Below are 57,671 nucleotides of genomic sequence, written 5' to 3'. Positions count from 1 at the left end.
GCCGGAAAGGCGTTCGGATAGATTTTCAAACATGCCTTCGGCCTCCTTAGCCGGTTATCTGGTGGCGCCTCCTAGATAGGATGCGTCGGTTAAATGCACAAACGCCCCCACGGGCGAAACTCGCTGGTGGGGGGCGATCCCTGAACGACTCAAGGGACCGGAAGATCAGACGCTTCCGGATGTTGCGGCGGGTGTTATCCGAGACGCTGCCGACTGTCAACTCGGGCTTGGGTTCGCAGGGGTGCAGAACGGATGAATGGCTCGAAAACACAAGGATCTGACCCGAGGCGATTCGCGCGCCCTATTTGGTTTTGTTGCGATTTTCGCGACAACATTAACGCAAGCTGAACAATGTATTTGCTGTGTGTTCAACGGAAATCTGCATAATCGCGGCATCGATTCTTAACGAAAGTGAGTATTTACCCGAATTCATGCAAAGGGGAAACGCATGACAAAGTCTGCCATCCTGATTGCCGGACCTCGGACCACCGCTGCTAATCGGTCCCGGAATTTGGTTCAGCGTGACGGAAAAACACCGTGCGATAAGACGCGCGGAAACCGCTTTCCTCCGATTAACATTACACTGTCTTCTATCATCGATGAGATGCGGCTTATCGAGGCAAAAAGAAGCGTTCCGACAAAGTAGAACGCATCAGGACAAGACATACGGAATAGGTACGGTGAAAAGGGAAAGCCCGCTCAAAATAGAGCGGGCTTTTTATCGCGGCTAGAGTGAGAAAAGGTGCGCGATACCTGGTACTGGGCAGAACGTCGTGGGGTTCTGTCAATTTGTTCCGGGCCAGCCAAAGGCTCATGTAGGTGGATGAAATGGCTGGCCCGGCCCCCCATGCCTCCGTGAGTGTAAGGGCACCGAGATCGGTGATTGGGTCTTATTCGACTTCGGATACCTCTTCTTCTTCGATAGGATCCTCAACCGGGTCGAGACCCAACATCGCCCTTACGGTCGCTTCGACCTCATCCGTGACGGGTTTGTTCGCCGCGGCCTCCAACGCTTCACGTTCCAGTTCGGGCTGAGCCTCGACCTGTTCCGTCAGGGTGTCGACCGTTTCGACGGCTTCTTCATACTCCTCGGCGTCTGCGAGTTCTGTTTCAAATTCGGACGCGGCCATCTGCGAGGCTTCAAGCGCTTCTTCCGCTTCCATAAGCTCTTGTTCAAGAGCCTCCTTTTCCTCGTCCGGAGCATTTTCAAGTTGCTCGGTCAGATCATCCACAAGCGCTTGATCTTCCACAACTTGTTGCTGAGCATCGGTCAGGTCGTTCTCAATGTCTTCGGTGGGACGAGCAGGAGGTTCCAAGCCATCCAGGAATTCCTGGGCTTCTTCCAGTTCCTCGCTCAGTGCCTGACCGGCCAGAACCGTGTCACGGTAGGTGGCGATGCGACCCACACGTGAATTCGGCGATGCGTTTTGCAGCGCCGTCTCGCTGGCGTTGGCGGCGTTCAACGCGCCCAACTCGGACGGGTGCGCACCAAATTCAGCCGAAGCCTTGTTGCCCTTCTTGCGGCCCTTTGGTCGGACGGATTCCTCTACCTCGGTGGTTGAGGTCGTCGTGCTGGCCACGCGGGCGGATTTCTTTTTCGACTTGTTCCCGTTGAACAGCTCTTTCAGGGAAAAACCGCCACCGGATTTTTTCCCGGAGCTGCCGGACTTGGTTTTGCCGCGACCGGCATTGCCTTTGGCTTTTGCGCCATCACCTTTGTTGGCGTTGCCATTGCCGCCTTTATCGCCACCATTCCCGTTGCCGCCGCCATTCCCGTTGCCGCCACCATTCCCGTTGCCGCCACCATTGCCATTTTTGGCATAGGCAGCGTCAGGGACAGCAAGTGTCGTCACGATTGCGGTGGAGCCGACCAAAGCGACTGCGACCGCCGTAGCTTTCAGCAGGATGTTGGTTTTGGTCTTCATATCAGTCCTCACGGGTCATGTGTTTGCATCCATGTTTTCCGGCACGACAAACGCGCGACAGAATCACCCCACGACCTCATTTGAACTGATGCACCCTGAACACACGAAAAACCGTTTGTTCATCACTGGTTCACATAGAATAAATTAGGCTTTAGACCGTTTCGCGCGAGAACGAGTTGACAGTGATGAGACAGCTTTTGGCGACGGCATTTGTGGCGTCCCTTCTCCTGACCGGAGAAGGGCATTCTGCTGTGCGCGAACTCAAGCAGTCCGAATTGCGGCAAGCGACGCTTGTGGGCGGGGCGATTCGCCTGAAGAAAGTCATCAAGGGCGTTGAGAAAGTTTTTGGCGGCACCCCTGTGGATGCCCGCGCATTTAAGGATGACAAGGTTTACTACCGCATTCTGGTGAAAAAGCCGAACGGCCGGATCATTAGCGTGATCGTCGATGCTCAGACAGGCGCGGTTATTTCAAACGGGTCCAGTATCGGGCGGCAGATCAAAGAAGCAGCGAAGACTTCACCGGGCAATTCTGCAACGGCCAAGTCCAACGGTGCATCCAAGGCCAAGTCCAATAACGGCAACAATGGCAATAACGGGAACCGCGGAAATTCGGGCAACAATGGCGGCGGCAACAGTGGTGGCAACGGCGGCGGCAACGGCGGTGGCGGCGGCAACGGTGGCGGCGGCGGAAATGGCGGCGGCAAGAAAAACTAGATGAATACGCAACTGAATAGCTGTAAATTCGCGTTATGAGAGTACTTCTGGCAGAAGATGAGCCGCATCTGAGCGCTCAAATCAAGAGATTGCTGAATGCTGAAGGGCGGGTCGTGGACACCGCTCAAAACGGCTTGGAGGCCCTGCATCTGGGGTCGACCGAGCCTTACGATATGATCATTCTCGATATCGGCCTGCCTGAACGCGATGGTATCACAGTTTTGCGGGAATGGCGTGAGGCCGGGGTTTCGACGCCGGTCCTGATCCTGACCGCGCGCGATGGGTGGAGCGATCGGGTCGACGGGCTGGATGCAGGCGCGGATGACTATATGATCAAGCCCTTCCATATGCCTGAACTGGCCGCGCGGGTGCGCGCGATATTGCGCCGGCAAAGCGGACAGCTGAGCGCTGTCATCGAAATGGGCGATGTGGCGTTGGACACAAAGACCGGGCGGGTGACGGTCAAGGATGTGCCGGTGGACCTGACCGCGCAGGAAATCGCGGTTCTGACATATCTGTCGCACAATCGCGGACGGCTGATCTCACGCACCGAACTCTCTGAGCATATCTATGAATATGACGGCGATCGGGATTCAAACACCATTGCGGTTTTCATTACACGCCTGCGCAAAAAGCTGGGATCGGACCTAATCAAGACGGTACGAGGACGCGGCTATATGATTGACACGGACTGATGCTTTCCCTGCGTCAGCGCGCATTGCTGGGGGGGATCGCTTCTGGGGCGGTGTCGGTTGGCGTGGGGACTCTGGCAGTGTTTTCCTACATCAACTCAAGGGTCTCGGACCAGTTTGACACCGCGTTGCGGGATCGCCATACCCAGCTTGTGGTAGGGTTGAGCGTCACGACAGACAATCCCGATGCGCTTGGCAACCTAATGTTCGACCCGGCATATGGCACACCGTTTTCCGGGCGCTATTGGCAGGTCACCGGTAGTGATGGGTCGGTATTTACCTCGGCCTCGTTGTTCGATGAAACGCTGGCCGAGCCCCGGGGCCTTCCCAACGCGCCTACCTTTTGGAACACGCAAGGCCCTGAAGATGAGGCCGTGCGCAGTATCTACCAGGAAATATCTTACGAAGACGGAACGGTCTGGGGTGTCAGCGTGGCTGAAAGCCGCGAGGAATTGATGGGCGAACGCCGCGCGGCCCAGCGGAACCTTCTGCCGGTCTTTACGCTTGTCGGTCTCATCGGGGTGGCTGGGTCGCTTTTCCTGATGTCGGCTATTCTGGGGCCGCTGCGCAAACTACGCACAGATGTGTCCCATCGCTGGGACACGGATGAGGGGTTGAAGCCGGATGACTACCCCGAAGAAGTCTCGCCGCTGGTTGAAGACCTTAATCAATTGTCGCGACGCAACCGGGACATCGTCTTCGGGTCCCGACGGCAGACCGCTGATCTGGCTCATGCCCTCAAGACCCCGACGGCCATATTGCGCAATGAACTAACCAGTCTTTCCGAACAAGGTGCCACGACAGACACGGCGCAAGAGGCACTGGACCGGATCGATGCGCAGCTCAGCCGCTCACTGGCGCGGATGCGTGCGATGAATACGGCCGAACTGACCCATTCCCGTACGGATCTTTCAAATTCGGTCGACCGTCTTGCGCGCTTGTTCTCGAGAATGACCGAACGGGAAGGCAAACAATTTCAAGTCACTCGCGAAACCGGATTATGGGTGCGCATGGACCCTCAGGATATCGAAGAGGTTCTGGGCAACCTGATGGATAATGCCGTTAAATGGTGTCAGAAGACTGTTCGGGTTGTGGCGCAGGTTAGAAAAGGCAACGTCGAGGTTCTAATCGAGGATGATGGGCCCGGCATCCCCGAGGACAACCGGCGCGAGGCCCTGCGCTCGGGCGGGCGGTTGGACACATCGGTTGCCGGCAGTGGGCTTGGTCTTGCGATTGCGGTCGATCTGCTGAACGCGTATGGGGCAAAACTCGACCTTGGCCGTTCAACGAGCCTGGGCGGGCTGGAGTGTCGTATCGTTATTCCGACGGGCTGGAAAAGACCTTAGATTGCGTCGGTTGGGTGCAATTAGGGCAAACGGCTTTTCTTAAGTAATCTTGGCTCATTCTGATAGCTTGGAGTGGGGCATATGCGGATAACTTTGGACATCATTGAAAAAGGCACGGTCATAGGCGCGGCAATTGCTGCGGTCCTGCCGCTTTATCAATGGTATGATGAACGGTCCGGTCGAGAGTTGGAGCGTGTCTCCAGCTTGGTTATCGGGGGGCAGGCCTGTGCAGAATGGGTTATTTCTCATGATGTGCGGGCCACCGTGGATGTCCTAGAAAATGCGCCTGAGGATGTTGTGACGGCGGCGGTCAACCGCGCGGATTTTGCGTTGAATATGTCAATTTTGTGCGGAAAGCTTCTGGATCATTTGCACATGGGGATGGAGAAACTGGACCTTTCTCGGGCCGAGGAAGAAGCCATGCGCTGGTCCGGTTTTCCGTATGAAGACGAGTACTGAGAGGCCAATTTTCACGGTATTTTTAGGCGTGTGTGTGGGCCGAGTGGAACCGTTGGGCGGCAAGGCCTGACGTGAGGTGTCCGCGATGAAATTTCCAGGCTCGCGACTCGGAGGCCTAAAAATAAGGGAATGTGGCAAGGTTACCCATGGTCACTCGGTCTGTTAATTTTCGGTCAGTGGTCCTCGTGTAAAGCGCCGTTTTCACGGATGTGTGATATCATATTGATTTTAAATATTTTTATTCGAATTCGTGACAGTCCCGTGTTTTCCACGTCACCCGCGCGTTCATTTTGAGTTAAAAATGGGTTCACCTCCGGTAACCCAAATAGCAACATTACGGCAAAATAGAGACAACTTCTTTGGGCATCTTATTCGCGAATAAGGATGTCTGGAGAAAGAAATGTTTAATCTGAATTCACGGAAGAAAGCCGTTTCAAAAACTCTCCGAAATTCGGTTGCGGATGTTGGTTGGTTTGCGAAACGCGAAGAAGGTGGTTTGACGATTTTCGCGTTGTTTGCCTTTTTTCTATTATTGGCTGCGGCGGGTATTGCCGTCGATGTAATGAATTATGAGCGCGACCGCGCGAAATTGCAGTGGGCTCTGGACAACGCTGTCCTCTCTGCCGCGAGCCTTGAGCAAACCCTCGATCCTGCGCAAGTTGTCGAAGCCCATCTGGCCGCATCCGGTTTGGGCGAGTACGCGAGTTCGATTTCTGTCGAAGACAAATATCTGGACCGCACCGTCCGTGCCAGCCTGACATCTGGTTTCGACACCAATTTCATGCGGTTGAGCGGTGTTGAGACGATTTCATTGGGCGTGAATTCCGCCGCGCATGAGGCGGCACCGTGCACCGAGATTTCCATGGTTTTGGACATCTCAGGCAGTATGGGGAACAATCAACGCCTGACCCAAATGCAGACCGCAGCCAAAGCATTTGTCACAAAAACTCTGGAGCATAACAACGACCCAGGCACCGAGTGCGCGACCTCGGTCAGCGTTATCCCGTTTGCAGGTCAAACCAACCCAGGCTCGGTGATGTTCGAATACTTGGGCGGCGAGCGGTTTGGCACGACCACCGACGACGATTTCTTCCCGGAATGGAAGCAGGATATCTCGAACGTCGTGTTCTGGTTTGATACAGACGGCAATGCTGACCCCGATTTTTCCGTCAAGATCGACAGCTTCCCGGACAACGAAACCGATCTGTTCAACAAGGATGACGTCGACACGTACTATCACTATGTCCGGGACTTTATCATCAACAACTCGTCCCAGCTGCCTGAGAGTGCCGAACTGGTGGGTGCATCCATCAAGGGCGGGAAGCAGGAGACGATGTATTACAGCATTGACCGGACAACGACGGTCTATGATGAGGCTTCGGGCCCAACCAAGTTCAATAACGTGGACATCGAACTGCAGTATTCTGATTTCCACAGCTATGTGGGCAACATTCCGAACAATACCTCGTCTTGCTTGGAAATGACCTATTCGGATTTCCTCAATACAAGCCTGCCTGCAGGTTCGATCGATCAGACGCCCTATTTCGTGAACTGGGAATATGATGAGACTACCCAGAATTGGGGTTGGTGCCCGGAAGACGAAATGAGCATCCAATACGCCCAGAACGATGAAACCAAACTGCACACCTTCATCGACGGTCTGCGCCTGTTCGATGGAACCGGCACCAACTACAGCCTGAAATACGCGCTGGCCCTGCTGGACCCGTCAAGTCAGGATGAGTTTGCCTATCTCAGCAAAGCCGGGGAAGTTCCCTCCGAGTTCGCAGACCGCCCGCTGAGCTGGGATCACGAGAACAGCTCGAAGATCATTGTGATCATGACCGATGGACAAACCACCCCGCAGGTTCGCCCCGCCGATGAGATGGAAGAGGAAAACGGCCTGACGGAGCTGACTGCGCGTCCAAGTGAAGACTCGACCATCGCCTCGTCGCAGCTGACCAACCTGCAACTGTTCCAAGAACAGTGTGAATTGGCCAAAACGAAAGGTGCCGTTGTTTATACCGTCGCGTTCGAAACCACGGAGCAGGCCGCATCCGAGATCAGAACCTGTGCTTCGTCCTGGTCGCACTACTATGAAGTGACCGGTGAAGAGATCATCGACTCCTTCGTGTCGATTGCAGGCTCGATCCAGAAGCTGCGCCTGATCCAATAACCCAATGTGGTCGAGAACGAGAAAGGGCGCCAATAAGGCGCCCTTTTTTGTTCCGTCGGGGATGCGCAGCGTTAGGCCAGGATAGCCTCGATCTTGTCCAAGGTCGCCTTGTTGACCGCGACGCCTTCGGTTTGGGCGGCAATGCGTTTTGCGCGCCGTCCGTCGCCCGGCAGATGCGCGCTGTCCTGAGAATGGATCGCGCCGACCAATGCACTGATATTTTCGGCAAACATGTCTTGCGCCGCAGCGGCCGGGTCGATGGCGATAAAGAACTGACCGGTCTTGGGTGGCCCCCCAGCTGTGCCCGAGAACGGCGAGGCGTGAATGCCGAGCGTCGCGCCGGTCAGGGCTGCGGCCATGATCTCGGTCAGCAAAGCGATGCCCACTCCTTTGTAGCCCCCCGATGGGGCCATCGAGCCCTTGAGCCCGACATTAGGGTCCGTGGTTGGGTTCCCATCCGCGTCCAGCGCCCAGCCCACAGGGATTGGTTTGCCTTCGCGGGCATGTTTCATGACCTCGCTCTTGGCGATGGTGCTAGCGCTTTGGTCGATCAGAACGGCGGGCTGTCCATCTGTGCCGGGTACCGCGACCGAGAACGGGTTGGTGCCGATAACCGGCTTCGACCCGCCCGATGGCGCGATTGAGGCAGGTGCATTGGTAAAGCCCAACCCAACCAGACCCGCCTGCGCCAACCGGTGCGTGTGATAGCCCAGGACCCCGCAATTATAGCTGTTGCGGATGGCCAAGGCCGCGATGCCCTGTTCCTTGGCGGCTGGGATGAGGGCGTCAAACCCCATGTCAATTGCGCTATGTGCAAACCCTGTTGCCGCGTCAACCGTGATCAGGCCAGAGCGAGGCCGGTCCAAGACGGGCTTTGCGGCACCGTCGACCTTTCCGCATTGCACATGTTCGCAATAGATCGGGATATAGGCCAGACCGTGGCTGGCCACCCCATCCGCTTCGGTTGCCGCCGTGGCAACGGCCAGCGGGCGAGCGTTGGCTTCGGTCGTGCCAGCGGCAACAAGGGCGCGAAAGGCCAGGTCTTCGATTTCGGTCAGGGTCAGAGTGCGGGTTTCCATCGTGTCGCTTTCATCAATCGTTGTCGGACAGGCCAGACCCGGCCCCAAGCAGGCGAGAGGCCTCGGTCGCGGGGGCATAGGTGCGGTGGGCAAAACGGTTCAATACGGCCCATGCGACCGGATTGGGCACCGCGCGTGAGGCGCAGGCAGCGGGTGCGGTCAAGGTACCGCCAAGCGCGACCTTCACCAAAGTGGCGTCGCTGGGCAGCGCTGGGTTCACGGCCAGAGAAGGCCCATCTGTGACGACCTCAACGCCATCCACGGTGATTGTGACGGGCGTTTTCAAATTGCGCGCAATGTTCGCGGCGAATGGCAGCAACAGGGCAGGGGCGGCGACATTGGTCAGTGTGATTTCGCCCGTCCGCAGCGAGCCCATATGGTCGGACAAGGCTGCCCCGGTGGCCAGAGGGCAAAGGATTTCATCCCCGCGCCATTCGTTGCCCTGACATGCCGGGCGGTGCCGGCCCGGCGCATGTGCCAAGCCCCGGTCCAACAGATCGGCCAGAATCTGCGCGCCGTCCAGTCCCGCGGCACATAGCCAGCGGGTGGCCTTTCCGGCCTCTTCGGACAGGCCCCAGCCATAGCCCGCGCCGCGCGTGGCGCGTTTGGCGGTGGCCTCCACCTCGTTTAATGAAAAGCTCATGTTATGGCCCTTGGGTAGACCCAGTGATCAGCGGTATCCGCGGACAGATCCTCAGGGTAGGGGGCACCGGCATACATGCAAATCCGCACCCAACGGTCCGAGCGGGGATCGAAATGCGTGGCACCGAAGAACGAGAGTTTCGCCCGCAGCATGTCGATGGGCATGACATCCGCGCCGATCGTATTGTCGCGGATTTCACCATAGGGTGCGACCTGTCCCATCTGCGCGCGCCGGATCGTGTGGCGATGTTCGGGGCGCTGCGACAGAAACGCGGCAATGGAGGTGGTGTCTGGCCAGTGGGACAGGGCGTCGTAAGCCGTCGCCGCATCGCGGGCCGGTGCCAAGGGTTGTTCGTACTCCGCGATGGGCTCTTCGAACCGTTCGCCCAGACGGGGTTCCAGCTTTTCTTCGGACACGTACCAGGCGCGGGCGCAGTTGGCCTGTGCTTTCCAGTCAAGATCAAGCGCCCAGTCAAAACTCTGCCGTATCAGTGCGCGAACCTGTGCGACGCTCATATTGCCGTCGATCACCTGCGCCCCGGCGTTGCTGTCGGCCATGCAATCGACCAAACCGTCGACCAGATCGCCGTAAGGTTCGAGGATCAGCGAGGCGAGCAATTCCTGCCCCTCTTCACTCAGATGATCTTCGGACCAGCGGATCAGGGCGTCCCAGGGAAGGTTTTCGGTCAGGTCGCGCTGGGCCAGTTCGGCGGTGAGCGTGTCCAGATCAACCCTGAGCACGGCCAGCTTGTCGATTTGAACGGGATGATCCGAGCGCCACCACGACACCGACAGCTTGCTGCGTTCGAAAATCGCGCGGAACTGCGCGATGCGGTCAGGTGTGGCTTGCGGCACGGACCGCACCCGCGCGATGGCCTCTTCGCGCACCATGATCCAGTTGTTGAACAGCACGGGATGGTTGACGATGAAGGGCGCCATGCCCAGACCGGTCGAATTGCCAATGCCCAGCCATTGCGCAATCGTCGGGTCCAGACTGGCGGTTTGGTTCCCCCCTTTGGCCTGCGCCATGTGCTGCACCAGATCGCGCACGAAGGTGCGGGTCAGATAAACCGACAGCATCTCGGTTTGGAAAGGGGCGCTCAGTTCCGGGCGGTCGGCAGTTTTCTCACGATCAGCCGCCCCGAACTTGCCCGATCCATAAACAGCCGTGGTGCGCATCAGGTAGCCCACCTGATAGATCTGCTCGGGGTCCGGCTGTGTGCCTGCTGCCAGCGCGTCGACCACATGCGCCCAAAGCCGGACCGAACGGTTGGCGCGAGACAGAGACAACTCGCTTTCGCTGATCCGCCCGGCCTCTTGCAAGGGGACGTTTTGAGACAGGCGGTCAATGTCTTCGGTCGTGGGGATGCCATCGAACAGGGTAAATGTGGCGTCCCAAGCCTCGGCTATCACGCGGTCGGAGCGTTGCTCGGGCGGCAGGTCATGAGCGAAAGCAACCAGTGAATAAGCACGTTCAGGGCCGTGCGCGGTATAGACCGCATGACCCACCCCGTTCGTGTCGATGTCAAAAACGGGCCGGGTAAAACGCCAGTTCTCGCGGGCCATCCGCCGGGTCAATTGCCGCATGAAACTAAGGCGACATTGGTGCAGCGACCCCAATCGCGACAGTCGCATGACCTGCGCGGGGTCTCGGCGTGCAATATCGCGGTGCAGATCGATCATGCGCGTGGTCCGAAGTTTTCAGCAAAGAAACGATACCAGTTGCCGCCCATGATACCTGAGACCTCATCTTCGTTCATACCCACGGAACGTAGTCCGGATTCGATATTCCCAAAATCGCGGTTGTCCTGAAACCAGTTTGGCATGGGCGGAAAACCGGGCGCCGAAGCCGAGCCTTCGCCATAGTCGATTTCTTTCGTCCAGCGCCCGACGCGCATCCACTCGACCACGCTGTCGGGTTGGTCCTGACACAGGTCAGTGCCGATCCCCAGATGTTGGACTCCGTATTTGTCGGCGGTGCGGGCGATCATCTGACAGAAACTATCCAGCGTGCAGGCGGATTTGTCTTTCAGATGATGCGGATAGACCGAAAAGCCGAGCATCCCGCCATTTTCCGTCACCGCGCGGATCACTGCGTCGCGCTTGTTGCGCAGTGCAGGCGACCAGTCATGCGGATTGGCGTGAGTGATGGCGATGGGACGCTCGGACAGTTCAGCAGCCTCGATTGTGGATCGGTCAGCCGAGTGACTCATATCCACGACAAGGCCGACGCGGTTCATCTCTTTGATCACCTGCTTGCCCATGCGGGTGATGCCGGTATCTTCGGCCTCATAGCAGCCGGTGGCCAGCAGGGATTGGTTGTTATAGGTCAACTGCATGAACCGGGCACCCAGATCGTGCAGGATTTCGACCAAACCGATATCGTCTTCGATGGGCGAGGGGTTCTGAAAGCCGAAGAACACCGCCGTCCGCCCAGTTTCGCGCGCCGTGTCGATGTCGCTGGCCCACCGACCTTTCATGATCAGGTCGGGGAATTGCTCGAACCAACGGTTCCACTTTTCAAAGTTCAGGACGGTTTCGCGGAAGTTCTCATGATAAGAGATGGTGACGTGGATTGCATCCACGCCACCTTCGCGCAGTTGCCGGAAAATCTTTTCCGACCAGTTGGCATATTGCAGCCCGTCGATACGCATCAGACCGGCGTCCCGGCGCTGATATAGGCGGTTTTGACGGTGGTGTAGAACTCAGCTGCCGCTTTTCCCTGCTCACGCGGGCCATATGAGCTGTCGCCGCGTCCGCCGAAGGGTACGTGATAGTCGGTGCCCGCTGTCGGCAAGTTCACCGTGACTACGCCAGTGCGCGCGTTGCGGCGGAAATGGGTGGCGCGGGCGAGGCTTTGGGTCACGATGCCCGAAGTCAGGCCGAATTTGGTGTCGTTGACGACGCTCAGCGCCTCATCATAGCTGCCGACCTTGATGACGCTGGTTAGCGGCGCGAACATTTCTTCGCGGTTGATGCGCATGTCGTTGGTGGTGTTCAGGAACACTCCGGGCGACATGTAGAACCCGTCATGCGGCATCTCCAACCGCGCGCCGCCACAGGCCAGCTCGGCGCCCTCGGACTTGCCCAGATCGACATAGGCGAGGTTTTCCTGCAACTGCTGCTCGCCGACAACCGGCCCCATCTGGGTGCCGTCCTCCAGCGCGTGACCGACTTTCATCGCTTGCGCACCGGCGACCAGTTTCTCGACGAACGCATCATGGATGCCCGCATGAACCACGAGCCGCGACGAGGCGGTGCATTTCTGCCCCGTACCGCCAAACGCGCCACCCAGCGCCAGCGTCACAGCCAGATCAAGATCGGCGTCGTCCATGACGGCTAGCGCGTTCTTGGATCCCATCTCCATCTGTACCTTGGTCAGGTTCTGAATGGCCGCTGCCGCAATCCCTTTACCCACCGGCACCGACCCGGTGAATGAAATCGCGTTCACCTTGGGGCTTTCCACCAGACGCTGCCCGATGCTGCGCCCCGAGCCCATCATCAGGCTGAACAGGCCCTTGGGGATGTCCTGACGTTCAATGATCTCGGTCAGGGCTACGGCCGAGGCCGGGGTGATGTTCGCAGGCTTCCATACGACGGCGTTGCCGTAGCACAGCGCTGGTGCAATCTTCCACGAGGCGGTCGCGGTGGGAAAGTTCCATGGGCTGATGATGGCGACAGTGCCCACGGCCTCGCGCCGCACGTCAATCTCAACACCGGGTCGAACGCTGTCGGCATTCTCACCGATCTGGCGCAGGCACTCAGCGGCGTAGTAGGTAAAGAACTGACCGGCGCGATAGACTTCACCTTTGCCCTCGGCCAGCGGTTTGCCCTCTTCGCGGGACAAAAGCGTGCCCAGCTCTTCCGCGCGGGCCATCAATTCATTGCCGATGGCGTTCAGAACGGCCTGTTTGCGTTCGGGCAGGTAAGCGGCCCATTCGGCCTGCGCCAGACGCGCCTGATCCAGTGTCGCCTCAAGCTGATCCGTGCTGGCCTGCGCAAAGATGCCGACCAGATCGCTCAGATCCGAAGGGTTGCGGTTTTCGATTTCAGAATCACCCGCCAGCCATTCGCCAGCGATCAGGTTCAGTTTGGTCACAATGCGCCCCAGAGCAAAATAAGAGTCGTGCTTAGGATGGCTTTTCCGCCGTATATCAGTCAAATTCAAACGAATGAACAAAAGTTCAGGAAAACTGAAATATGGCACTCAAGATTGAAACCCTTCGTTGTTTCTGCACCGTTGCCCAAACCGGCAATTTGACCGAGGCCGCGGATCGCTTGGGGCGCACGCAGTCGGCGGTATCGATGACATTGAAACAGTTTGAGGACCATCTGGGTCGAAAGCTGTTTGAAGGTGAGCGCAAGAGCCGTTTGTCCCCATTGGGGGCGCAAGTGTTTGAACTGGCGCTGAAACAAGTGCGTCAGTTCGATCAGGCCGTGCAGGACATCGAAGAGGCCGCGATCGCCGAGCAGGGGCTCTTGCGCATTGCCTCGGTGCCGTCGGTTGCGGCTTTGATTTTTCCACGCGTGTTATCGCATCTTGCGCGGCAGTATCCCGGCGTGAAAGTCGATTTGCGCGACACCGATACGCAGCAGGTTCTTGACGCGCTTGTCGAAGGCAGAGCCGATATCGGGATCGCCTCGGGGTATCACGCGTTGAATGGTATTCGCGCGGTGCCGCTGTTGCGGGACCGGTTCGGGCTGGTCTGCTCGGCCGAGCATCCGTTGATCGCGCAAGAGGCGCCGCCGACACTTGCCCAAATCGCCTCGGTTCCATTCATTCGCAACGCATTGTGCGACCTGATCGAGTCGCCGCAGTTTCACGCCGCGATTGACCGGGCGGGAGTGACCATCCACAACACGCATTCGTTGATTGCGATGGTTCGGACCGGTGATTGGGTGACGGTTTTGCCACAAACGGTGACAGGGTTCATTCCGGAAGCCACCGCATTTCGACTGATCCGCGACTTGCCAGATCACAGGCAGGTATTCCTATATATCCACGAACGATCACGGTTTCCTGACCTGGTTCGCGCGACCGAGAAGATCATTTTGGCGGAAAACGCTTAGCGTCACGTCAACGCTGTGGTTCCCAAGGATAGGGCGTTCCCTATTGGCTGCGGCTGGCCAGTTGTCATTTTTCACGAACAATGTCAGAAATGTAAAAATGTGATTAATTGGTCAAAGGCGGTACTTTGTGTTTGTGCCCTGCCTGACCGGGAAGTGGGGTATTTTTGGCGACTGCGAACACAATTTCCGGCGTGAACCCACAAGATATCATGACCGCCTTTGCCCAGTACGGATTTCGCAAAACGTCAATGGAAGACATTGCGCGCGCGGTGGGTCTGTCTCGCCAGTCGATCTACAAGAAATTCGGATCGAAGGACGCGTGTTACGCTTGGGCGCTGAGGGCCTATACAGAAGCGTTGTACCAGCATGTTTTCGCGATGCTCGATCAGGCTGAAAACGCGCCGATGGCTGTAGTGGAAACGGCGCTGATTTCTGTCGTCGGAGATTCGGTCGAACTGGCTGAATCCAGGCACGGGTCCGAGCTGCTCGAGGATGCTCTGGCCGTCGCAAGCGCCCAGCCCGAAAATTGGCCCAGCCTGTATGCCCAGAAGCTGGGGGCATTTATCTTGCGCCACGACCTGGCTGCAACGCCGGAACGGGCGCAGGATCTGGCGCATATTTTGATTACCGCCACACGGGGCGCTTTGGTTGTTGCGTCTTCGCGCGAGGCGTTCGCGCAGGATATTCGCCGAATTCTGCGCGGGGTTTTCGGTGATCCCTAGGCGCGGTTTCGGGCCACGCTTGGGGAATGCTCACGCAGTGGTCAAACTGTTTTGAAACACAATGACTTCCTTACTGCCGCATACTGATTTCCGGTAAAGCGCCGGGGTGTTTGGTGCAGGCGTCTCACTGTGATATGACGTTACGTAAGATACATCTAACCCTGAACTTTTTAGGGCTGTGCAACAAGGGGGAAGGCTATGAAATACATGGGATTTGGAGCAACCATTCTGTTTGCGGCAGGGTTGGTCGTCAGCACTTCAGCCAGTTACGCGCAGACCCGTGAAGAAAGCCATGGCATGGTGTTGCTGCGCGGGTTGCCGACGCTGGATACCCATCACAGCGTTGCCATTGTTGAATTGGACCCGGAATCTGATCGCTTTGGAGAAATTCTCAGCGAGGTTGAGCAACCCGATATCGAGCACCCTCTGCATCACCTTTACTACAGCCCGAATGGCAGGCTGTATTCCACCGGGCTCGATCCGGCGTGCAGTCTGGCCGAGATTGGCTTGTCGAGGGACGCTGGCGGTGCGCCGGTGATCGAAGGCATCACCTGTCTGGACACACAGGGCCAGATCGTGGGCGAAGATATCATGTGGGCCAATTCGAACGGGCAGGAATACATGTTTGTTACCTTCATGGGGGGCACCGGAGGTGATGATGGCGGCTCGGTCGGGGTGTTTGATCCGCAAACCAACGCGGTGGTCAAAATCATCGAAGCCCGTAAAAGTCAGGTCGGCGAAGGTGCCCCGTATATCATGTATCCGCATGGCATTTCGGCTTTCGAGGATCGTATGGTGGTGACATCGACCGTGCATCCTGACTTGGCTACTGGTGTTGGGAACGCGTTGACGATCATTGATCTGAACACGTTAGAGCCTATCCAGAACATCACCGTCGAGAATGAAAAGCCGCTGAACTTCCCGTCTTCTCCGGTCGAGGTTCTGTTCGCGCGGCCCAGCATTCACCCCGATATCGAACCGGCCATTCTGGCCAATACAATGTTCGGGTTCGAGACGTGGAAAATCCCCTATGACGCCAAGGCCAAGACCTTTGGCGCGCCCGAGGTCATCTATAGCGGTGTCGCCAATGACACTGCCGTGCCCTTGGAATTCTATGGCACCGAGGATGAGCTGTTCATTTCGCACGCTTTGCCCGGTGTGGTGAAACGGTACGAACTGGGCGCTCTGCCTGAACTGGTGTCCAGCGGCCCCGACATCGTGACCGATCCCGGTGCACATCACATGATCTTTTTCACCTCCGCCTCAGGGCGCGAGTTGATCGCGATTCAGAACAATCTGCTCAATCTGGGCAACGGCGCGGACAATGACCCGACCGATGTGGATTTCATCGCTTCTCTGAACGCGCACACGATTTCGGTGCATGATCTGGAAACCGGTGAACGTATCGGGACGGTCAATTTCAAGGAACGCTACAACAAGGGCGTGGACAACGTTGAGGGTCTGTTTGGTTCGGGCTTTGTGCATCACCACTAACGGATCGGGTGGCCCATGCCTCGGGTGATCGTTCTGCTGGCCGCCGCTGCGATTCTGGTCGCGGCGGGGTGGCTGATCCGGGACTTCATCCGCGATCCGGTGGCGACGCCCATCGCCGACTTCTCGGCGCCGTTTGTGTTCGGGCGGTTTGCCGTGCCGCCTGATAACCCGCTGACTCAGGAAGGTTTCGCCTTGGGGCGGCACCTGTTCTACGACCCTATTCTATCCGCGAACAACGAAGTGTCCTGCGCCACTTGCCACATTCAGGCGATGGCTTTCACCGACGGGCGTGCCCGATCTCCGGCCTTATCGGGCGGTGAGCTGGAGTTCAGCGCCATGAGCCTGGTCAATCTGCTTTGGGGGCAGGAGAGGTTCTTTTGGGATGGCCGCGCGACCTCGCTTGAAGAACAGGCGCTGATGCCGATCCAGCACCCCGAAGAGATGGGGCAGGATATCGACGCGCTGGTCGAGGAACTGTCCGACTCGTCCAGCTATCGTCGCATGTTTCGCCGCGCCTATGGCGAAGTCAGCGCCGACAACATCGCCCGGGCGTTGGCCAGTTTCATGCGGATGCTGATCTCGGACAATTCCAAATACGACAAATACCTGCGCGGTGAGGTGCGGCTGAGCGCGCAAGAAGAACATGGGCGCAAATTGTTCATGGCCCATCCCGACACCAAAGTGTCCCTGCGCGGCGGGAATTGCATTGATTGCCACAGTCAGTTCCTGACCTCGGGGTTTCGGGACGCGCTGGACGGGTTCTCGAACAATGGGCTCGACCCAGAGGACACGCTGGCACCTGGTTTGATGGCGGTCACGGGAAACCCTGCTCACAAAGGGTTCTTCAAGGTTCCAACCCTGCGCAATATTGCCGTGACCGCTCCTTATATGCATGACGGCCGGTTCGAGACGCTGCGAGATGTCATGAATCACTATAATGACGGCATTGTCGTCAGCGACACGCTCAGCCCGTTGATCCTTGAAGCCGATAACGCCCCTGACACCCCGTCGGATACGGTGGGCCTGCGCATGACACCCGAGGAAATCGACGCAATCATTGCTTTTCTACATACGCTGACCGACGAAGTTTTTTTGACCGACCCTGCCTTTTCCAATCCGTTTGAAGGAGGCTCATGATGTCCCGCCTGCAAGCCATGTCCGGTTTCGGTCTGTTGGTGTTGCTTGCCATCGGATGGATTGTGTTCGTCCCAGGCCCCAAACGCACGACCGATGTCACCGTCACGCTGCGGGCGACCATGGACGGGGCCCCGCTGACCTTCGACCAGTTCATGTATGACAACCCCGCTGGACCCGGCGCGTTTCGGGTACGAGATTTTCGGTTTTACCTCAGTAATCTGGTTTTGACCTCGGGCGATGAAGAGTTCGTGGAGCCCGACAGCTATTACCTTGCCCGGTTCGACAATGCGGACAGATCTTATGTGATCACTCTGTCCGATGTGCCACTGCGCCGGATCGAGGGACTGCGCTTTTTGATCGGCGTGGACCCGGACGCCAACGGGTCGATCCTTGCGCGGGGCGATCTGGACCCCAACAGCCAGATGGCGTGGAACTGGGAAGTTGGGTATAAATTCGTTCTCTTCGAGGGTGCATTGGATGTGGATGGAGCCATTTCTCCACTGGTTTATCATGTTGGGTTCTCCGAGAACGCCCGCGAGGTCTCGGTTCTGGTTCCGGCAGACATGACGCGGGCAGGGGAGACGCAGATAAATCTTGATGTCGATCTGGCCAAACTGTTCGACAACGCGGCGCTGATTGATATGCAAGCCCTGCCGACGGTGAAATTCGACCGCACCGATGCGCGAATGCTGGCAGACAACTACGCGGACATGATCTCGGCATCCTATTAGCGGTTTCGCAGGGTTTGCGGCACAAAGCCAAATTTCCGCCCTTATTCGGTCAGATGATCCGCAAAATCAGGGCGCACAAAGATCTTCATGAAGGTTCAGGGGGTCTTTGCTGTGAAGCGCATCATTGGACATATCGACAGCCAGAAAAGGCGACTCTACGCGATTGCGTTTCTGGCGTTTGCTGCCGGATATGTCCTGTACTCCCATATCGAGGTGACACGTTTCGGGATGCCCCTGCCGGTGTTCACCGGGCTGCTATATATGGCGATGATCGTGCTGGCCACGGCCCTTTCCACGTATTTTCTGCCCAAACTGGCCCGCGTGACAGATGCTGTCGCAGTAACGCGTCTGGGTTTCGCCGTTTGGGTGGCTGGCACGCAAAGTTACGAGGTTGCAGCCTCACCCCTGATCGGCGCGACCATTGTGATCGGAGGTGCAATGGTCTTGTTGCAACTGCGTAGCTGGGCCACCTTGGCGGTTCAATCCATGCGGGCAGCTACAGCGGTCGATCAAACAGTTCCTGTTTGGGTTGGCGCCCCGCGTCGGGCCTAGTCATGACCCAAGGCGGCACCCCCGCCTGATCTGCACAAATCCTGCACAACATCCGCCGCTGGTTTGCACATCAAGGTGTGACAAGGCGGTATGGAACATAACCGATCTTACCTACTGTGGGCCGGGTTGGCCCTTGCATCCGCCGTATTGGCGATCGAGCCCGTCCTGTGGCTGATCCAAAGCTGGCGCGATCCGTCTTACCAATCCTATGGCGCGCTGTACGGCCTGCTGCTGGCCGGTCTGGTGCTTCTGTCTCTGACAAGTTCTCGCCCGCAGGGGCCGGACCGGCGCGGGCGGGTCTTTGCCGTCTTCCTGGGTGCGGCCTGCGTTCGCTTGGGGGGGCAGGTGCTGGCCATCAATATCCTCAGCGCATTGGCTCTGGCGTTGGATGTCTTTGCGTTGGCCGTTTTCCTGCGACTGGATCAGCGACGCATTGCGCTGTCGCCCATGTGGTTGGCGGCGCTGTTTCTGTTCTGCCTGCCGCTTGGACCGATCCTTGAGCGGGTGGCAGGGTTTCCGTTGCAGGTGATGTCTGCCCACGTGGCGTGCGCAATGCTGTCGCCGTTTTTTCCGGACCTGATATGCGAAGGTGTCAGGCTGCGTGTGGGCGGCGTGGATGTTCTGGTCGATCTGCCCTGCTCGGGCGCGGTGGGTCTGTTGCAGCTTGTCAGCCTTTGGGCCTGCTTGAATACGTTTTGCCGTCCGGCGTTTTTGCCCGCGCTGGGCGGAGGTCTGTTGATCGCAGCGGCAACGGTGCTGGGCAATGGCCTGCGTATCACCCTGTTGGCGGCCGGTTTGGCGCAAGGGATCGACACGATGGCCCCCACGTTGCACAGCCTGATCGGGCTGGGGACACTGGCGCTGGTCGCCTTGGTGGTTGTGCTGCTGTACCGCCCGCAATCGGCACCGCCCAGACCTGCGCGGATCACGACGTTTTCCTTGCCGCGCGTCCTGCATTTCCCAGCGGTTGTATCGGCGTTGGGTCTGTCTCTGGCAATCATCAGCGCGCCGCGCGCGCCCGTCGATCAATCGGCACCCGTGCCCCCGACCGAGCTGCCGGGTCAATTGCTTGGGCATCCCGCGCAAGAGGTCGCACTCTCTGACGTTGAACGCGCCTACTTCGCCACCTATGGCGGCACTGCGCGCAAAATACAGTTCGGCCCCATGGGGGTTAATGTGGTGCGTACCACATCCCCACTTCGCCACCTACATTCGCCGGCCACCTGCCTGCTTGGTATGGGCTACCAAGTGCGGTTTCTGGGCACCCGGTTCGATCCGCTGCCCAGCTCGGTTTACGAAGCAACGGGCCCGGACGGGCAGGTCTGGACGGTCGCGGTCAGCTTTGTCTCGGGCGATGGTCAGCGCACCGCTGGCGTGGGCGAAGCCGTCTGGAGCTGGCTGAACGGCTCATCCCGCGAATGGCGCTCGATCCAGCGCATTACCCCGAAATCCATGCCAGATCCGGACCGTGCCGCTTATGAGGCTGCGGTTCTGGCCGCCCTTGATTTGTAACCCTTGCTCAGGAGATCCAAATGCGTGCTCTTTTCCCTGTGATGATCCTACTTGTCTGGCCGATGGTGGCCGCGGCCAAACCCGATCCCGCCGACGTGGCCGGACGTGTGGTCGCCCACGCAGGCGACCGGGTGTTCGATCTGCCCCTTCTGGACAGCGCCTTACGTGTCACCATTCAGGGCGATATGGCGACAGTTGAACTGCGGCAGACGTTCCAGAACCCAGCGATGGTTCCGGTCGAGGCTGAATACCTGTTCCCCCTGAATCAAAAAGCCGCCGTTTACGGGATGGAGATGCGCATAGGTGATGAGTTGGTACGCGCCGTGATCCGTGAAAAAGCACAGGCCGAGGCAGAGTTTGATCAGGCCGCGTCCGAGGGCAAGGCCGCTGCGCTGTTGACCCAGCACCGCCCCAACATGTTCACGCAGCGGATTGCCAACCTGATGCCGGGGCGTCCGGTCGAGGTAACGTTGCGCTATGTCCAGATGGTGCCCAAGATCGACGGCCAGCATGAGATGGTGATCCCTCTGATCGTCGGTCCGCGCTATCAAAGCCCGCTGGACGCTCCTCGGCCTGAGCTGGCCAGTGCCGAGGACATTCCGCTGGAGAATGCCACGTGGTCCGTCAGCCCGGTCCCCGCCTATCCTCCGGTCGCGGGGCTGGACCTGCCCGATACTGTGACGTCCGAGCGGGTCGCGCTGGATGTCTCTCTGACCGCCGGGGTTGAGATGTCGGGGTTTCACAGCCCGACCCATCCGCTGCTGATCGATCAGGAGCAAGACAGCCTGACTGCCCGGTTTGCCGATGGCAAGGTGATGGATAACCGCGATCTGGTGCTGCGCTATACGCTGGGTGGGGCGGAGTTGCAGGCGGCAAGCCTGTCCCATCATGACGAGCGTGGTGGCTTCCTGTCGGTGCTGATCGAACCCCCGGCGGTCCCGGACGAGGCCACAGCCACCCCGCGCGAATTGGTCTTTGTGCTGGACACCTCCGGCTCGATGGGCGGGGAGCCGATGAAGGCCAGTAAACGCTTCATGGATGCGGCCTTGCAGGGGCTGCGGGAGGGGGATCATTTCCGCATCATCCCGTTTTCCAACACGGCGCGGCATTTTTCGAACACATCGACCCCGGCAACCCGGTCGAATATCCGCAAGGGGCGCACCTTTGTGCGCGGCCTGTCCACGGGGGGCGGGACCGAGATCGACACTGCGGTTCGCGCCGCCTTTGCGACCGACACGCCCGAGGGCGCGATCCGCTTCGTGGTCTTTCTGTCCGACGGCTATATCGGCAATGAAGCGCGGGTTCTTAAAACCATTCGCGGCCAGATCGGTCAGGCCCGTATCTACGCCTTCGGGGTGGGCAACGCCGTGAACCGCTACCTTCTGGACGCCATGGCGGAAGAGGGGCGCGGCTATTCCCGCTATGTCGCGCTGGACGAAGACGCGGTTGAGGTGGCAGAGACCCTGGCTGCAAACCTCAAGTCCCCTCTGCTGACCGACTTGCAGATCGACTGGGGCGGATTGGAGGTACAGGATGTTACGCCAGCACGTCTGCCCGATCTGTTTGCGGGCAATGGCCTTCGTGTGATGGCGCGCTACGACGGTGCTTTTGAGGGCGAAATCACGCTGAAAGGTATGGTGCAGGGCCGCCCCGCGCAGATGCCGGTCAAGCTGTCACTGACCGAAACCGAGGGCGATGCCGCACTGCCGCTGATCTGGGCCCGCGACCGGATCGGCGTGCTGGAACGGCAGATCGCGGTCGGGGACCGGACCGGACAGGCCGATGCCGAGATCACGCGTCTTGGGCTGGCCTATTCGCTGCAAACCCGAAATACCTCATTCGTGGCCGTGTCGCAGCAAATCGTCAATGACAGCGGGCAAGAAGCTGTCGAAGCGGATGTGCCCCTGCCGGTGGTGTCCAGTGTGACGGCCGCGGCCTATCCGTCGCAGGGCTTTGCCGGGTCATCCTCGCCCGAGCCACAGGCGATTCTGGGTCTGGTCATGGTCGTAGCTATGACCGTATTGGGTCTGCGTCCTCGGCGGGCGCGACGGGTATGAGGTCGCTGATCATGCAGGTTGATATGGACATCGCCCGGATCGCTTGTCAGAACCTTCTTATGGAAGCGCATATCCTGATTGTTGATGATGATCCCAAGATCCGCGATGTGATCCGCATTGCCCTGAAAGGGGCGGGTATGCGCACGACCGAAGCCGCGAACGGACAGGCTGCGCTGACCCATGTCGGACGAGAACCGATCGATCTTGTGCTGCTGGATATCGGAATGCCTCAGATGGATGGGTTTGAATGCTGCAAGTCCATTCGGGCGCGATCGGATCTGCCGATCCTGTTCCTGACCGCGCAGGATGACGAAATCGACCGGGTTCTAAGTTTTCAACTGGGTGCCGATGATTTTGTCGCCAAACCTTTCAGCCCGCGCGAACTGGTGCTGCGGATCAAGGCAATCCTGTCCCGTGGTCGCCGCTCGGCCTCGCGCCCTTTGCGCACCGGCGGGCTGGAGCTGGACATGGCCGGTCACACCTGCCGCATCGAGACCACGCCGGTCGATCTGACGGCGACCGAGTTTCAGTTGCTGTATTCTCTGGCCGAGCGTCCCGATCAGGTGCATGACCGAAATGCGCTGGCCCAGAAACTGTATGGGGCGGGCACGCAATTGTCCGGGCGCACGATTGACAGCCACGTGCGCAACATTCGGGCCAAAGCGTCTCAGGCCGGGTGCGCCGATATCATCCAGACGGTCCACGGCGTCGGTATCAAGCTGGGCGCATGTACGTGCGACGGATAGGCACGATCCGCCGAAAATGGCGCCCGTCGATGGCGTTTGTCGTCGCGCTGGTTTGTGTGGCTTTGGTCTCGATACCGCTGGCGGCCATGATGACGGTGCAGCTGACCTCGAACCAGTTTGTGCGGGAAACCGAACAGGTGCTGCTGAAACAGGCTGCAGTCTACGCCGAGATTTATCGCACCCGCTTTCAGGCCATGGACGGACCCGAGATCGGCCCCGAACTTGCGCCCGAAATGCAAGAGTTTTGGGCCGCCGAGGTCCGCCCCATACGGGCCCAGATCAACGTGCGCCGCGACCGGGTTCTTCCGCCACTGCCGGAGGGACCAAAGGTCGGGGCGATATCCGATCCGCGTCATGAAACAGTTTTGCCGGGCATGGCCGAGCTGGCCCGGTCTGCGGGCAAGAGCACACTGGCCGGGGTGATTTTTCTGGACCATCAGGGGCAGGGCACCGGCGAGGCGGGGTTGCGTGCTTTCGCCGATTTGCCCGAAGTGCAGCAAGCATTGACTGGTCGTGTCGGTACGGCGTTGCGGGCGCGTGCAGATGAATTTGACCGCCATCCGCTGACCTCGATCAGTCGGGATACGGGGTTTCGGGTGTTCGTGGCCTATCCCGTTCTGGCACAGAATCGTGTAATCGGGGTTGTGCTGCTGTCCCGCACGCCGCTGAACCTCAGCAAATTTCTGTACCGCGAACGAGACGCGCTGATCATAATGGCGCTGTTCACGCTAAGCGGTGCTGCATTGATCGGATGGCTTTTGCACCGGCTGATGTCCCGTCCGGTTCGGGGCCTGCGGGATGAGGCGCGCCGGGTGGCCTCGGGGGATACCCCCGTCTCGGACCCGCTTGCACATTACGGGATGCGGGAACTGGCCGATCTTGGTGAAAGTATGTTGTCGATGGCCGATACGTTGCAGGCGCGTTCGCGCGAGATTGCGATTTATACCGATCACGTGACGCATGAACTGAAATCACCAGTCACCTCGATCGCTGGAGCCGCCGAGCTTTTGTCCGAACCTGCCCTGTCGCCGGAAGATCGCGCCGGGCTACTGGACAATATCCAGACCGAAGCTGCGCGCATGAACACTCTGCTGGGCCGGCTGCGTGAGCTGAGTAAATTGCGGCAAGCCCCGAAATCGGGTCCGGGCCTGTTGCCTGCCATGCTGCCCGCTGTAGACGGGCTGGAAATCCGGATTGCCGAGGGTCAGAACTTGATGCTGCCGTTGTCAGAGGAACACGGGAGGGTTGTTTTACTGCACATGGCTCAGAACGCAAGGTCCCACGGTGCTACCGAGGTGATCTTGTCTTATTCCAATAGTGTCCTGCGGGTTCTGGATAACGGTGAAGGGATTTCACAAAACGACGCGGACAGGCTAACCGAGCCCTTCTTCACAACGCGCCGCGAAGAAGGCGGCACTGGAATGGGTCTTGCGATCGTTGCCGCGATCCTCGAAGGCTATAGGGCCACGCTGAAGGTTGAGCCTTCAGATATGGGGGCAGAATTCCGAATTGAATTCGCGAAAAATAGGCCCGGCTTACAGCAATACTGACCAGACATTTCACGACGTGTGAAAGGTATAAAGTAACGCGCAGTGTTTCGAATCAACTTGAGACTATGGGCTCGAGAAATTCGGCAAAAATTGGGCAAAATTGTGGCAGTAATTAGGCTATAGGTTCGGCAGTCCTAAACCGGGGATAGATTGAGAAGCACCGCGAAATTGCAGATGGTCTGATACGGGAAGTTTGGGGTAAGCGCCTAATTTGGCTTGGTATTCAGATTGAGCCTATTTGAACCCTGAATGGTTTGTAACGTATAGAGCAAGCGTTATTTGCAAGGCCTGTCAACTCGACCTGCGCTTGCAATCATTTGAATTGAAATGGATTTTTTGATACTCTCGGGGCGAGGCTGGGTAATTAGACCTAAAGAGCCAACAGGGTGCCGTTTACTGGAGTTTATTGACATCGCGTCAGATGTTGAACGGCACAGTCACAAAATTTGCGCGTCACGAGTTTGGCGAATTGCGCGCTGTACGGCTTGGTAGCTTGTGCGGCCAAGACTGCTTTTGTTTTTATTTTGGGGGCAAAATAATGGCTATTCCTAATGCAATCGACGACATCGGTTTATTCTCTGTCAACGAAGACGATGTTTTGAAGGTCAATCCAAGTAACAGTGTTCTGAAAAACGATACTGACGCCGATGGGGATGGCCTGGCGGCCAGTATCACCGGCAATCCTCAGAACCCGCTGTTCGACTTTAAGACGAATGGAACGTTCACCTATGACGCCCGCTATCATGGCGTTTTGTATATAGACACCGATGGCACCGACCCAACGCTCAGTGACGCAGCCGATGGTGACTTCACGTTGACCAACGGGTTCGACTCGTTGGGGGCAGGGGCTATCGTCTACGACACCTTCACCTACGAGGCCAATGATGGCCAGGATGGGGATGAGGCGACGGTCAGCGTCATGATCGTCGGCGAAAACGATGACCCGGACGCGGTCGATGACGCGGTCGAGTTCGATCAGGACACGACCGACAATGTCAGTATTGATGTCGTGTTCAACGACACGGATGTGGATATCTGGCCCACGGCTGACAAGCTTGACCTTGAGGTCATCGGAATTGCAGACATCGCGGATGAAGCCGGCCCGGCAGGTGGCTCGGACAATTCACTGGGCGACGGGTTGATGATCACGACCGATACCGGTGGCACAGTTCAACTGGATGCGGGCACTGGCGAGTTGGTCTACACCGCTGCTGAAGGCTTCTTTGGCATCGATACGTTCGAATACACAGTCAGCGATGGCAATGGCGGTGAAGATACGGGCGTTGTCCGCGTCACTGTTTTGCCCGGCAATGAGGCGCCCGACGCTGTGGACGACACACGGACCATCAGCGAAGACGCGGGTGAAACCAGTATGGCAACTGTGTTGGGCAATGACACAGATGTCGATGACGCGCCGTTGATTGCTGCTGAATTGTCTACAGATATCGGCAGCGCCCTGACGCGCGTGGATGACATGGGCAACCCCATTGCGGGCAACACCGGTATTTTGGTCGATTTCAACGCAGACGGCACCTTCGACTATGACCCCAATGGTGAGTTTGAAAGCCTGGGCGTTGGCGAAACCGCCTATATCGAGTTCGACTACATTGCCTATGACGGAGAGGGCGCCTCGGACTCTGCGACGGTCACGATTGAGGTTCAGGGTCAGAATGACGGCCCGAACGGTTCGAACGGGTCGGCGACGGTCTATGAACGTGGCTTGTCCACTGGAACACAGCCCGAACCGAACACAATACCGGATTCGGGGAGCAATTCAGACATTGTCCAAACGATTGACCTGAACATCAGTGACCCGGACGCAAATGACATGCCGTTTCTGTCCAGCACGTCAACCGCGATGAACTATACCCCCGGCGACGAGATCGCGGGGCTCTATGGGACATTGGCGATCAACAATAACGGAACGGTGACCTATACGCTGACCGGCTCTGCCGAACATGACACCGACGGCGTGACCGAACAGGAAATGTTCACCGTCTATGTGCTGGATGGAAATGGAGGCTCCAAGGCGCTGACGGTGACAATTGACGTCAAGGATGACAGCCCCTATCTGGGCAATTCCCCGGTTGCGGATGAAGCCAGTGACAATGACGTCGAAGGCAACACAGTGGGTGCTCCGGTCTCATTCTCGTCGGACACAAACAACACCACTTCGGATACGTTCGACTATTTCGAAGGAGCCGATGAGGCGACGTTGTCGGTGACAGCGGTCCCCGCGCGTTTCATGTTGTATGACAGCGATCCCGATGCGCCAGGCGGCGAGGTTTATGTCGACTCGGTCTATGATCCGATGACACAAACCGTAACGGGGACGATAGACGGCGGAACGCTGGATGATCAGGACCTGTACACTCTGGTGCTGAACGAAAGCGCAGGGTCCAATACCGGGTCCTACCAGCTTACTATGTTGCTTGATCCGCCTTCGGATCTTCTGGATCTCGATTTTGACTCCGTGAGTGCGGGTTCGCCACAAGATGAGTTTGTCTTTACCAATATCGGAAATCTTACGTTTGACGGCGGTTCCGGGAATGTTGTTGAAGGTATGACCAATGGCCAGACCTCATACAATCTGGGCGCCTCTTTCGATACCGAAGCGGGCGATGGCGACTATCGCTTGAACCCGAACAGCGGCGGTGGCTTTGGTATGGGCGACGGCAATATCGAGATCAACGAGGTCATCGAGATCACCAACATCAACTCGGCATCAACCACAGGGTTCGAGCTGGACGTGACCGGCAATGGCGGCGGTGTACAGGGCAATGATCCGCTGGATCTGGTTTGGGAGGCTTGGGATACCAGCGTCGTTCCACCTGTCCTGATCGACAGCGGGCGGATTGATCTGACGGCGATGACCACAACCGACAAGACGGTGGAAGATGTTCTGATCCTGCCCAGCGGCACCTATGACACGCTCTATATCGCGTTTGATGGCGTCGACAATAACGACAAGCTGCGGATCAATAATTTCCAGACGCTGACAACAATCGAAATCGACGACTTCGAGCTGGACTTTACCCTGGCGGCTGCGGAAGACGCCGTGGACGGCGTTGACCCAACCGGTGACGGTGACGTCGCAGACGGAAGCCCGGCAAGCTTCACGATATACGTGGATGGCACCGACGAAGACTCCGTCTTCTCAATTGTTTAAGGCAAAATCCAATGAGGCGGTCAGTATGCACTGGCCGCCTTAGCTTGACGATCTAAAAAAATCCCCGCCGACAGTTTTTTTGAATCGTGCATTCGGGAATTTGGGGGTGATTTGCGGTGTTTGTGGTGCTGATCGTCGCACCAAGCGGAACAATGCAAACCGTTTTTAAAAAATTATCCGCAAATTTGGATCAAAAAACAGCCGAAAACGGAGAAAGTTCACGGATTAACATTGGGTTAATTTGGCCCCCGGTAAATTGCAGGTGTAGTTGTTAAAGAGTTGAGCATGGTTAAGCTGAACAAATATCTGACAGAGCTGTTTCCGGTCGAATGGAAGTCTTATATTCCGGGGTTGAAAACGACCGGAGACGGCTCTTCTAAGTCCATCCGGCTAGGGCTGGAACTGGCTGTTCCTGCATCTGTTTTCTTTCTGTTGCTGGCCTATTGCCTGCACAAAGCCAGTGTCGAAAACTACGTTTCCGTTCTGATGTGATGCATCCAGCCCGCTTTGGGCTGGTCGCCAAGCCCAAGTGGTTTGTCACGGACGTACGAATATCACGCCGCGGCTTTCTCCGCTTTTTCCATTTCCTTGATGATCAGCACGCGCAGGATTTCGCGGAACTTATCCATGTTCCGTTTGAGCAAGGTTTCCATCAACGAACTACCCAGGCCAGCGTCCATTAAGAATTTCGCCGCAGCCTTGCCCAATTTGACGTTGTCCTCGCCCATAAGCTCTTTGGGGCCGCTTTTGAGCCATGGCAGAAGCAGTTTCTCAAGTTCCATTTTGCTAAGAACCTTCAGCATTGCTGACGTTCCAAGCTGGGTTGCAAAACGGCGCAATGCCAGAGGCAGCAGACGCTCGGGCGCGACCGAACGGATATAGACTTCAAGGCCAAGCTGCCCGCCGCGTTTTTCCAGAACCTTGGCCGCTATCTTCAATTCGGCGTTGATTATGCCCTTGGGCACGAGTCTGGGTGCCGCGCGTTCCGACCACGTTTTCAAAAAGGCCGGGCTAAGGGCACTGGTTGTGATATAGGGGCGCGCAAGCTTGACTACCCCACCCACGATCAACCCTGCAGCAGCCCCGGTGATCGCATTCTTCACCATTCTTTCGCTGATTTCTTTTGTCGACATCTGCTTTTCGCCTGCGATTTCACGGCCAATGGCGTCGTAGCCGTCAAAGGCCAACCCTGTAACGGTGGCGGCTGTGGCGTTCAGAACGATCCCTGCGCCCAACCCGGCCGGAGGGCAGGCGGTCAGAATAAGCGCGCAGGTCGCGAATTCACCCGCCGCTCGCACATATCCCGCCTGTTTGATCTTTTTAGCCGTGGCATCAATCAGCCCATGAACCCATGCGATGACGGCATTGTTGTAATTCACGACAGCCGCGTCGCAGGCGACCAGGGCTTTCTTGAACCCCTTGTAGTCGCGCCCGCTGACGGTTTTGGCCAATGTTTTGTAGGCCGCCGCTGCTTTGGTGTAGTAGGGGCGCGGATCTTCGGCGCGGCTTACCGCGTTGATGAACGTGTAGACATAGCGCTGTTGGTTGTTGATCTCGATCTGGGCATTGTGACGATCACAGGCAGCATAAAAATTGATCCGCTGATGTTCCAGCGCGCGGTCCATTACGCGATGGACCTCTTTGACCGTAGCTTTGTAACCGCGTTCATCCAGCAGAACATTGCGCTTACCGTCCGAGACCACATAAGCCTTTGTTTTCGGGTTAAGAACCCAGACGACTTCTCCCTTTTTGAGCGCTTCGCTTTTCTTCAGACGCACCGAGACTTTCTTGTTCTTGGAATATTTCAGGATCGCGTTTTGATCCTTGATTTTGTATTGCTTTACGATCGAGGCCAGCGTGTCGCCGTCCTTTGCCTTATGCGAAATCCAAATCACGAAGCGTTCCTCTCCAATCCAGCTGGCAAAATGGGATCAGAGGGCAACTTCCCGACATCCTCCTGCGGGTGCATGCACAACCAAGCCGCCACTGAGCCGATCTGCCGTTCAATAGCGGTAAGCTATGTGGTCCAAGTGTCCGGGTTGTGTCGCATGTTGTATCAATTGTATCAGCCGTGCCGACTGCCCCGACTGCCCCTTCTCGTTTATGAATTGGTGCCCGTAGTTGCCTTGGTGCGCGGGGCAATGGATGGCGCGTATCCCACCCAAGTTTTGAACGCTCGGGTAAAGTTGGCCATGTCGCTATACCCCAGCCTGTGGGCGATCTCGGTCAAGCCCAAATCCGTATCGCGCAACAAGCTTAAGGCGCGGCGATGACGGACCTTGCTCAGCAATTTTCGAAAGGACTGCCCTTCAAGCGTCAGGCGCCGTTGAAGAGTGCGCTTACTCATGCTCATGCGACGTGCAACGGAGTCCAGTTCAGGGGTGCCTTCAAACATATCCAGCAGGATGCAGGCCTCCAACGCGATAATGAAGTCGCTGCCGGGCGCTGTCATTTTTGCCTGAACATCCGCCCAGCACATCGACGCCCCAGCCATGCTGTGTGGCAATGGCGGCGTATCCAACTCAATAGCGGTCAGCGGCAGGGACAGCGCCGAGCGGCCGTAAAGCGGCTGACACTGCAACAAATCGCGTAATTCATCCCCTTGGCCTCGGTCGGGGTAGTCAATTTCGATCCACCGCGGTCGCCAGCTAGGACCAAGGAAGCGTCGGACAAATCCCAGCATCAATGGGATGTTGTGGTCGCTGTGGGCGCAGATGGGGACGTCATCACCGCGCGGGACGAAATAGCGCATGATTCCGCCGCTGCGCATTTCAACCAACCAAACGCGGGGGCCGTTCTGGAACAGGGGCATGGCCCGCGCAAGACGATGAATCCCTTGACGCAACGTAGGGGCCTGACCGGCAAATTCGAACCACGGACCAATTTCCGCCCCGGACATTCCAAGCCCGACATGCAATCCGAAAAACGGGTGGCCCGACACGCGTTCAGCCTCGGCAAAAACACCGACCATTGCCGATAGCGGGATTCGCACAAACCGATCGTTCAGCACATCAATCGGAATGTTGGCTCGTTCAAAGACTCGCTCAACCGCTGCCGGTCCGGCGCAGCTTTGCAGCCGGTCCGGCAAATGTCCCATCCCGGCTGCGGTCGTGGTGGCGGTTTTTAGTTTTGACATCGTTAATGCTGATTTTATCTATGTATTACTTTGGAGACGGAGCAAATTATTGAGGTATATAAATTTTTGCACGGCTCTGGCGTGAAATGACAAGTGAAATGTGCTATCACTTGATACGCGTGGACAGGATGTAAGTTGTCATCACACAGCCCGAGGCGTCTTGGGCAGCCGGGGGGCGTGACATCGTATCCATGTCCACAAGCCGAAGGCACTACCCCCGGTTATTTCGAGTTCAGGGAGACAAACATTGCTTTTATTCCGACAATTAGTCAAACGGGCCGCCCGTCCGCTCAGCGGTGGGGTTCTGACGCTGGCCGCTCTGAGCGCGCCGGTGTTGGCCCAGGGCGCGAACGACACGCCGAATTTCCTGGTCATCTGGGGCGACGATATCGGGTATTGGAACATCAGCGCCTATAATCAGGGCATGATGGGGTATGAAACCCCCAATATCGACCGCATTGCCAATGAAGGGATGTTGTTCACGCACAGCTACGGGGAACAGTCCTGTACCGCAGGGCGTGCGGCCTTCGTCACGGGTCAGTCAGGGTTTCGCACAGGTCTGCTGAAAGTGGGTCTGCCGGGGGCCAAGGAAGGCATGTCGCCGAAAGATCCCAGCATTGCCGAATACATGCGCTCCAAGGGGTATATGACCGGGCAATATGGCAAGAATCATCTGGGTGATCTGGACGAACACCTGCCCACCAACCACGGATTTGATGAGTTCTTCGGCAACCTCTATCACCTGAACGCCGAAGAAGAGCCTGAAAACGAGGATTATCCCAAAGATCCGGCCTTCCGCGAACAGTTCGGCCCGCGCGGTGTGATCCGGTCATCAGCGGACGGTTCGGTCGAGGATACCGGCCCGCTGACCCGCAAACGGATGGAGACCATAGATGAGGAAGTCACAGCCGGGGCACTGGACTTCATGCAGCGCGCCCATGATCAGGGTAAGCCGTTCTTCCTGTGGTACAACACCACGCGGATGCATATCCACACGCATCTCAAGGAAGAAAGTCAGGGCGTGACCGGGCTGGGCGTCTATCCTGATGGCATGGTCGAACATGACGGCATGGTCGGCCAGATGCTGGACAAGCTGGACGAGCTGGGCATCGCCGACAACACCGTCGTGATGTATTCCACCGATAACGGGGCCGAGGTGTTCTCGTGGCCCGATGGCGGCACCACGCCGTTCCGGGGCGAAAAGAACGACAACTGGGAAGGCGGCTATCGCGTTCCGATGATGATCAAATGGCCCGGCGTGATCGAACCCGGCCGCAAATCCAATCAGGTCATCAGCCATCTGGACTGGTTCCCCACCTTCATGTCCGCCCTTGGCGATCCCGACATGAAGGAACGGATGCTGACCGAAGCTCCCTTTGGCGAGGAAAACGAGCCCGTCCATCTGGATGGTTATGACTTCATGCCCTATTTCCGGGGCGAAACCGACACCGGGCCGCGGCGCGAATTCATCTATTTCTCGGATGGCGGCGATCTGGTGAACCTGCGCTATAACCGCTGGAAAGTGGTCTTTGCCGAACAGCGCGCCCATGGGTTCGACGTCTGGCAGGAACCGCTGACCTTCTTGCGTCTGCCCAAGATCATCGACCTGTATTCCGACCCGTTCGAACGGGCGCAGGACGAATCCATCGGCTATTCCCGCTGGCGTCTGGACCGCACCTATCTGCTCGTACCCGCGCAGGCCATTGTGGCGCAGTTCCTTGGCACGTTCCAGGACTACCCGCCACGTCAGGAACCGGCCAGCTTCTCAATTGATCAGGTCCTGAGAAGCCTGCAAACAGCCGGCAGTCAGTAACGGCCTAGACCGGACAAAACTTCATGGCGCGGAGCGATGCCGCGCCATTTTCGCACCAAAAGAGATTTCTCATGAAACGCTATGTTTTTGCCGTGGCTGCCTTGCCGTTTGGTTATTTTCCCGCGCTGGCCGATCCGCTGGAGTCGTGGAACGACACCGCCACCAAAGCCGCCATTATCGACTTTGTCGAACGGGTGAGCGATCCGAGCTCTTCCGATTTCGTCCCCGAAGAGGCCCGCATTGCGACCTTTGACAATGACGGCACGCTCTGGGGTGAACAGCCGGTTTATTTTCAGCTTATCTACGCACTCGACCGCCTGAAGGAAAAGGCTGAGGCGGACCCGTCGATCCTGACCTCGGATGTCCTAAAGGCTGCCGCTGCAGGCGATATGGCCGCCGTCGCCGACGGGGGAGAGGCTGGTTTAATGGAAATCCTGAACGTCTCGCATTCGGATATATCCGTCGATGCGTTTCAGGCCGATGTCGCAGACTGGATCGCCACCGCCCGACACCCGGACACGAACCGGCCATACAACGAGATGATCTATGCGCCCATGCTGGAACTGCTGGATTACCTCGAGGCCGAAGGGTTTCAGACGTGGATCGTGTCGGGTGGCGGCATCCACTTCATGCGCGCCTTTGCCAGCGAAACCTACGGAATCCCGATCAACCGGATCGTAGGCTCGGTCACGCCGACCAGCTATGAGGTAGTGGAAGGTGTGCCCAAAATTATCAAGGGCACCGGAATTGCTTTTGTGGATGACAAGGCAGGCAAGCCTGTTGGGATCGACTCGCATATCGGGCAGCGTCCGATCTTTGTGGGTGGCAACTCGGACGGTGATTTCCAAATGCTGGAATATGCCACCGCTGGCGACAGACCTGCCCTAGGCGTGATCGTTCATCACACCGATGCCGACCGCGAATACGCCTACGACCGCGACAGCCACATCGGTAGGCTGGTCCGCGGATTGGATGAGGCCGACGCACGTGGATGGGTGATCATCGACATGAAAGAGGATTGGGCGAAGGTATGGCCGGAATGAGCGACACTCCCAACCCCCGCGCGCATATCGACGCCCTGCGCGAACGCATGGGTCAGGCCATAATTGGTCAGCGCGACGTCATCGAGCGCCTGTTGATTGGTTTGCTGGCCAATGGCAATCTGCTGGTCGAAGGTTTGCCGGGGCTTGCCAAGACCCGCGCGATCAAGGCGATGGCGAAGAACCTGGAAAGCGATTTCAGTCGCATCCAGTTCACACCCGATCTGTTGCCCTCGGACGTGACTGGCACGGATGTCTACTACCAGACCGAAAAGGGCGGCGAATTCCGTTTCGAGGCCGGGCCTATCTTTGCCAATATCGTGCTGGCCGACGAGATCAACCGTGCCCCTGCCAAGGTGCAGGCCGCCTTGCTTGAGGCAATGGAGGAACGGCAAGTCACGGTGGGCGGGACCACGCACAAGATGGCCCCATTGTTCATGGTCATGGCGACCCAGAACCCGGTGGAGCAGGAAGGCACCTATGCCCTGCCTGAGGCGCAATTGGACCGGTTTTTGATGCATGTGCTCATCACTTACCCTCCGGTCGAGGATGAGGTTGAGGTCGTGCGGCTGGTCCGCGCTGAAGAGATCGCCGCCCAGAGCAAAGCAAAAGGCGAAAAACCCGCCCCAATCCCGCAACAGGCGATCTTTGACGCCCGGTCCCAGATCGGCGGAATCCATGTCTCGGACGCTATCGACCGCTATTTCGCCGATCTGGTGCAGGCCACCCGGACGCCCGAGGCCTATGGCGACGATCTGCGCCGCTGGATCGAGGTCGGCGCAAGCCCGCGCGCCTCGATCGCGCTGGATAAATGCAGCCGCACCCATGCCTGGCTGAGCGGGCGCGATTATGTCGACCCCGAGGATGTCCGCGCCATTGCGCCAGATGTGCTGCGGCACCGGCTGGGGCTGACCTACGAGGCCCATGGCGAAGGGATCAGCGCCGATCAGGTGATTGCCGAGATCCTGATGCAGGTCGCACTGCCGTGAGGCGCAGATGTTGAACCGAAACGCATCCCTCAGGCTGGGGCGCGTCAAACCCCGGCCCGCCGAAACCGACGACCCGCGCGTTCGGGTTGATATCGCGCATCTGCGGGCGCTTGAGACGCGCGCCAAGGCGCTGCGGTTTCTGCCGCGCCAGCCTGCGCGCTCGGTGCTGAATGGCCGCCACGCCTCGCGCCTGCGCGGGCGCGGGCTGAATTTCGAGGAACTGCGCGGCTACCTGCCCGGTGACGACATCCGCGCGATTGACTGGAAAGTCACCGCCCGCGCCGGTGAGCCCTATATCCGCGTCATGACCGAGGAACGCGACCGCCCGACACTGATCGTGGTGGATCAGCGCATGTCGATGTTCTTTGGCTCGGTCCTGAACATGAAATCGGTCACTGCGGCCGAGGCGGCGGCCCTGTCCGCCTACCGGATTTTCGATCAGGGCGACCGTGTGGGCGGCATCGTCTTTACCGACGACAAGATCGCCGAAATCAAACCCGCGCGCAGCCGGGCCACGCTGTCGCGCTTTATGGCCATTCTGGCGGAGGCGAACGGACAATTGCACGCCGAGGCCCCCGAGACCGATCCGATCCGCCTGACCGACGTGCTGCGCGCTGTTGCCCGGATCGCCCCCCGCGATCATCTGATTGTGGTGCTTAGTGATTTCGATGTGATTGATGCAGAAACCGAACAGTTGGTCTCAGGCCTGTCACGGCGCAACGACCTGATCTTGGGACTGATTACGGATCCCTTCGCCAAGGACCTGCCTCGCGATCTGTCACTGATCATCTCGGACGGAGCGTTGCAGGCTGAAATCAAAACATCCGACTCAATACAACATGCGGCGCTGAGAGAATTCGCCAGCGCCCGCGTGGCGCAGGTTCTGGATTGGCAGCGCAGGTTCGGCGTGCCCGTTCTGCCGCTGACAGCGGCCGAGGAAACCCTGCCGCAGATCCGGCATCTGATGGGGCTGGGACCGTAATGAACGAAACGGAAATCCCCACCGGCACTTCGCTGGTCGACCTGCTGGATCAACTGGTTGTGCCAGATCCGCCGCCGCCCGTGTCGATGATGCCGCAAACGGTCGGCTGGGCCGTTGTGGGCGCGCTTCTGGCGGCGGCGGCGGTACTTGTGCTGTGGCACATGATTTCCCGATACCGCGTCAACGCCTATCGCCGCGCAGCGCTGGCAGAGCTGGCGCAGGCCGCGGATGACCCCGCGCAGGTCGCCGAAATCCTGCGTCGCACGGCGCTGGTGGCCTATGATCGGCGCTTGGTTGCCGGATTACAGGGAATGGATTGGATCGCCTTTCTGGAACGCACCGAAGGTGCATCGTGGAATGACGCTCTGCGCCCGCTTTTGCTTGATGCACCCTATCGCGGCAACACCGGAGCCTCGCCGGATCTGACCGCGCGCGTCGCCCGCTGGATCAAGGCACATAAGCGCGAGGTGGCCTCATGATCCAACTGGCGTTTCCATGGGCTTTTCTGCTTCTGCCACTGCCCTGGTTGATCTGGCGTTTCGCGCCACCGCACAGAGAACGCGTGACGGCGCTGCGGGTGCCCTTCTTCCGTCAGGTCTCGCATGCGCTGGGGCAGGAACCACGCGCCGGATCTGTGGTGTTGGCCCGAACGCGGATACAGATGATCACGGCAGCGTTCTGCTGGGGGTTGATCGTGATCGCACTGGCCGGGCCAGAACGGGTCGGTCGCCCCGTCGAGATCGAAAAATCAGCCCGCGACATGATCCTTGCCATCGACGTGTCTGGCTCGATGGACACTGTGGATTTCACGGATGCACAAGGCGAGAAACGGCAGCGTTTCTCGGCCGTTCAGGATGTTGTACGCGCTTTTGTGCAGGGGCGAGAAGGCGACCGGGTGGCGCTGATCGTGTTTGGGTCCAAGGCGTATTTGCAGGCTCCGCTGACCGAGGATTTGCAGACGATCACCGATCTTTTGGACCGCACGCAGGTTGGCATGGCCGGACCCCAAACGGCGCTTGGCGATGCTATCGGGCTGGCGATCCATACCTTCGAAGCCAGTGAGATTGACGAACGCGTCTTGATCCTGCTGTCCGACGGCAGCGACACCTCCAGCCGGATGGACCCAGTGAACGCAGCCGAGATTGCCAAAGACAACCGCGTGACCATCATGACCATCGGCGTTGGCGATCCCGAAGCTTCGGGCGAGGACAAGGTGGATGTCAAAACGCTTGAAGACATCGCTCGCCGCACCGGTGGTCAGTACTTCTTTGCCGCCGACCAGTCCGCCCTGACCGCCATCTATGCCCGAATCGACGAACAAAGCCCGCGTCAGGTCGAAACTCTGTCCTATCGCCCGCGCCAGTCTTTGGCGTGGATACCACTGGGGTTGGCTGCGCTGCTGGGTTGCGCCGCGATGGGAAGGTTGTCGTTGGGCCACCGTAGTGGGAGGGCGCAGGCATGAGCGATCTGCTACTGGCCATGTCGGTGTTCCATTTTCTACGGCCGCTCTGGCTGCTGCTGGTGCCAGTGATCGTCGGATTATGGTGGCTCACCCGACGACGTCGGTCCGGGCGTAACACCCTGTCTCAGGGCATCGCACCGCATCTGCAAGCTGCGATGGAAGTCGGACGCAATCAGGCGCACCGCATTCGGCCCATAGATGGGGTTGCGCTGACTTTGTTGTTGCTCGCCGCGGCGGCTGCAGGACCGACTTGGTCACGGCAACCCAACCCTCTGGTGGCGCAATCCGCGCCGGTGGCAGTGGTTCTGAAAGTCACCAAATCGATGGACGCCATCGATATTGCACCCAGCCGTCTGGAACGCGGCAAGCAAAAGATCCGCGATTTTCTAGACCTGAGGGCAGGGGGGCGATCGGGGTTGGTGGCCTATGCAGGCAGCGCGCATGTGGTGGTTCCAATGACCGAGGATGCCTCGATCATCCTGCCTTATCTCGAAGGGCTTTCGCCAGACGTGATGCCCAAGGAGGGCGCGGATTTTGCACAAGCCCTGAGCCGCGCTCAAGCCCTGATCGAGGACGAAGGCGGTGGTGCGTTGTTGCTGGTGGCCGATGGTCTTGATCCGGCGGATGTGAGTGCGGTCGAAACCGCCCCGATGCCGGTTGCGGTTCTGTCCATGCTGCCCGAAGGCACGCGCGACCGGGGGCTTGATGCGCTCGGCAATCGGGTGATCGCTGTGCAGCCCGATGGCAGCGATATCCGGCGTCTGGACCGGACGCTGAATGCCTCATACCGGCAAAGTCTGCTGGAAAACTCTGATGACCCGTGGCTGGATCGTGGGCCGCTGCTGACGTGGCCTGCGGCACTGTTGCTGCTTTTGTGGTTCCGGCGGGGCTGGACTATGCATTGGGGTGCCGCGGTCTTTGCACTTATGCTGATGGCGCCCGGGCAGGCGCGCGCCGACGGCCTGGCTGACTGGTTCTGGACGCCTGACCAGCAGGGGCAGCGTGCCTATGATCGCAAGGATTATACGCGCGCCTCTGAACTGTTCGGTGACCCGCTGTGGCGCGGATGGGCCATGTACCGGGCGGGCCGCTATGCCGAAGCCGTGCAGGTGCTGGACCGTGTGGATACCGCACAGGCTGCCATGATCCAGGGTCTGTCAAACATCCGAAATCGGGCTTACCGTGACGGGGTTCGGTCGTTCGAAACCGCTCTGACGCGCGACCCGGACTATCCGGGTGCTGCTGAAAATCTGGAGATCGCAAAACAGATCGTCGCGTATGTCGAAGCCGCGCAAGAGGCGCAGGATACGCAGGACCAGACCGAGCTGCGCGCCGATGACGTGACCTATGACAACGAGGAAAACAAAGGTCAGGAGCTTCAGGTTGACCTGCCGCAAGAGGACGCCGCCGCCGGGCTGCAGAGCGCCGAACAATGGATGAACTCTGTTGATACCGAGACTGGGGATTTCCTGAAAAGTCGCTTCTTGCTGGAAGCGACGCAGGCGGCTGCGGAGGGCGAGCAATGAAACTCTGGCCTGTCTTAGCGGCTCTTTGCACATCAATTGTACCCGATGTCGCGGCGGCGCAAGACCCGTTTCCAGGTTTCAAATCCAACGCCGAGATCAAGGCCGAGGAAGACGCCCGCGACGGCAGTGAAGCCGCCACGCCAACCGAGCCCGTCGCGCGGGTCGAAATGTCGGCCATGGACGTCGTGCCCGGTCAGGCGCTGGATATGCGGGTGACCGTTTTGGTGCCGACCTACATGCCCAGCCCTCCGGTGTTTCCGACCTTTGATCAGCCGAACCTGATGATCTCGTTGCCTGAAGGCGGGTCGGGCCCCGTGACTGAGCGTGTGGGCGCCAGCAACTGGTCGGGTGTTAGCAGACGCTACAAGGTGACGCCGATGGTGGCGGGAAATTTTGGGATTCCGTCGCTGGAGATCACGGTTACATGGGCCGACCCCGAGACCAACGCGCCTGTTGAAACGACGCTCTCTCTGGCTGCGCAGAGCTTCACTGCCACGGTGCCTAGTGGGTCCGAGTCGCTTGACCCTTTCATTGCCGCTGAAGCGCTGAGTCTGACGCAGACCGTCGAGGGATCAGCCGAGGCTCTGGAACCCGGCGATACTCTGACCCGCACTATCACTGCTGAAATTACGGGAAGCAGCGCTATTCTGCTGCCCGCGCTTGCTCCCACGGGCGCTTTGCCCGGTTTGGCGGCCTATCCTGACAGCCCGACGGTGCAGGACCGGGAGAATCGGGGAAAGACCGTCGGCACCCGCTCCGAACGTACGGTTTATTTGGCGGAAAGCGGCGCTCAAAGCAGCCTGCCTGTCATCAAGCTGCGTTGGTTCAACACAAACACGGGACAGATCGAAACCACGTCGGTCGAGGCCATCCCCTATAACGTCGATGGCCCGATCTTGCCGCGCGTGGCCGATGCCGACCGGGCGACTCTGATCTATATGGCTTTAACCGTGCTTCTGGGAACTCTGGCCGCCATAGGATTGATCCGCCACAGAGCCCGCAAGCGTGACGCGTCCCTACCGCCCCCGACAGAGGCCAGCCTGTTCCGCGACCTGATGCACACCGTCAAGGCACGGGATCTTCACACCCTCTATGGCGCATTGGACCGATGGGCGGCGATGACACAGGGTGCCGACCCGCGTCGACACACAGACGTCCAGCTTGCCCTGACCAATATCGGTGCCGCCGCCTATGGCCCGCAAGACAGCGAGCCGGGGGCAGCCTGGGCTGCGCTTGCAAGGGCCTTGTCCGCCGCCCGGCACTCGGGCACTCTGACCCGCGCGGCACAGCCTTTGCCCGCGCTGAATCCCACGGGCCCTGCCTGACCGACCGAAGGACTCTGATGCGCCTGCTCATTTCTGCCCTGTTAACCCTTACTGGCCCTGCTGTGCCGGCTATCGCTCAAAGCGCAGATTATGTCGGCTCGGACGCCTGCACCGAATGCCACCGCGCCGAGGCTGATGCCTGGAAAGGCTCGCACCACGCGGGGGCCTGGACTGAGGCCGTACCCGACAACATCCGCGCGGATTTCAACGGGACAACTTTCACGTTGGGCGACATGACCGCGCGGTTTCGGATTGAAGCAGACGGCACCCACCACGTTACCGTGACTGAGCGCGACGGTGTGACAACCGACTACCCAGTGCATTCAGTTGTCGGTGTCGAACCTCTGCAGCAATACTTGCTGGAAACCGAGCCCGGCCGGTTGCAGAGCTTCGACGTGGTCTGGGATACGGAAAAGTCCGAATGGTTCCACCTTTACCCGGATCAGAACGTGCCACCTTCGGACGCGCTGCACTGGACGGGGCCGTACAAAAGCTGGAACGCGCGCTGTGGCGTCTGCCATGCCACCGGGTACGACACCGGATACGACCCGGCCTCGGATACATATCAGACCACTCAGGCCGAGATTGGCGTCGGCTGCGAGGCCTGCCATGGCCCCGGTCGTGATCATGTGGGATGGGCCCAGGGCGCTGGCGGGCCCCCCTTGAACTTTGGATTCTCGGCTGACCTGTCGACACCGCAAGGGCTGATCCAACAATGCGCGGGATGTCATTCCCGACGCGAGGCGTTCTTTGACGGCAACCCTGAACCGGGCACCGCCTATCACGACGCCTACAACCTATCGCTGCTGCGGCCCGGCCTCTATTACCCCGATGGTCAGATCCGGGATGAGGTCTATGTATACGGGTCGTTCCTGCAATCGAAAATGCATGAAAAGGGCGTCACCTGTTCCGATTGCCACGATGCCCATAGCGCCGAAGTCATAGCTGATGGCAACGCCGTCTGCGCACAGTGTCATAACCCCGATGGCAACCCGCGCTTTCCCAGCCTGCCGCTGGCCAAATTCGACAGCCCCGCCCATCATCACCACCCGGAAGGCAGCGCCGGGGCGCAATGTAGGTCCTGTCACATGACAGAGCAGGTCTATATGGGCAATGACTGGCGGGCCGATCATTCCTTCCGCATCCCCCGCCCGGATCTGAGCGCCGAGACTGGCGCGCCGGATGCCTGCACCAGCTGCCACACCGATCAGACCCCGGACTGGGCCGCAGCACGGCTGCGCGACTGGTTCCCAGACAGTTCCAACCGCGGGCCGCATTTCGGGCAGGTTTTGGCGCGGGCACAGATCAATCCCACATTGGCCTCGGACGATCTGGTGGACCTGGCCCTTAGTGCCCGCAGCCCGGCACTGATCCGGGCGACTGCCATCTGGCTGATCGGCCAGACCGGCGACCCCAAACAGATCGGGCGCATTTCGGATATGGTCAACGCGGCAGACCCCGTGATCCGATCTGCCGCTGTCGAAGCCATGCACAGCCTGCCCGGTCATGAGCGGGTACAGCGAGTGTTGCCCATTCTGGATGATCCCAGCCGCAATGTCCGGATCGCGGCGGCGCGTGGACTCTATAATGCACCCATCGCGCATTTGCCTGACAAGATTGCGGCCGCGTTCCGTTCGGCGATAGGCGAGTGGCAAAGCGCGATGGCTGCGCGGCTGGACTTTCCCGAAACCCATTTGCAACTGGGTGGCTTTGCGTTGACCACCCGCAACCTTCCCGCCGCCGATCAGGCCTTTGCCCGCGCCGTTGAAATGGACCCCATGCTGGTCGACGCCTGGATCATGCGTATCCGCATCGCAGCGGTTTCCGGGCAGCAGGAAAAGGTCGAAGAACTCATCGCGGCTGCCAGTCGCGCCAATCCAGGCGACTTTGCTCTTGAAAGCCTGATCGCCCAACTGACCGGAACCGAGATGAACCTGTTGCCCCCACCCGCCGAGCCGGACGAATAAGTTGACAGGTTCAAAGCGCACAGAATTCCCCTGTTGGTGCTTGCCACCGGAAACATGTTCATGGTGTCCCTTTTAGGGCGTCGCGGGCTGGATGACGGGTGGTGGGTATCGCCGGGCCCGTGTGTTCAAGCTCTAACCGCAAAATTTATGCCGAGGCGCTTGAAGACCGTCACGCACTGCGTCTCATCTGCGTCTCCGATGGCAATTCGCCAAAAAACAGCCGATAGTCTCGGGCGAATTGCCCCATGTGCCAAAACCCATGTTTGTTGGCTATATCGGCAATTGATTTCGCTCCAGCCCCGTTCAGTAGATCTTCGCGAACACCGTCCAATCGCAGTCGCATATAGTATGCTTTTGGACCATACCCGAAGCGTTCGTTGAAAGCGCGGTTCAGGGTGCGCAATGACGCGCCGGTTGCTGCGCACAGGTCTTCGATGGAAACGGGCTCCAGCGCATTGTCGTTCATCATCTCCAAAGCCCGGTTAAGGGCGCGGCGTCTGGTTTGGGCTGAACTCTTGTCTTGATGAATTGCGCTGCTGGTCAGGATGGCTAACACTTTGATCATCAGAGCTTCTTCAACATCTTCGCTCCACGGCTCATCCGAGTGTTTCAACAGATTTGCGATTTCTCGTTCCAGCCAATCCATTCTGCGCGCATTAACATCGGAAATCTGTATTCGCAGCGCCGGGCCTTCGCTTGCGATAGAATATCCGCAACACTGGGCGAGCTTCTGGAACCGCCGGGTGTTAAAAGAAACGACATTGCCAAAGAAACGTCCCGTAGACACGCCGTCGAAACCATCTTTGTTACCAAAAGTCAGAAAGGCGTCGTCGTCGAGCGCACATCCTTGCCAGGAATCTATTGTACCTCTGCGGGAAATGCCGAATGTGCTCCACCCGTCGGGTGAGACTCCGCGTTGGTGAACCGCACCGCTGAGCGAGATGTTCAAAACAGAACATGTCGGGCTAGAGCGCACCGCGATTTGTGTGGACAAAGGGCCGGGGTCAAGCTGGCGAAAATCCAGTTCCCAGGGCGTCATCGCGGCAAGGTCATTGGGATGCATCAGATCTAGCACGATTGCAGAAGGGGTCGCTTCAGCGGCCTTGGCATCGTATTCCTGAGGATTTGGCCGATTTTTGATGTGGTCCATTTCAGCATCCTGACAGTTTACCGGTAAAGAAAACAAACTGGAGGGGGGCCAAGTCAAGTGTCGCGTCAAGCTTCCAAGTCGCGCATGGGCAGACCACGCCTGCCAAATGCCGACGCCCGTTCCAAAAGGGTTGTGACCTTTGTCACCCCGCCCGAGTACCGACGCCTAACAGAGCTGGCACATCAGTCCGATCAATCATTATCGGCCCAATGCCACGACCTTCTTGTGGCGGCGTTGCAAGACGTAACCACCAACTGGAGAGCCTGCAGTGACGATTAGTTTGAGATATATGGCGTTGGCCACAACCATGTTTACATTCCTAACCGGGGGGCAGGTTGTTGCGCAAAGCGACCCAATTGTACACGACGGCGAATTCAGCTTTTTGCGTGCTCAGTTTGGAGAGGAGTGGGACGCGCAGGATCTCGAGATCGACGCCAAACTTGCTGAAATTCGTGAGGCCAACGGGGGTAAGCCTCCAAATTTTTTGTATATTCTGATTGACGACATCAGCTTCGGCCAGATGGGCGAGCGAAAGATGAACTATGTGATGGGGATCGAGACACCCAATATCAACGGTTTTGCCCGCGAAGGCATGTCGCTGATGCGGATGTACACTGAACCGTCCTGCACACCGACACGTACAGCTATGTTGACCGGTCGGCATCCGATCCGGGCCGGGGTTGAAGAGGTCAAGGTCGCTCTGGTTGGTGAGGGTCTGCCTGCCAGCGAAGTGACGCTTCCCGAGATTCTGAAAGAGGTGGGGTATAACACATCTCACGTTGGCAAGTGGCATCAAGGCGATATCGAAGAGGCCTATCCCCACAATCAGGGTTTCGACTACGCAGCCTTTCCGCTGCACCAACAGGTGCAGCTAAGCCTGATGACCCGCGAGGCAATGCAGGCCAACAATATGTTGGGATACCATGCCTCGGGTCAGAACAACCAATTTTTGCTGGACGAGCGCTTTAAACCCTACGGCTTGGTGACAGGGGTTGAGGCCGAAGCAGGCGGGCCCGCGCGCGAGGTTGAAATGGCCCCGGGCGAAGAGTGGACACAGGCCAAATATGAAGAGATGAATGAGCGCTATCAGGCGCAAGCTATGGAGCAGCTTGAGCGCGTTGCGGCGCTGGATGAGCCATTCTTTCTGCAATACTGGCCGCTTTACCCGTTGAACTTTGTCTACCCGGATCAAGCCCTCTCGCGCAACGGCGGGTTTCATGCGGACAAGTTGCAGCTTTTGGACGAATGGATCGGAGACGTTCTGGCCAAGCTAGAGGAGACAGGTGAGGCCGACAATACCATCGTCATGATCATGGCCGACAATGGTCTGATGTATCACTACGAAGGAACCTCTGGCCTGAACCAATTGATCTATCGCGGCGGCAAAACTCAGCATCTGGAAGGCGGGGTGCGCACGGATGCGTTTATTCGCTGGCCCGGTGTGATCGAAGCTGACAGCGCTGCAGGGGACATTTTCCACGTCTCGGATATTTACACCACGATCGCGCGCATTGCCGGGGCGACAGAATTCATTCCGCGCGACCGAGTAATTGACGGGGTCGACCAAACAGCGTTGCTGCTGGAGGGTGAAGGTAATGGGCGGCGTGATTATGTTTACGTCTACGAAGGCCCCGTGCTGCGGTCGATCGTCAAACAGGAATTCAAGATGCATCTGCCTGCGCCGGGTGCTCCGGGGGCTGCTGCGCCGACCTACAATGTCTATAGGGACCCGCGCGAAGAACATCCGCTAGTTGGGTATTCTCTTTGGGCCGGTGCCTCGTTCCAGGACATGGTCAAGCGACATCAAAAGATGATGGCCAAATATCCCAACTCGGAAATTGGTAAAGACATTCCCTACGGCGGTATTGAGAACTTGCGTCCTGAAAGCGAGGAAACACGCGACGTGTTCATGAGCTGGCAATAAACCACTCAGCCGGGCGCAGAGCTTGCACCTCTGCGCCCCTCCGCACTTAGAAATTTCACAAAGGCCCTGAAAATGAACAGTACCTTTTTCGCCGGAAAGAGATGGCGCTTGTCTGCGATTGCCTGCGCGTTTTGGGCCGGATTTGCTCTGCCCGCGAAGGCAGATAACCCGACCTGGGATTTTACCGCCTACCTGTATCTCTGGGCGCCCGCATTAAGCGGTGAAACAACCACTGGGAACAGCATCGATGTAAGTTTCGGCGACATTCTGGACAATCTCGACTTCGGGTTGATGGGCGCTGTCGAAGCGCGACGCGCAAAGCTTTCGGTCTTTGTCGATGCCCTGTATCTAAACCTGAGCAACGATCAAAATAGTGCCGTCGGTCCGGGTATCCCTGCCTCTTCGGATGTCGATGTCGAAGGGACCGTATTTACGGGCTCGGTTGGATACGATTTGGTTGATGCGCCAGGCACCCTTTTCACAGTTTTAGGCGGGGTAAGAAGCCTGAACCTAGACAATACCGTTGACATCGAAGTCTCCGGCGGCTCGCAACGTGTGTCGGGTAAGATCAACAACTGGGACGTTGTGGTCGGTCTGCGTGGAACACGCCAGTTCAGTGATCGTTGGGGGATGTCCTACTATGCGGATATCGGTGCCGGAGAAAGTGACCTGACAACTCAGCTTAGCTTGGCTGCAAATTATAAGATCAACAATTGGGACCTGGTGCTGGGCTATCGGTATCTCGATTGGAACATCGGTAATTCGCAGGCGATTTCGGATTTGACCTTTGACGGTCCCTTCGTCGGCGCTCGGTTTGATTTCTAAGGTCGAAACGTGACCCAAACCTGAGGTTCACCAAACCCTTGACGGTCATTCCCATCATCACCCTAAGACCACCCGGAAGGAGAAACAAATGACCATTGTACGCGCGGCAATCGTAGCTCTCGCCTTATGCGGGTTGGGGGATGCTGAGCAAACGCAAGCCTCCGAGGATCGCGCCATCCCGATTGAAGGCGTGGCCAATACCAGGGACTTAGGCGGATTGCAGACCAAAGACGGGCGCAGCATTCGAACCGGGCAACTTATTCGTTCCGGTGAAATTGATCGTATGGGTGCCGACGGAATGGCTCTTGTCGAGGATCTGGGGGTTACTTCTATAGTGGATCTAAGAACCACGTTGGAATCGACTGCTGACCCTGTTTTGTGGCCGGATGGACAAGGGCCTGAACGCTACAATTTCCCGGTCATGGAACAAGAGGCTCAGATGATCGAAGACATGCGTGCAAGCATCAAGTCAGGGACGGCGACCGAGACGCAAACGGACACTCTCTTTTTCGAGGCCTTCGGATATATCGCCACTGACTACACAAAAGAATTTCGTGCTTTGTTTGACGTCCTGATCGAGCAACCGGAGGGGGAGGCTGTGCTGTATCACTGCTCGGGTGGAAAAGACAGAACCGGTGTTGCCACTGCCTTGGTGTTGAGCGCGTTGGGCGTCACCCAAGAAGACATCGAGGCAGATTTCATGATGAGCAACGTTCTCAAGGATGCCCGCAACGCATCCGTGAAAATTGCTGATCAAGTGAACGCTGAACGCGGCACGAGCATGACCCCTGAAGCGGTCTGGCCCTCGTTGGGTGTTCGAATGGAGTATTTGAATAACTTCTATAGCAGTGTGAACGAGACTTACGGTTCGGTCGACAATTACCTGCATGAGGGCCTTGGGCTGACAGATCAGGATCTGGAAAAGCTGCGCAATAGATACTTGAACTAACCCGAAGTAAGCTGTGCTATCTGTTACAGCATGTGCTTTTTTGCCAAGTCACTTCGGATGAACAGGGAGGATAAGATGTTGCGTTTCATATTTTTCGCCGCATTTTTGTTTGTTGGCATTTTAGGGTTTCCCACCGAGCAATCCGCATATGCGGAAAACCTTCTGGACAAGGTGACGAAAGGCGTTTCCGACGCGGCCAAAAAGGCAGGTGATGTCGCTGAAACTGCAAGCGAGGCTGTTTTGGACACGACCAGTGGTTTGACCGCGTCCGAAATCGACAATGGGGCAAGTGCCGCACTTGATCAATTGTACAGCAACTCATCCGAAGCCAGAGACTTGTCCGAAGAAGCGATAGCCATTTTGATTTTTCCGAAAGTCACTGCAGGTGGCTTGGTCGTCGGAGGTCAATTCGGTGAAGGCGCCATGCGAGAGAATGGGGTCACAACGGGCTACTACAATATTGCGGGTGCCTCATACGGGTTTCAGGCGGGTGTTCAGCAATTCTCATATGCAATGTTCTTCATGAACGACGCTGCCCTTGAATATTTTCGCAACAACAATGGCTGGGAGGCAGGCACCGGACCGACACTGGTTGGTGGTGATCAAGGCTGGTCTGTTTCCATGGGCACCAATGACCTTCAAGGAGATATCGTACCAATAGTGTTCGGTCAGGAAGGTTTGATGGCGGGAACTAGTCTTAAGGGGACAAAGATCAGCAAGATCGATAAGTAAAGGCGGAGTTAAACCTTTGGGTTTGCAGTGGATGCTGGTTGTTCTACCGATCTCGGTCATCCCTTTTGTTCTTCGGCAAAAAAGTGTGCCTGCTGTTGCCTATGTGAAGCCCAAACCATGTTTGCGCGATCGACATAGCTCCGAAGCATGTAGGCGGAGTCCGCGTGATCGTAACTGGCCGCGACACGTCTCCGCTCGCTAGCTCAACCCACGCAATCAAAAAAGAAAACAATACTACAATCGAATGGACTTATCGCGAGACCGGATCGATCCATCCAGCAGCCGCCAATTGTCGCAAAACACGTTCGGCATCGGCTATGTCCTCGAACAAGGCTTTTAGGACCTGCGAAACACGGCTTTCCGGCCACGATGTTTGAAACGCAACAACCATTTCCCTAGCTTTTTCATGCTGTCCAGATGCTTGATAGGCAGCGATAAGATGGGCGGTGTTGATCTCGCTTATGGGACCGCCAGAGCGGACCGCTTGCGTCAGGTGAGTGATCGACTTTTGGTATTCACCCGCGTGGAAATACGCATTCCCCAACGTGTTGCGCCAAGGCAGCCCCCGTCCGGGGCGATGTTGATGAAGTTTTGGGTTTGCGTTGGCTATCGCCCGTTCGAAATCGCCCGAAAACACCGAAATTATGGCATCGATTTCAAGCGCGTATAGGTCATCGGGCTCAAGCTCTAAGGCACGGCGACTGGAGGTTTGCGCTGAAGCAAAATCGCGACGTACCATTTGCGAAAAGGCCCTGGCGGAATGGCTCCATGATTTGGTCGAATCCAGTTCGAGCGCGCGTTCCGCCAATTCATTAGCTGATTGCATATAGGCCTGACGCATCTCCGCGTTGGGGGACAGCCCGGCAAGAATGGTCGACGCCTGCGAAGCCCCCGCGTAGCTGCCATAGTAGTTCGGGTCCAGTCGCATTGCCTCTTCGAACATGTCCAGCGCTGCTGAAACGCGTACCAGTTCGGGCGCAGGAAACAGCAAGCCCCGCGCCTCTTGGGTCATGTTTCTGGCCAACAGGTTGGTGGGATTATTTTCGAACAACGCGGATCGTGCTTCAGGCGATAGCGCCTCAGGGGTTGTGTCCGTGCGCAAGAAGCTGAAATAGACCGCTGCCACAAGCCCTGCAACAAGAGTGCCACCCAGAACCCATTTTACCCGAAATGTGGGACGAGCCCGAGGGGCCAGCTCGGTCGTCTTAGACTTCAGTTCGAAACGAGGGGTGTAGCCTCCCTTGTCGATATAAATACGCACCGGGTCCCCTCGACCTTCGGTGCCATAGTAAAGATCCAACCTTTGGCGCAATCTGGTGGCATCGACCCTGACCACGTTTTCTGGCGCGCCATCGGCACATGGGCCTTTGTGGTACACCTCTTCCAGGATCCTTTTTCCCAAAATCATGTCTGGTCGCCCGGCCAGTTCCTGTTCGACCACGTAGGTCAGGAAAGCCCTCAGGCGTTCGGCCCCGCCGAATTCGTCGCTTTCAACAACGCGACGCAGAGCGGCTTGCTTTTCCTCTCTGTCAATTTCGGTTTCGGTCATAGGCGGGTCGCCTCACAGACAATCTGTAACGGTTACACGCCCCAAGTTACATTGTTCGGTGGCGTTTTGCATCATCCAATTGTCTGCACAACCATCTGATGGTTCAGGCTGTTTCGGAAGTTTCCGACCCGCAGGGCGATCAGGGTTCTTGGATCAGAAAACGGGATGATAGCATGACAGAGCCGCGCAATAGCCACACCCTCGCAACCGCGCTGATAGCAGGTATTTCGGTGTTGACCGGCACGCAAGTCGGCGCGCAGAGCGGGCCGATCGTCAGGGACGCCGAATACTACATTCTCGAAGCGCAGAACGGCGAAGAATGGGCGCGCGAAGATCAGGAAATCGACGCTACACTGGCCCAATTTCAGGACGCCAATGACGGCAAGCCGCCGAATGTTCTGTATATCTTGATTGACGATATCGGCTTTGGCGATCTGGGCAGTGAAACCCTGAACATGATCCGTGGCTACAAGACCCCCGCGATCAATCAATTCGCCGCCGAAGGTATGCGGCTGGCGCGGATGTATACGGAACCTTCCTGCACACCAACCCGCGTGGCTTTTATGACCGGCCGACAGCCGCATCGGAATGGGATGGGCAACACGCAGGTCGAGTTAGCGGGCTTCGGCCTAGCTGAAGATGAGGTGACACTGGCCGAGCTGCTGTCAGATGCAGGATACAACACCGCCCATATCGGAAAGTGGCACATGGGCGATATCCGCGAGTCCTGGCCAAATTACCAAGGTTTCGATTTTGCGGCTTTTCCGATCCATCAGCAGGGTCAGTTGACGATCTATCACGACGATGCAGCCGACGAGGAGGTCTCGATTGGGATCGGCGACAACAACTATGACGATCTCTATACGATGGATCGTTGGTTGCGCACTGACGCTTCGCGTTTGGCCACTGGAGTGGAAGGCGTGCGCAACGAGGACGTGCGCGAGGTCCATATGGAACCGGGCGAACGTTGGAACGAAGCCAAGTACCATGAAATGAACGTGCGATATCAAGAGCAGGCAATGGAACAGCTACGTAGCCTTGCCGCCAAGGACGAGCCGTTCTTCTTGCAATACTGGCCGCTTTATCCGTTAACCGGACCGCGCACGACAACCAGCGAATACACGACGCCCAATGGCGGTCACTATGTCGAGAAAATGAAGCTGGTGGACACCTGGATCGGCGACCTTTTGGCCGAGATGGAGACGTTGGGCGTCGCCGACAACACCATCGTCATCATTATGGGTGACAACGGACATTTCACAAAATACGCGCCTCAGTCAGGTTACACGCCCATGATCTTCAGGGGCGGCAAGGGTGCCACGACCGAGGGTGGCGTTCGCGTGGACGCCTTTGTTCGCTGGCCCGAGATGATCCAGGCCGGATCGGTTGTTGGCGATATGGTCCATGTCACCGATCTGTTCACAACGCTAGCGCGTGTGGCTGGGGCCACCGATGCAATTCCGCGGGATCGGGTTATCGACGGCATTGACCAGACGTCCCTGCTGCTGAATGGCGAGGCGCATGGCCGCCGGGACTACGTGTTCCTCTACAACATCGACAAGTTGGAGGCCGTGGTTAAAGAGCAATACAAGCTGGCGATCCCCGGCGGAAACATCGAAAATGCGATCCTCGCGGATTTCTACGACCTGTTTCGCGACCCGCAGGAAAAATATCCCGTCTCGACCGAGATCGGTGCCTGGGGCAGCGCGAAATTCGTCAACATGATCCAGCGGCATTTCCTACGCAAACAGAAATACCCCGATACGCCTCCGGGCACCGGTGTCCCTTATGACGGGATCGTCAACCTACGTCCCGAAACCAAGGCTGTTGTCGAGGAGTTCTTCTTCATGCGGCAAACACCCGAACAATAAGTCCCCCGAGACACATCCTTTGAAACCCTATTCCGAGTAGGAGACCGCAATGATCCCGTTTATTTCTAAGAAAACAGCACTCAATACCGTTGCCATCCTGGCGCTTTCCTTTACTCAGATACCTGCGGCCACAGCGCAGACGGCCAATGCCCCCTGCGGAGAAAACCTGCCGCTTTCCGGAAAGATCACCTTTAACGGCCAAAGCTTCTCGATCCTTGTTGGGGTTCGATGGGGCAAAGGTGTTCTGACCTTGAATGACGGGCAAGAGATCCCCTTCTCGGCCAACGGCGTGAAGGCCTTGGAGTCGGGTGCTCGCGTGGGCGAGATTGAGGGTGAGGTATATGGTCTGACCGACCCGCTGGATTTTGTTGGGCAATATTTCGGAGTGGCCGGTGGTGTTGTCCCGGTTCAATCGGCTGGTGATATTACGCTGGTCAACGCTGCGTGCGTAGTGATCGTTGCGCGCCATAAATCCACGGGTGTAAAGCTGTCGGCCCCGGTGGAACAATCCATAAAGATTCAGTTCCAATGACGCCTCCGGGGGGCGCCCAATATAGCGGCCCCACTCGACGGACCTGTAACAGGACTGGTTTCAATGCGCTTTTTGATCGTCATGCTGCTAAGTGTTTGCGCGGGGTGCGGCGGGCCCCAAAACCTTGTGGGCGTCGAAACCGCAATACCGGTTTCCAGCGTTCCGGAACTCACCCGCCATAGGATCTACATTGCGACGCCGCGCGCACTGTCTGACGACCCATCCGAGTTCTTTTCAGGCGACCGCGCCTCTGACATGAGTTTTGCTGCTGTCGACGTCACCATCCCCCCGGATCATCAGAAAGGGAATATTGAACGTCCGTCATCCCTGCCTGCCGACCCACGCAAGCATTTCGTGATCACAGCACCGCAGTTGTTCAGTGACGGAACCCAATTCCGGCAAGAAGTCAGCCGTTCGGTGCGAGCTTTGCCCCGCAATGATCACGAAGTGCTGTTGTTCGTGCATGGATATAACACGAACCTGACCAGCGCGGTTTTGCAAATGGCCCAATTCGTCGAAGATTCCGGATATAAGGGGGTCCCGATCTTGTTCACCTGGGCTTCAAGCGGGCAGACCGTCAAATATGTCTACGACATAAACAGCGCCCTGATCGCTCGAGATCACCTGGTCAGCATGTTTTCCGTCATGGAAAGCAGCAACATTGAAGGATACGATCTAGTGGCTCATTCGATGGGCACATTCCTGGTCATGGAGGCCGGGCGGCAGATTTCAATGACGACCGGGCTGAACCCGACGGGGAAGGCCCAAAACGTCGTTCTGGCCGCACCCGATATAGATATAGATCTGTTTCTGACGCAAATTCGCAGGTTTCCGGAACAGTATCGACGGTTCGTCGTGCTTGTGTCTCAGGATGACAAGGCGCTCAGGGCCAGCCAACGGGTCGCCGGCGGTGTCTCGCGTCTGGGACAGATCCCAGCCGAGGATTTGGCCGAACTGGGCGTTAATGCAATCGACCTTAGCGCAGTCAAAAATACGGGCTCATTGGCACATTCGAAATTCAAGGACTCGCCCGAAATCGCGCAGTTGATCGGCACTGCCCTGAGTGAAAACTCAAGTTTTGAATCGGATGTCAGTTTCCCTGTGGGTCGCAAAATTGGCACCGGCATCGACGGGCTGCTGCAAGTTGTGAGGGTGGGCGGATGAATAGACCATCCAGTCGCGCCAGTAACTGCCTTGTCCTCGGCTTCAGCGAATTTCGGAAAAGGAATCCCTGAGATGCGCACAAGATCGACCGTTTTTTTGGCATTTCTATGGATCGCTGCCGTGTTGGTTGCACCCGTCGGAGCAACGGCGCAGAACACAACGACCGAGCAAGCGGCAGAAACAGCGGACGAGGCCCAGTTTACGGCGGAAGAGCTTCAGAAACTTACCACTCCGGTTGCGCTTTATCCGGGTACGCTGCTGATTCAGATGCTTGTCGCGGCGACCTACCCGCTTGAAGTGTCCAAGGCAGATCAGTTTGTTCAGGATAACGCGGGCCAACAGCCGGACGCCCGCAAGACGCTGATCGAAGAACAGGGTTGGGATGGCAACGTGACAGTGTTGGCCACCGCATTCCCGGAAACACTGAAGAAAATGGCCGCACATACCGAGTGGACCGAAACGATCGGGGCCACAACCCCGGCCAACGCGTGGTGCAGACGACCCGCGGCGCAGATAGTCCGTCACATGCAAAATGACGCTGGTTGAGGAGAAATTGAAACATGCATCGGAAAAATTTGTCCGAAACACACCGGAGTAGCCATCAGGGAAAACGTACCCAGATCGCAGCATGGAAGCCTGCAGTCGCCTTGGCGCTGACTTTTGCACCTCTTTCCGGACAGGCTCAGGAGGCGGCATCTGGGTGGGATTTCGCGCTGACCCCATATCTTTGGATGCCCAGTCTGAATGGCGATGTATCTCCGGGGCCTCGAGCGCCGACATTGGGTGTCGACGCGTCTTTCAGCGACTTGCTGGACGAACTGGAAATCGGTTTCATGATCGCTGGATCAGCAACAAAGGACAGGTTCGGGGTTTTTGGCGATCTTCAGTATTTTGACTTCAATTCCAGCGCCTCAACACCTGGCCCAGCCTTTAGCTCGGCCGTTGTTGACACCGATATTCTGATTGCAACGCTTGGGCCGGAATACGTGGCCCTCGCAACGCAAACATCCGAATTGAGTCTGGCGGTTGGCCTTCGGTATTATGACGTATCCATTGACGGTTCGCTCAGTGCCGGGACCGTTCCGGGCCGTGAGGTCAGCGGAGGGGACGATTGGTTCGATGGTATCATTGGTCTTCGCGGTCAATCATATGTTTCAGAAGACTGGTATGTGACGGGTTGGGCATTTGTCGGAGGTGGGGGGTCGGATTTCACCTCGGATGTGTTCGGCGGTTTCGGCTACCGGGTAAGTAAAACCGTGGATGTGGTCGGTGGCTACCGGTACTTCTCTGTCGATCGCGAGGATGGAGACGGGTTCGTCTATGACGTTGAACAGCACGGTTTGCTCATTGGAGTGAAATTCAAGCTGTAGACAACGACAACTGTCGTCGGGGCCGTAGCTTGCAAACCAATATGAGGCTGAAATGACAATATCCATTGTGTCTCTGCGTTCGTTGTTTGTGTCCATTGGAATGATCCACCTGTCGACGGCGGCTTTGGGCACCTTGGTGTCATTGCGCATTGCGGATTCCGGTGGCAGCCAAGAGGCAGCGTCTTTCGTCGCTGCAAGCTATTCTCTGGGTTTCTTGCTTGGGTGTTTTTTTGTCTTTCGGCCTTTGGCCCGGATTGGTCACATACGGGCATTTGCAGCCTCGGCGGCATTGTGCAGCCTGTGTGCCCTGTTGTTGTCGATCTCAGAAAACACCTTTGTCCTGATTGCTGCGCGATTTGCGACCGGATTGGCTACGGCCAGTCTGTATTCCATTGGGGATGCGTGGATCAACGACTCTGCACCCGCAAATAGCAGAGGGCGCATCCTGTCCATCTACTACATCGTTTTGGGTGTGACCTCTGTCGCAAGCCAGGCCTTTATCATACTGTTCTCGGGCGATTTGTCCGAGGCGTTTGTGATGATGTCCGCACTTTATTCGATTGCGATCATCGTTCTGGTGCCGACTCGAACCTCTCCCCCCAGTGTGCCTGCGCACGCGCAGTTGCGCCTTATCGCGTCCTTCCGGGAATCCCCAACCGCGTTCATCGGAGTGTTTGTGAACGGCTTCGTATTGGCGCTGCTGCTGACTGTTTTGCCTTATCAGGCTTCGGTCGCAGGGATGAGCGCAAATATGATCGCGTTTGTCGTGGCAGCCTTCTACTTGGGACGTATTCTGTTTCAGTTCCCAATCGGCCACGCATCAGATCGAATGGACCGCCGCTATATGATCGCAGCGATGTCACTGAGCGCCGCCTTGACCGTCATGATCCTGTCAATTGCCTCACGCAACGAGGGGTTTACAATCGCCGGGGAAAGCGGGCTCGTGCTGCAAGTTGTCATGATAATCGGCTCTGTGTTTCTGGGAGGACTGATCATGCCGCTCTATTCGGTCCTTGTTGCGCATGCCATGGACCGTACAGTTCCTGTTTATGTAGGCGCCACAGCTGTCACCTTATTGTTTGTTTACACCGTCGGCAGCGTGGTCGGGCCAATTTTTGGGGGTATCGGATCTCTTCTTGGCAGTGACAGAGCGGTCCAATGGATGTGTTGGGTGCTGATGCTGGTCGCTGGTATGTTCACCGTTATCCGCCTCAAAATGCGCGAGAGCGTCCCCCACGCTGAAGCAGCCAGTGGGGTAGCCGCGTCTCCGACGTCGGTGTCCATATCCCCAGAAACAAAAAGGCCCGAGCATTCGCGTTTCTAAGCGATTTCTGAAGGAAACTTTGCGTCGGTTTAAGCCGGTAACAAGTCAACGGCAGTCGGCCGAGGGCTGCCGCAATTACTGCACCGGGTACCCTGCGTCCGTTGTTGGGTCAGCGGAGCTTCAATGGGGTCACATAACCTTTCCCGTCAATGCTCGGTCAGTAAACTGCTTTCGCCAGAGTAGAAATTGGTAAGCTCGTCGGCCAAAGACTGATACAACAGATGTACTTCATCCAACGATGGCACGTCTAACTTGTCGATACGCTCGACATAGGGGCAGTTCACGACACAAATTGGCACACGTTCACGGTCGAAGACGGGAAAGGCAAGGTTCGTGACGCCCACTGCTGTTGCAGATGGCATACGCTCGTAACCAACTTCCCGAATACGGCTCACATGCTCTAGGAACTCACTGCGGTCGATTTCCGGTTCTCCCTGTGCCAACCGATGCATATCCAGAAGTTCTTCGATCTGCTGGTCGCTTCGATACGCAGCCAAAACGCGGCCAGTACCTGTGTTGCTTAGGCCAATGACAGTGCCTACGCGCAACGAAAACACCCAATTTCCTGGGGCCGAAACCGAAGCAACGACGACGATGTCTCCATTGCTTTCCATACCAAGGTGACAAGACTGCCAGGCAAGTCTGGTGACTGCGCGCATTTTGGGGGAGGCAACCTCCATCAGGCGTTCAATTGGTGGATGCCCCTGGGACACTGCGAACATTTTCAGGCTTAGGGAGTAAAGATCACCGTCCTTCGATCGAACGACATACCCCCGCCGCACCAATGTGGATAGCATTCGGTAAATTTCGCTTTGCGAACGTTGCAAGGCTCGCGCAATTTCACCTTGTGATATTCCGTCGCCGTGAAGGGCAAGAAGCTCAATAATATCAAGTCCTTTTTCTAAAGCTGGAGCGCGGTATTTCTCGGACGAATTTGCCACTTTGCCCTCCTTGTCAGGCCGATGAGTCTGAGCGTTCGATCATCGCTTGGGTCGTAATCAGAAGTCAATGTTGATTTATAAATGAAAGTATGATTTGCATTTAAATAATATAGTGGGGAGGAATCGTGGTAGAAAAGACCGCCCAAGCCAAATTCCAGAGCGCTGACGCACTGCTGGTCTGAGCGAGGCTGAAGTCCAATGTTAAACCCAGGCTAAAGGCGGCTGGCTTTGATCGCTCACATCGGCCAACACATAACATCTGAACTAATGATCGAGATCGATATGAACCCAACTCAGGGCCGAATGGCCGGAAAAAAAGCTTTGGTTACCGCTGCGGGGCAAGGCATCGGACGCGCCAGCGTCGAGAGGTACGTGGCCGAGGGCGCTCAGGTGATAGCTTGCGACATCAACGACGACACCTTGGCTGAACTGGCCGAACTCGAAGGTGTCACCGCGTTGAAGCTGGATGTCACAGACGCGGATGCAGTGACAGAAGCGGTGGAGCAAACCGGTCCTCTGGATGTTCTGTTCAACTGCGCAGGCTTTGTGGGCGCGGGCTCGATCTTGGATTGTGACGAGGGCCAGTGGGATTTCAGTTTTGATCTGAACGTCAAGGCAATGTACCGGCTGGCCAAGCTGGTGCTGCCGGGCATGTTGGAGGCCGGCGGGGGGTCGATCATCAACATGTCCTCGGTTGCGTCTTCGATTAAGGGTGTGCCGAACCGGTTCTCTTATTGCACGTCCAAGGCTGCGGTGATCGGGCTGACAAAGTCAATTGCAGCGGATTTCGTAACACAGGGCATTCGCTGCAACGCAATTTGCCCCGGAACCGTAGACAGCCCCAGTTTGCATGACCGTTTGCGGGCAACTGGTGACTACGATCAGGCACTGAAAGACTTTATCGCGCGGCAACCGATGGGGCGGATTGGCCACGCAGACGAGATTGCAGCGCTGGCGACCTATCTGGCCAGCGATGAAAGTGGATTTACCACTGGACAGACTTTCGCCATCGACGGCGGCTGGACCGTGTAAGCAAGGAGAGACTTAGATGAAACTGCTGCGTTATGGCCTGGCTGGTCAGGAAAAGCCGGGGCTGCTGGATGGAAACGGCGCGATCCGTGATTTGTCGGGCACGATTGGAGACATCTCGGGCGAGGTGTTGTCCGATGCCGGTCTTGATGCTTTGCGAGCTATCGACACGGCAACCTTGCCGTTGGTCGAGGGCAACCCGCGCATTGGGGCCTGTGTGGGCCAGGTGGGCAAGTTCATCTGCATCGGCCTGAACTATGCCGACCACGCCGCCGAAAGCGGCATGGAGCTGCCCGCCG

General features: G+C 57.7%; 49 protein-coding genes and 1 pseudogene (1 of these 50 running past the window's edge). 38 read left to right on the top strand and 12 right to left on the bottom strand.

Features of this window, described 5'->3' with window-relative positions; all coding sequences use genetic code 11:
• Together ffh and ACR0C5_RS16680 are read right to left on the bottom strand one after the other, a co-directional pair.
• Nucleotides 1-33: the 5' end (the start) of a signal recognition particle protein gene (gene ffh, locus ACR0C5_RS16685; protein WP_480877993.1), read on the bottom strand. Its footprint begins 1,473 nt before the window's first position; the window shows 33 of its 1,506 coding nt (coding positions 1-33); its start codon is at nucleotides 31-33; its stop codon lies beyond the left edge, outside the window.
• Between the two features lie 857 nt (nucleotides 34-890).
• Nucleotides 891-1,925 carry a hypothetical protein gene (locus tag ACR0C5_RS16680; RefSeq protein ID WP_480877991.1) on the bottom strand — a complete coding sequence of 345 codons (1,035 nt, stop codon included), beginning with the start codon at nucleotides 1,923-1,925 and terminating at the stop codon, nucleotides 891-893.
• Nucleotides 1,926-2,110: 185 nt separating this feature from the next.
• On the opposite strand from ACR0C5_RS16680, the gene ACR0C5_RS16675 reads away from it, so the two are divergent.
• The 5 genes from ACR0C5_RS16675 (at nucleotide 2,111) to ACR0C5_RS16655 (ending at nucleotide 7,311) form a co-directional block, all read left to right on the top strand.
• The gene (locus ACR0C5_RS16675; RefSeq protein ID WP_480877989.1) at nucleotides 2,111-2,641 is read left to right on the top strand and encodes a PepSY domain-containing protein; all 531 of its coding nucleotides are present in this window, start codon (nucleotides 2,111-2,113) and stop codon (nucleotides 2,639-2,641) included.
• 35 nt (nucleotides 2,642-2,676) lie between these two features.
• Complete coding sequence (locus tag ACR0C5_RS16670) at nucleotides 2,677-3,336, top strand: response regulator transcription factor (protein WP_170787167.1); 660 nt, start codon at nucleotides 2,677-2,679, stop codon at nucleotides 3,334-3,336.
• Complete coding sequence (locus ACR0C5_RS16665) at nucleotides 3,336-4,679, top strand: sensor histidine kinase (protein WP_480877987.1); 1,344 nt, start codon at nucleotides 3,336-3,338, stop codon at nucleotides 4,677-4,679. Before ACR0C5_RS16670 ends, ACR0C5_RS16665 begins: the two co-directional genes overlap by 1 nt.
• A 93-nt stretch (nucleotides 4,680-4,772) precedes the next feature.
• Nucleotides 4,773-5,138 (top strand): hypothetical protein, encoded by a 366-nt coding sequence (locus tag ACR0C5_RS16660; protein ID WP_480785929.1) that lies wholly within the window; start codon nucleotides 4,773-4,775, stop codon nucleotides 5,136-5,138.
• Nucleotides 5,139-5,538: 400 nt separating this feature from the next.
• Nucleotides 5,539-7,311, top strand: a complete 1,773-nt coding sequence (locus tag ACR0C5_RS16655; RefSeq protein ID WP_480877984.1) for a Tad domain-containing protein — start codon at nucleotides 5,539-5,541, stop codon at nucleotides 7,309-7,311.
• A 71-nt stretch (nucleotides 7,312-7,382) separates the two neighbouring features.
• On the opposite strand, the gene ACR0C5_RS16650 is transcribed toward ACR0C5_RS16655, so the two are convergent.
• From ACR0C5_RS16650 to ACR0C5_RS16630, 5 genes are read right to left on the bottom strand one after another with little or no spacing between them, the layout of a single operon-like run.
• Nucleotides 7,383-8,390, bottom strand: a complete 1,008-nt coding sequence (locus tag ACR0C5_RS16650) for an Ldh family oxidoreductase (protein WP_170775101.1) — start codon at nucleotides 8,388-8,390, stop codon at nucleotides 7,383-7,385.
• Between the two features lie 13 nt (nucleotides 8,391-8,403).
• A complete protein-coding gene (locus ACR0C5_RS16645) occupies nucleotides 8,404-9,033 on the bottom strand; it encodes a DUF3726 domain-containing protein (RefSeq protein WP_480877982.1) in 630 nt (209 codons plus the stop codon).
• Nucleotides 9,030-10,715: a hypothetical protein gene (locus ACR0C5_RS16640; RefSeq protein WP_480877979.1), complete on the bottom strand. Its 1,686-nt coding sequence runs from the start codon at nucleotides 10,713-10,715 to the stop codon at nucleotides 9,030-9,032. The genes ACR0C5_RS16645 and ACR0C5_RS16640 overlap by 4 nt, the downstream gene beginning before the upstream one ends.
• Nucleotides 10,712-11,686 (bottom strand): membrane dipeptidase, encoded by a 975-nt coding sequence (locus tag ACR0C5_RS16635; RefSeq protein ID WP_170791456.1) that lies wholly within the window; start codon nucleotides 11,684-11,686, stop codon nucleotides 10,712-10,714. The genes ACR0C5_RS16640 and ACR0C5_RS16635 overlap by 4 nt, the downstream gene beginning before the upstream one ends.
• Nucleotides 11,686-13,131 (bottom strand): aldehyde dehydrogenase family protein, encoded by a 1,446-nt coding sequence (locus tag ACR0C5_RS16630; protein WP_480877977.1) that lies wholly within the window; start codon nucleotides 13,129-13,131, stop codon nucleotides 11,686-11,688. The genes ACR0C5_RS16635 and ACR0C5_RS16630 overlap by 1 nt, the downstream gene beginning before the upstream one ends.
• 101 nt (nucleotides 13,132-13,232) lie before the next feature.
• Between ACR0C5_RS16630 and ACR0C5_RS16625 the strand changes: the two genes are divergently transcribed.
• From ACR0C5_RS16625 to ACR0C5_RS16570, 12 genes are all read left to right on the top strand, one after another.
• Nucleotides 13,233-14,102 (top strand): LysR family transcriptional regulator, encoded by an 870-nt coding sequence (locus ACR0C5_RS16625; protein WP_170787185.1) that lies wholly within the window; start codon nucleotides 13,233-13,235, stop codon nucleotides 14,100-14,102.
• A gap of 209 nt (nucleotides 14,103-14,311) precedes the next feature.
• Nucleotides 14,312-14,824 (top strand): TetR/AcrR family transcriptional regulator, encoded by a 513-nt coding sequence (locus tag ACR0C5_RS16620; RefSeq protein ID WP_170787187.1) that lies wholly within the window; start codon nucleotides 14,312-14,314, stop codon nucleotides 14,822-14,824.
• A 198-nt stretch (nucleotides 14,825-15,022) separates the two neighbouring features.
• Nucleotides 15,023-16,318: a hypothetical protein gene (locus ACR0C5_RS16615; protein WP_170775087.1), complete on the top strand. Its 1,296-nt coding sequence runs from the start codon at nucleotides 15,023-15,025 to the stop codon at nucleotides 16,316-16,318.
• Between the two features lie 15 nt (nucleotides 16,319-16,333).
• Complete coding sequence (locus ACR0C5_RS16610) at nucleotides 16,334-17,455, top strand: cytochrome-c peroxidase (RefSeq protein ID WP_480552494.1); 1,122 nt, start codon at nucleotides 16,334-16,336, stop codon at nucleotides 17,453-17,455.
• Nucleotides 17,455-18,186, top strand: a complete 732-nt coding sequence (locus ACR0C5_RS16605) for an MbnP family protein (protein ID WP_170775083.1) — start codon at nucleotides 17,455-17,457, stop codon at nucleotides 18,184-18,186. Before ACR0C5_RS16610 ends, ACR0C5_RS16605 begins: the two co-directional genes overlap by 1 nt.
• Before the next feature lie 111 nt (nucleotides 18,187-18,297).
• Entirely contained in the window at nucleotides 18,298-18,738 is a 441-nt protein-coding gene (locus tag ACR0C5_RS16600) for a hypothetical protein (RefSeq protein ID WP_170775081.1), read from the top strand.
• Nucleotides 18,739-18,828: 90 nt separating this feature from the next.
• Nucleotides 18,829-20,250, top strand: a complete 1,422-nt coding sequence (gene xrtT, locus ACR0C5_RS16595; RefSeq protein ID WP_480877973.1) for an exosortase T — start codon at nucleotides 18,829-18,831, stop codon at nucleotides 20,248-20,250.
• A 20-nt stretch (nucleotides 20,251-20,270) separates the two neighbouring features.
• The gene (locus tag ACR0C5_RS16590) at nucleotides 20,271-22,307 is read left to right on the top strand and encodes a VIT and vWA domain-containing protein (protein WP_480877971.1); all 2,037 of its coding nucleotides are present in this window, start codon (nucleotides 20,271-20,273) and stop codon (nucleotides 22,305-22,307) included.
• A complete protein-coding gene (locus tag ACR0C5_RS16585) occupies nucleotides 22,304-23,053 on the top strand; it encodes a response regulator transcription factor (protein WP_480877969.1) in 750 nt (249 codons plus the stop codon). Before ACR0C5_RS16590 ends, ACR0C5_RS16585 begins: the two co-directional genes overlap by 4 nt.
• 29 nt (nucleotides 23,054-23,082) lie before the next feature.
• Complete coding sequence (locus ACR0C5_RS16580; RefSeq protein ID WP_480877967.1) at nucleotides 23,083-24,603, top strand: ATP-binding protein; 1,521 nt, start codon at nucleotides 23,083-23,085, stop codon at nucleotides 24,601-24,603.
• Nucleotides 24,604-25,141: 538 nt separating this feature from the next.
• Nucleotides 25,142-27,772, top strand: coding sequence for an Ig-like domain-containing protein (locus ACR0C5_RS16575; protein ID WP_480877965.1), 2,631 nt, complete (start codon nucleotides 25,142-25,144; stop codon nucleotides 27,770-27,772).
• Nucleotides 27,773-28,057: 285 nt separating this feature from the next.
• Nucleotides 28,058-28,264, top strand: a complete 207-nt coding sequence (locus ACR0C5_RS16570) for a hypothetical protein (protein ID WP_480877963.1) — start codon at nucleotides 28,058-28,060, stop codon at nucleotides 28,262-28,264.
• A 62-nt stretch (nucleotides 28,265-28,326) separates the two neighbouring features.
• Here ACR0C5_RS16570 and ACR0C5_RS16565 read toward each other — a convergent pair whose 3' ends face one another.
• Complete coding sequence (locus ACR0C5_RS16565) at nucleotides 28,327-29,667, bottom strand: hypothetical protein (protein ID WP_480877961.1); 1,341 nt, start codon at nucleotides 29,665-29,667, stop codon at nucleotides 28,327-28,329.
• A gap of 206 nt (nucleotides 29,668-29,873) precedes the next feature.
• Entirely contained in the window at nucleotides 29,874-30,908 is a 1,035-nt protein-coding gene (locus tag ACR0C5_RS16560; RefSeq protein WP_480877959.1) for a helix-turn-helix domain-containing protein, read from the bottom strand.
• Nucleotides 30,909-31,155: 247 nt separating this feature from the next.
• Here ACR0C5_RS16560 and ACR0C5_RS16555 point away from each other — a divergent pair, with 247 nt between their 5' ends.
• The 9 genes from ACR0C5_RS16555 (at nucleotide 31,156) to ACR0C5_RS16515 (ending at nucleotide 42,012) form a co-directional block, all read left to right on the top strand.
• Nucleotides 31,156-32,721, top strand: coding sequence for an arylsulfatase (locus tag ACR0C5_RS16555; RefSeq protein WP_480877957.1), 1,566 nt, complete (start codon nucleotides 31,156-31,158; stop codon nucleotides 32,719-32,721).
• Between the two features lie 71 nt (nucleotides 32,722-32,792).
• Nucleotides 32,793-33,764 (top strand): HAD family hydrolase, encoded by a 972-nt coding sequence (locus tag ACR0C5_RS16550; protein ID WP_480877955.1) that lies wholly within the window; start codon nucleotides 32,793-32,795, stop codon nucleotides 33,762-33,764.
• Nucleotides 33,752-34,750, top strand: coding sequence for an AAA family ATPase (locus ACR0C5_RS16545; protein WP_480877952.1), 999 nt, complete (start codon nucleotides 33,752-33,754; stop codon nucleotides 34,748-34,750). The genes ACR0C5_RS16550 and ACR0C5_RS16545 overlap by 13 nt, the downstream gene beginning before the upstream one ends.
• Nucleotides 34,751-34,757: 7 nt before the next feature.
• A complete protein-coding gene (locus ACR0C5_RS16540; protein ID WP_480877950.1) occupies nucleotides 34,758-35,732 on the top strand; it encodes a DUF58 domain-containing protein in 975 nt (324 codons plus the stop codon).
• A complete protein-coding gene (locus ACR0C5_RS16535) occupies nucleotides 35,732-36,211 on the top strand; it encodes a DUF4381 domain-containing protein (RefSeq protein WP_480877948.1) in 480 nt (159 codons plus the stop codon). Before ACR0C5_RS16540 ends, ACR0C5_RS16535 begins: the two co-directional genes overlap by 1 nt.
• On the top strand, nucleotides 36,208-37,194 hold the full coding sequence (locus ACR0C5_RS16530) for a VWA domain-containing protein (protein ID WP_480877946.1): 987 nt from the start codon (nucleotides 36,208-36,210) through the stop codon (nucleotides 37,192-37,194). The genes ACR0C5_RS16535 and ACR0C5_RS16530 overlap by 4 nt, the downstream gene beginning before the upstream one ends.
• Nucleotides 37,191-38,720, top strand: coding sequence for a VWA domain-containing protein (locus ACR0C5_RS16525; RefSeq protein WP_480877943.1), 1,530 nt, complete (start codon nucleotides 37,191-37,193; stop codon nucleotides 38,718-38,720). The genes ACR0C5_RS16530 and ACR0C5_RS16525 overlap by 4 nt, the downstream gene beginning before the upstream one ends.
• Nucleotides 38,717-40,045 (top strand): hypothetical protein, encoded by a 1,329-nt coding sequence (locus ACR0C5_RS16520; protein WP_480877941.1) that lies wholly within the window; start codon nucleotides 38,717-38,719, stop codon nucleotides 40,043-40,045. The genes ACR0C5_RS16525 and ACR0C5_RS16520 overlap by 4 nt, the downstream gene beginning before the upstream one ends.
• Before the next feature lie 17 nt (nucleotides 40,046-40,062).
• A complete protein-coding gene (locus tag ACR0C5_RS16515; RefSeq protein ID WP_480877939.1) occupies nucleotides 40,063-42,012 on the top strand; it encodes a multiheme c-type cytochrome in 1,950 nt (649 codons plus the stop codon).
• Nucleotides 42,013-42,181: 169 nt separating this feature from the next.
• Here the strand turns inward: ACR0C5_RS16515 and ACR0C5_RS16510 are convergent, their stop codons facing one another.
• Nucleotides 42,182-43,219, bottom strand: a complete 1,038-nt coding sequence (locus ACR0C5_RS16510) for a helix-turn-helix domain-containing protein (protein WP_480877937.1) — start codon at nucleotides 43,217-43,219, stop codon at nucleotides 42,182-42,184.
• Nucleotides 43,220-43,430: 211 nt separating this feature from the next.
• Here ACR0C5_RS16510 and ACR0C5_RS16505 point away from each other — a divergent pair, with 211 nt between their 5' ends.
• The 4 genes from ACR0C5_RS16505 to ACR0C5_RS16490 all read left to right on the top strand — a co-directional run bounded on the left by ACR0C5_RS16505 (nucleotide 43,431) and on the right by ACR0C5_RS16490 (nucleotide 47,592).
• Nucleotides 43,431-45,086, top strand: coding sequence for a sulfatase-like hydrolase/transferase (locus tag ACR0C5_RS16505; protein ID WP_336510180.1), 1,656 nt, complete (start codon nucleotides 43,431-43,433; stop codon nucleotides 45,084-45,086).
• 108 nt (nucleotides 45,087-45,194) lie between these two features.
• Nucleotides 45,195-45,911: a porin family protein gene (locus ACR0C5_RS16500; RefSeq protein ID WP_480877934.1), complete on the top strand. Its 717-nt coding sequence runs from the start codon at nucleotides 45,195-45,197 to the stop codon at nucleotides 45,909-45,911.
• Nucleotides 45,912-45,999: 88 nt separating this feature from the next.
• The gene (locus ACR0C5_RS16495) at nucleotides 46,000-46,860 is read left to right on the top strand and encodes a tyrosine-protein phosphatase (protein WP_480877932.1); all 861 of its coding nucleotides are present in this window, start codon (nucleotides 46,000-46,002) and stop codon (nucleotides 46,858-46,860) included.
• A gap of 57 nt (nucleotides 46,861-46,917) precedes the next feature.
• Nucleotides 46,918-47,592, top strand: coding sequence for a lipid-binding SYLF domain-containing protein (locus ACR0C5_RS16490; RefSeq protein WP_480877930.1), 675 nt, complete (start codon nucleotides 46,918-46,920; stop codon nucleotides 47,590-47,592).
• Nucleotides 47,593-47,842: 250 nt separating this feature from the next.
• Here the strand turns inward: ACR0C5_RS16490 and ACR0C5_RS16485 are convergent, their stop codons facing one another.
• Nucleotides 47,843-49,141, bottom strand: coding sequence for a tetratricopeptide repeat protein (locus ACR0C5_RS16485; protein WP_480877928.1), 1,299 nt, complete (start codon nucleotides 49,139-49,141; stop codon nucleotides 47,843-47,845).
• Between the two features lie 173 nt (nucleotides 49,142-49,314).
• On the opposite strand from ACR0C5_RS16485, the gene ACR0C5_RS16480 reads away from it, so the two are divergent.
• The 6 genes from ACR0C5_RS16480 (at nucleotide 49,315) to ACR0C5_RS16455 (ending at nucleotide 55,402) form a co-directional block, all read left to right on the top strand.
• The gene (locus tag ACR0C5_RS16480; RefSeq protein WP_480552516.1) at nucleotides 49,315-51,012 is read left to right on the top strand and encodes a sulfatase-like hydrolase/transferase; all 1,698 of its coding nucleotides are present in this window, start codon (nucleotides 49,315-49,317) and stop codon (nucleotides 51,010-51,012) included.
• A 49-nt stretch (nucleotides 51,013-51,061) separates the two neighbouring features.
• A complete protein-coding gene (locus tag ACR0C5_RS16475) occupies nucleotides 51,062-51,544 on the top strand; it encodes a hypothetical protein (protein ID WP_170775044.1) in 483 nt (160 codons plus the stop codon).
• Between the two features lie 63 nt (nucleotides 51,545-51,607).
• Nucleotides 51,608-52,708 carry an alpha/beta hydrolase gene (locus tag ACR0C5_RS16470; RefSeq protein WP_170775043.1) on the top strand — a complete coding sequence of 367 codons (1,101 nt, stop codon included), beginning with the start codon at nucleotides 51,608-51,610 and terminating at the stop codon, nucleotides 52,706-52,708.
• A gap of 72 nt (nucleotides 52,709-52,780) precedes the next feature.
• Complete coding sequence (locus ACR0C5_RS16465; RefSeq protein WP_480505623.1) at nucleotides 52,781-53,254, top strand: DUF3300 domain-containing protein; 474 nt, start codon at nucleotides 52,781-52,783, stop codon at nucleotides 53,252-53,254.
• Between the two features lie 14 nt (nucleotides 53,255-53,268).
• On the top strand, nucleotides 53,269-54,078 hold the full coding sequence (locus ACR0C5_RS16460) for a hypothetical protein (RefSeq protein WP_480877925.1): 810 nt from the start codon (nucleotides 53,269-53,271) through the stop codon (nucleotides 54,076-54,078).
• Between the two features lie 52 nt (nucleotides 54,079-54,130).
• The gene (locus ACR0C5_RS16455) at nucleotides 54,131-55,402 is read left to right on the top strand and encodes an MFS transporter (protein ID WP_480877923.1); all 1,272 of its coding nucleotides are present in this window, start codon (nucleotides 54,131-54,133) and stop codon (nucleotides 55,400-55,402) included.
• A 146-nt stretch (nucleotides 55,403-55,548) separates the two neighbouring features.
• Here the strand turns inward: ACR0C5_RS16455 and ACR0C5_RS16450 are convergent, their stop codons facing one another.
• Complete coding sequence (locus ACR0C5_RS16450; protein ID WP_480877921.1) at nucleotides 55,549-56,343, bottom strand: IclR family transcriptional regulator; 795 nt, start codon at nucleotides 56,341-56,343, stop codon at nucleotides 55,549-55,551.
• 267 nt (nucleotides 56,344-56,610) lie between these two features.
• Between ACR0C5_RS16450 and ACR0C5_RS16445 the strand changes: the two genes are divergently transcribed.
• Together ACR0C5_RS16445 and ACR0C5_RS16440 are read left to right on the top strand one after the other, a co-directional pair.
• Complete coding sequence (locus ACR0C5_RS16445; RefSeq protein ID WP_214648077.1) at nucleotides 56,611-57,375, top strand: SDR family oxidoreductase; 765 nt, start codon at nucleotides 56,611-56,613, stop codon at nucleotides 57,373-57,375.
• Nucleotides 57,376-57,391: 16 nt separating this feature from the next.
• Nucleotides 57,392-57,671, top strand: a pseudogene (locus tag ACR0C5_RS16440) (2-hydroxyhepta-2,4-diene-1,7-dioate isomerase); the annotation flags it as partial.

It is taken from the genome of Ruegeria sp. N8 (genome assembly GCF_056531325.1).
Note: the sequence above shows the minus strand (reverse complement) of the source record. Positions and strands in the feature narration are given on the sequence as shown.

Bases quoted from the DNA above. Each gene is read 5' to 3' on its own strand.
- ACR0C5_RS16680 (WP_480877991.1), bottom strand. From the start codon at position 1,925: ATGAAGACCAAAACCAACATCCTGCTGAAAGCTACGGCGGTCGCAGTC.
- ACR0C5_RS16675 (WP_480877989.1), top strand. From the start codon at position 2,111: ATGAGACAGCTTTTGGCGACGGCATTTGTGGCGTCCCTTCTCCTGACC.
- ACR0C5_RS16670 (WP_170787167.1), top strand. From the start codon at position 2,677: ATGAGAGTACTTCTGGCAGAAGATGAGCCGCATCTGAGCGCTCAAATC.
- ACR0C5_RS16665 (WP_480877987.1), top strand. From the start codon at position 3,336: ATGCTTTCCCTGCGTCAGCGCGCATTGCTGGGGGGGATCGCTTCTGGG.
- ACR0C5_RS16655 (WP_480877984.1), top strand. From the start codon at position 5,539: ATGTTTAATCTGAATTCACGGAAGAAAGCCGTTTCAAAAACTCTCCGA.
- ACR0C5_RS16650 (WP_170775101.1), bottom strand. From the start codon at position 8,390: ATGGAAACCCGCACTCTGACCCTGACCGAAATCGAAGACCTGGCCTTT.
- ACR0C5_RS16645 (WP_480877982.1), bottom strand. From the start codon at position 9,033: ATGAGCTTTTCATTAAACGAGGTGGAGGCCACCGCCAAACGCGCCACG.
- ACR0C5_RS16640 (WP_480877979.1), bottom strand. From the start codon at position 10,715: ATGATCGATCTGCACCGCGATATTGCACGCCGAGACCCCGCGCAGGTC.
- ACR0C5_RS16635 (WP_170791456.1), bottom strand. From the start codon at position 11,686: ATGCGTATCGACGGGCTGCAATATGCCAACTGGTCGGAAAAGATTTTC.
- ACR0C5_RS16625 (WP_170787185.1), top strand. From the start codon at position 13,233: ATGGCACTCAAGATTGAAACCCTTCGTTGTTTCTGCACCGTTGCCCAA.
- ACR0C5_RS16620 (WP_170787187.1), top strand. From the start codon at position 14,312: ATGACCGCCTTTGCCCAGTACGGATTTCGCAAAACGTCAATGGAAGAC.
- ACR0C5_RS16615 (WP_170775087.1), top strand. From the start codon at position 15,023: ATGAAATACATGGGATTTGGAGCAACCATTCTGTTTGCGGCAGGGTTG.
- ACR0C5_RS16610 (WP_480552494.1), top strand. From the start codon at position 16,334: ATGCCTCGGGTGATCGTTCTGCTGGCCGCCGCTGCGATTCTGGTCGCG.
- ACR0C5_RS16605 (WP_170775083.1), top strand. From the start codon at position 17,455: ATGTCCCGCCTGCAAGCCATGTCCGGTTTCGGTCTGTTGGTGTTGCTT.
- xrtT (WP_480877973.1), top strand. From the start codon at position 18,829: ATGGAACATAACCGATCTTACCTACTGTGGGCCGGGTTGGCCCTTGCA.
- ACR0C5_RS16590 (WP_480877971.1), top strand. From the start codon at position 20,271: ATGCGTGCTCTTTTCCCTGTGATGATCCTACTTGTCTGGCCGATGGTG.
- ACR0C5_RS16585 (WP_480877969.1), top strand. From the start codon at position 22,304: ATGAGGTCGCTGATCATGCAGGTTGATATGGACATCGCCCGGATCGCT.
- ACR0C5_RS16580 (WP_480877967.1), top strand. From the start codon at position 23,083: ATGGCGTTTGTCGTCGCGCTGGTTTGTGTGGCTTTGGTCTCGATACCG.
- ACR0C5_RS16575 (WP_480877965.1), top strand. From the start codon at position 25,142: ATGGCTATTCCTAATGCAATCGACGACATCGGTTTATTCTCTGTCAAC.
- ACR0C5_RS16570 (WP_480877963.1), top strand. From the start codon at position 28,058: ATGGTTAAGCTGAACAAATATCTGACAGAGCTGTTTCCGGTCGAATGG.
- ACR0C5_RS16560 (WP_480877959.1), bottom strand. From the start codon at position 30,908: ATGTCAAAACTAAAAACCGCCACCACGACCGCAGCCGGGATGGGACAT.
- ACR0C5_RS16550 (WP_480877955.1), top strand. From the start codon at position 32,793: ATGAAACGCTATGTTTTTGCCGTGGCTGCCTTGCCGTTTGGTTATTTT.
- ACR0C5_RS16545 (WP_480877952.1), top strand. From the start codon at position 33,752: ATGGCCGGAATGAGCGACACTCCCAACCCCCGCGCGCATATCGACGCC.
- ACR0C5_RS16540 (WP_480877950.1), top strand. From the start codon at position 34,758: ATGTTGAACCGAAACGCATCCCTCAGGCTGGGGCGCGTCAAACCCCGG.
- ACR0C5_RS16535 (WP_480877948.1), top strand. From the start codon at position 35,732: ATGAACGAAACGGAAATCCCCACCGGCACTTCGCTGGTCGACCTGCTG.
- ACR0C5_RS16530 (WP_480877946.1), top strand. From the start codon at position 36,208: ATGATCCAACTGGCGTTTCCATGGGCTTTTCTGCTTCTGCCACTGCCC.
- ACR0C5_RS16525 (WP_480877943.1), top strand. From the start codon at position 37,191: ATGAGCGATCTGCTACTGGCCATGTCGGTGTTCCATTTTCTACGGCCG.
- ACR0C5_RS16520 (WP_480877941.1), top strand. From the start codon at position 38,717: ATGAAACTCTGGCCTGTCTTAGCGGCTCTTTGCACATCAATTGTACCC.
- ACR0C5_RS16515 (WP_480877939.1), top strand. From the start codon at position 40,063: ATGCGCCTGCTCATTTCTGCCCTGTTAACCCTTACTGGCCCTGCTGTG.
- ACR0C5_RS16495 (WP_480877932.1), top strand. From the start codon at position 46,000: ATGACCATTGTACGCGCGGCAATCGTAGCTCTCGCCTTATGCGGGTTG.
- ACR0C5_RS16490 (WP_480877930.1), top strand. From the start codon at position 46,918: ATGAACAGGGAGGATAAGATGTTGCGTTTCATATTTTTCGCCGCATTT.
- ACR0C5_RS16485 (WP_480877928.1), bottom strand. From the start codon at position 49,141: ATGACCGAAACCGAAATTGACAGAGAGGAAAAGCAAGCCGCTCTGCGT.
- ACR0C5_RS16480 (WP_480552516.1), top strand. From the start codon at position 49,315: ATGACAGAGCCGCGCAATAGCCACACCCTCGCAACCGCGCTGATAGCA.
- ACR0C5_RS16475 (WP_170775044.1), top strand. From the start codon at position 51,062: ATGATCCCGTTTATTTCTAAGAAAACAGCACTCAATACCGTTGCCATC.
- ACR0C5_RS16470 (WP_170775043.1), top strand. From the start codon at position 51,608: ATGCGCTTTTTGATCGTCATGCTGCTAAGTGTTTGCGCGGGGTGCGGC.
- ACR0C5_RS16465 (WP_480505623.1), top strand. From the start codon at position 52,781: ATGCGCACAAGATCGACCGTTTTTTTGGCATTTCTATGGATCGCTGCC.
- ACR0C5_RS16460 (WP_480877925.1), top strand. From the start codon at position 53,269: ATGCATCGGAAAAATTTGTCCGAAACACACCGGAGTAGCCATCAGGGA.
- ACR0C5_RS16455 (WP_480877923.1), top strand. From the start codon at position 54,131: ATGACAATATCCATTGTGTCTCTGCGTTCGTTGTTTGTGTCCATTGGA.
- ACR0C5_RS16445 (WP_214648077.1), top strand. From the start codon at position 56,611: ATGATCGAGATCGATATGAACCCAACTCAGGGCCGAATGGCCGGAAAA.